This is a genomic window from Pseudoalteromonas sp. MMG005 (genome assembly GCF_018101015.1).
GTDB lineage: Bacteria > Pseudomonadota > Gammaproteobacteria > Enterobacterales > Alteromonadaceae > Pseudoalteromonas > Pseudoalteromonas aurantia.
Genome location: NZ_JAGJEK010000003.1, coordinates 1 through 57,671 on the forward strand (window position 1 = coordinate 1; position 57,671 = coordinate 57,671).

Consider the following 57,671-nt stretch of genomic DNA (forward strand, 5'->3'; position numbering starts at 1 on the left):
ATTGAATTTCGGTTGTAAGAATTGTGCTGCTGATAGCTGATAGCTGATAGCTGATAGCTGATAGGTTCAGAGCTAGGCGATACAAAAGTAACACGTTTTTTAGGTGGGCAATTTGCTCTTTTATTGCAAGGTTTGATATTTTCATCTTAATATCGCGTATTTATACAACATAACAATATTGGCATAAATTCCATTCGTTACACTTTATGCTGCCAACACTTTTGACGTTGAATTATGAGCATCTGAGTGTGTAACGAGTCGCATAGTAGCGCAATAATGTATTTAACAAATGTGTATTAAAAGCAGTATTAAGCCACATGCATGTGGCTATTTTAATCGGTAATTACCATCAAGTAGTGGGTATAATTTCCCAGTCGGTACACTGTAGGTGGTCGCTAGTCGCGTTGCAAAGTGCAGACCAAATAGTCACAAAATGGGCTTTTTGAATATCACTACCACTGTGCATAATACTATTTGAAATAGCGGTTAACAGGGGGGGACCAGACAGGTAAGGGTGAGAATTCTTATATTTCTTATAGATCCAGTTATCTTGACCTAATTTATCTTTAAGTTGTCGTTTGCGTGTAGAGTGTAGGTCGTTTTGTTCATCTATTTTTTGCTGCGCATACCTTGCTTCTGGCTTTTTGGCCGTGGTGGTGGTTGAGATTAAGTTTGGCAGTGGAATATTCGCTTGTGTGACCATTTCGGTGTAACCATCTTGCATTAAACGCAAACGGTCGGACCCAGTTGTTACGGAGGTGGATGCTAAAGTGACAGGCCAAACGCGATCCAGTTGGATTTTCGATAGGGTTGATGTGCTGTGAATGCCTAGGTACTCATCAGGTAAGCCAAGCATATGTCCAAATTCGTGTGTCATAACTATGTATTTGTGAGGCACGGTTCGTTCGACATTGTTCGGCGTTCGAATAACAATGAGTGCCCCTCCATCTTGACCTGAAATGGTATGGTTGCGTGAGCGTGTTTTTAGAAATTTAACGGCGTCTTTTGCCCATTGTTCAGAAGTATCTGATGCAATGGCAAAGTTATCTCCTGTAATACGTGTGTTAATGTAGTTAGCAATCGCAGTGGCACGATTGGACTCTAAATTGTGCGTAAACATGCCGTCATTTTTACCTTTTAGGCCGATGACATACGCTTTAATACCCAGCACATCAGATGTTCGCCTCATTCTAACAATCGCAAGAAAGCGATCTAGGTAAGTTTTCATGCTTGATGCCAATATATGCTGATTTGCTGAAAAAGTAACATAGTCCCCATCACCAGCTGGCAATAAACTGCGTAATCCGGCGCGGATCAGCCCTTCTTTGTAATTAAAAATGTATTCTTGATTTTTGGTAATATCAACTTCGTTGGCGAAATTGTTCACGCCACACACATGTGGGGTTACACCGTGATTTATGCCGCCACTTGATTTATATCGGGCCAGTTTTTTTACTTCAATAACATATTGGCAATAGGCAGGGTTGTTTACTTGGGCAATGACAAAGTCAATATTCATGACAAACTCTTCCCAACCCGGTTTGATACAGCGAATTTTATAGTTATTGGACCATTTATCGATAATGGCACGGCGCGTTGCTCGTTTAAAATCACTTTTTTGAGTCATTGTCCAAGTCAGTTGATCTTGGGTATTATCAATAAATCGATAAAAAACTTTAACTATCACGGTGATTTTTTTCTTGTGCGGCTCTACTCTAAGGTCAAACTTTCCGATGTTGGTAGCAGGTACAAAATTTTTGACAACTAAGTTACCCCTTATGCCATCCCTGATAAATTCGTCTTTCATCTCAACTCTTTTATATCACACTGCAAATTACGCGTAACTATAGCTGAATGTGTGCATCGGAGCAAAATTTAAGCCTCTATATTTAAAGCATTTTTTAAATTTAATATGCTGGGGTGAAGCGCTGTAAGCCTTGCTTTAATCATTTTATAAGATGTATTTGCGAAAATATGAACCGGTGATTGGAGGTATTATAAATTCGCTCACATAGTCAGTCTTTACGATGATAAAAAATCTTAAACCCAAAGCATAAAGTTGTTCACTCATGCTTGTTTTATCAAAGATCTATTTGGCTATCAGTACGCAGCTGTGATGGTGTCATACCGAAAAACCGCTTAAATAGCTTACTGAAATAGCTAGGATCCACAAATCCGGTGTCAAAACATACGGATGATATAGGCAGCGTTGTCTCGATAAGTAGTTTGCGCGCTTGTTCTAATCTGATCTCAATCAAAAATTGTTTAGGGGTTTTAGCTAGGTGTTTTTTAAATCGTCGCTCTAGTGCACTAACTGACAGATGAGCGATGTCAGCAAGTTGTTCGACAGTGATCTGATTGTGATAATTGGTGCGAATAAATTCAACCGGTGTTTTTATGGCGTCAATATTGGCGAGCGTGGTTGAAGTTTTCTGTAAATGCCGTGTTATACCATAAGTGCCGATGATCTTATTCTTGTCATCAAAAATGGGTCTTTTTGTGGTGGTAAACCAAGCTAAATCCCCCTTTTTGGTTTGATTCATTTCGAACCGCTCAGTGACGCACTCTCCTTTGAGTACATTGTTATCGTCTTGAATAAATTGGCGAGCAACATGAGACGGCGAAAAATCAAAATCATTCTTGCCAATAATATTTTCTAGCCGTGAAACCCCCATGTGCTCTAAAAAAGTATGGTTCGCATATATAAAACGGTGCTTAGAATCTTTTACCCAAAATAAAATGTCTGGAATGAAATCGTACATGAGTGCCATTTGCTTTACACCCATTTTCTCCATGAAAATTAGTTGGTTATCGTTCTTTTTCATCGCTTTGTAACCTCTGTTTTTAGTCGGGGCTTAAAATGACATGACGCTGAATTAGTTATATAGTTCACTGAATTTATCTTACCCACATAAGTGACAAAATCATAGACTGGTCGTTAAAGAATGAAATGAAAAAATGAGTAACAGCCCGTGAAAAGAATAAAAATGGGGATGGTAGGGGGAGGCAATGGTGCGTTTATTGGTGCAGTACACCGTATGGCCGCCTCATTAGATGGTGATATAGAGTTAGTGTGTGGTGCTTTTAGCGCCAATGAACAAAGCTCTATGAGCTATGGACAAAGCTTAAATTTAGATCCTGCTCGATGCTATGGTTCTTACCAGCAAATGTTCATTGAAGAAGCGAAACTACCCTCTTCACAAAAAATGGATTTCGTCGTTGTGGTCACGCCGAATCATTTACATTTTCCTGTTGCTAAAATGGCACTAGAAGCTGGGTTTCATGTGCTCAGTGATAAACCCGCCACTTTTGATTTAACACAAGCATTGTTGTTGGAGGCGTTGGTGGAAAAGTCTGGACGTTTGTATGGACTGACACATACATACACGGGCTACCCATTAATCAAACAAGCAAAGCACCTTGTGAAGCAAACTGATTTTGGTCGAGTTACAAAAGTGGTTGTGGAATATAGCCAAGGCTGGTTGGCGGTGGATGACGGTAACAAGCAAGCTCAGTGGCGACTCGACCCACAGCGTAGTGGTATGAGTTGCTGCATGGGAGATATCGGTGTTCATGCTGCTAACCTTGCTGAGTATGTGAGTGGTTCAGATATTACGGCAATCTGCGCAGATTTAACCGCCAGCAAAACAGGCCGAGTACTTGATGATGATGGCAGTGTGTTATTGCAGTTTAATAATGGCGCAAAGGGCGTTTTGCTTGCCAGTCAAGTGGCGGTTGGAGATGAAAATAATTTAACTCTGCGCGTATACGGAGAGCACCAATCTCTGCAGTGGAGCCAACTTGAACCCAATACTTTACTGTTAAAATCAGCAGTTCACCCAACACAAGTGATCCGCACCGGTATGGCCAGTCTTTGCACGCAGGCGAAAATGGCTACGCGTTTACCCAGCGGACATCCTGAGGGATATATTGAAGCCTTTGCCAATATATATCGAAATTTTACGATGCAGATCCGTGCCTTCGAACAGGGGGATGCTACGGCCCGGCATAACTTTGACATACCAGACATCTCAGATGCTGTCAGAGGTATGGCATTCATTGAACATGTTGTTGCAGCGAGTCAATCAACACAGAAATGGCACCCAATATCATTGGTGTCCACACAGAGGTCAATATGAATCAAATAAAAGGCCCTGGCATATTTTTAGCACAGTTTATTCAGGATGAAGCGCCATTTAACTCTTTATCAGAAATCGGCCAATGGGTTGCTGATTTAGGTTATAAATCAGTGCAAATCCCGACGTGGGACAAACGCATTTTTGACCTAGAGCTGGCGTATGAAAGTGACAGTTATTGCGACGAAGTGAAAGGGACTCTGCAAGATTTAGGGCTGCAGATCAGTGAGCTTTCAACGCATTTACAAGGTCAGCTCGTGGCGGTTCACCCAGCGTATGATAAACAGTTAGATGCCTTTGCGCCACTTGAGTTCCAAGGGAATGCACAGGCACGCACACAATGGGCCATTGCACAATTGAAGATGGCAGCAAAAGTCAGTGAAAAATTGGCACTCACTGCACATGCCAGTTTTTCAGGGGCATTGTTGTGGCCAAGTGTTTATCCGTGGCCGCAACGGCCAAGTGGACTCATTGACGAAGGGTTTGCGGAGCTCGCCAAGCGTTGGATTCCTATTCTTAACACATTTTTAGACAGCGGTGTTGATGTGTGTTTTGAACTACACCCGAGTGAAGATTTACACGATGGAGCGACGTTTGAACGATTTTTGACAGCAACAAATGCGCATCCAGCTGCAAATATTCTTTATGATCCGAGCCACTTTGTTTTGCAGCAGCTTGATTATCTCGCTTTTATTGACCATTACCATGACCGTATCAAAGCGTTTCACGTTAAAGACGCGGAATTCAGAATGAATGGCAAAAGTGGCGTATATGGCGGTTATCAAGATTGGCAACATCGGCCTGGTCGTTTTCGTTCGTTAGGTGATGGGCAAATAGATTTTAAGCAAGTGTTTAGCAAGTTGACTCAATATGGGTTTGATGGATGGGCGGTGCTTGAATGGGAGTGTTGTATAAAAGATGCGCACGAAGGCGCCAAAGAGGGCGCGCCATTTATCAATAAACACCTTATTAAACCTGCACAGCGTGCGTTTGATGATTTTGCATCGAGTCAAGCTGACAGTCAATTGAATCGCCAAATTTTGGGTCTAATGGAGTAAAACAATGAATCATATTCAGTCAAATAAACTGTTTATTGCTTGCTGTTTAGCGTTAACGGTCACGGCTATGACGTTTGCGATTAGAGCTGCAATATTAACCCAGCTTAGTCAAGACTTCGCGCTCACGGACACCGAGCTTGGGTGGGTTAACGCAATGGCTTTTTTGGGGTTTCCTGTTGCGACTGTTATTGGTGGGTTGTTGTACAATACGCTGGGCGCAAAAAAATTGCTGGTGGTCGCTTTTGTCGGACATGTTATTGGCTTAGCATTAACTATCAGCGCTGTCGGGTTTTGGTCGTTAATCATTTCAAGTTTTTGTATTGGTTTTGCAAACGGTGCCGTAGAAGCTGGGTGCAACCCTTTGGTTGTGCAGCTGTATAAAAATAATAAAACAACCATGCTCAACCGCTTCCATGTCTGGTTTCCTGGTGGCATTGTTATAGGCGCATGTGTTGCGATGGGGATGTCGCATTTAGCGCTATCTTGGCAAAGCCAAATCGCGATTATGTTCATCCCTACCGGTATTTATGGTTATTTAATCGTACATCATACTTTTCCACACACTCAAACAATACAAGCTGCTACGGCTGTAAACGTAAAGAGTTTGCTCTCACCACTCTTCATATTTATGGCTTTTTGTATGTCTTTGACTGCGGTAACAGAGCTTGGCACACAGCAATGGATTGAGCGAATTTTAGGGGCGTCGGGCGCAAGCCCAATGGCGATTATGGCAATGGTAACCGGATTAATGGCGGTCGGTCGTTATTTTGCTGGCCCCTTAGTACATGCGCTTAATGCGACTGGTGTGTTACTTGTCTCGGCTATATTTGCAACGTTGGGCATATTTTTAATGAGTGTTGCATCTGGCGTGGAAGTGTACATTGCAGCCTTTTTCTTTGCGCTTGGCGTAACGTACTTTTGGCCCACAATGTTGGGCTTTGTTGCCGAAAAATTGCCACAAACAGGCGCGATAGGATTGTCTCTGATGGGCGGAATTGGCATGCTATCGGTCAGCATTTGGAGCCCCGTTATAGGAAATTGGATCGACCTATCAAGAGAGTACGCTTTGCAGCGTAACTTATCAGCAGCTCAAGCTGAACTGATCGCTGGGCAAACAACACTCGGGTATTTGATGATATTTCCATGTGTACTGATATTTGCCTTTTCTATTTTATTGGCGTACCAACGTAAAAATAATAATTTTGAGCAAAATGAAGATGTTGCATAGGAGTACAGCAATGAGTGAAACAGTGGATATTGACAATAACAGGCGGCATTTTCTACACAGCTTTACGGTCTTGCTTGGGAGTGCGACGGCGGCACAGCTTATTGATGGCTCTGGGTTGTCGTCAGCCCTAGCTTATCGGGCCAAAGAAGACAGTACGGCGCAAGATGCCATGGTATTTAAGCAATTACACATGCAAATGCTTAAGTGCATATGTGACCTAATTATGCCCAAAACCGAGACTTTATCGGCCAGTGAATTGGATGTTCATGGCTTTGTTGATCATCAACTGAACACAGTGTATTCACAGCATCAGCAAGTACAAGCAATTGGTTTATTAGAAAAAATGACACGTACAAGTCAGACTCATTTTAAGCATGACTTTCATGTATTGCGCTCCGCAGCGCAGTTAGAAATTCTGGCGTCGATTGAGAATCAGAGTATGGGTTTTACTGAGCAAGATACAACGATATTTAAGCTGCTAAAGAGCTTGATTGTATTTGGTTATTTTACCACTGAGTATGGGGCCACTGAGGTGTTGAAATATCAGGCGATACCTGGTGGATACCGAGGTTCAATTCCCTATAAGTCAGTAGATAGCAGTTGGGGGTCTCTAGGATTTTACTAGATAAACATCATGACAGACTTATATATTAAAAATACCAAAGAAAAATTCGATGTGCTCGTAGTTGGTTCTGGCATAACCGGTGGGTGGGCGGCAAAAGAGTTCTGTGAACGTGGATTCAAAACTTTGATGGTTGAGCGCGGGCGAGTTGTTGAGCACCAAAAAGATTATATTGGAGAGCATAAAGGACCATGGTTGTTTGACAATCGTATGAAAGTTGACAACTTACTGACGGCGCAACAACACTACGTACAAAAGCTATGCTATGCCTTTAGTGATTCGACCAAGCACTTTTTTGGTAATGATAGAGATTTACCTTACTCGACAGCAAAAGGCACGGGTTTTAGTTGGATCCGTGCAAATCAATTAGGGGGAAAGTCGTTGCTTTGGCATCGGCAATCTTATCGCTTTAATCAGTGGGATTTCCAAGCGAATAAGGCGGATGGATATGGTATTGATTGGCCGTTACGGTATGCAGATTTAGCACCTTGGTATGACCATGTTGAACAGCATGCAGGCATTGCCGCACACAACGATAATTTGGATGTTTTACCGAATAGTGTATCGCAGCCGGCTTTTGAATGGACCGCACCTGAGAAAATGCTCAGAGATAAATTTAGCTCACTATACCCAGATAGGCCTATGGTGATGGGACGGGCTGCACATTTAACAAAACCTACTCAGCTGCACCTATCTCAAGGCAGGGTAAAATGTCAGGCGCGTAATGAATGCCAAAAAGGTTGCTCATTTGGCGCATATTTTTCGACCCAAAGCTCAACGTTACCCGCAGCAGCTAAAACGGGAAATTTACACATCGCGCCAAATAGTGTGGTGCATAGTTTAATTTATGACTCTCGTCGAAATAGAGTCACGGGTGTGCGAGTGATTGACAATGACACCCTAGAAACACGAGAGTATTTTGCCACAGTGGTATTTTTGTGCGCGTCTACGTTAGGCTCTACACAAATTATGCTGAATTCAAAATCACACTCTTTTCCCAATGGTATTGCAAATAATTCCGGCGTATTAGGACATTATTTGATGGACCACAATTACAATGCGGGAGCCGTGGGCATCGTTGAGGGGTTTGACGCAGAGTATTATTCGGGTCGGCGTCCAACTAGTCCCTATATTCCAAATTTTCAGTATAAACCAAGCCGCTATGCAAAGGGTTACAAGCGAGGATATGCGCTTGCCGCATGGTCAAGCCGTGAAGATTGGCGAGCAATCGCAAAGCAAGATGGCTTTGGGGTGGATTTCAAGCGTAAATTAACACAAGCAGGAAGGTGGCGGTTTGGTTTGTCTGCGCAAGGAGAAATGCTACCAAGGTACGAGAATCATGTGGCACTTCATGCTACGAAAACAGATAAGTGGGGGATACCGCAACTCGTTATAGATTGCCAATGGTCAGACAATGAAAAGCGCATGATGGATGACGCCGCCGATACAGCGAAAGAGATGTTGACCAAGGCAGGTTTAAAAGACGTGTATAGCTATACACGCTATCATGAGCGTCACCCTGGGATTGCAATTCACGAAGTGGGCACCGCTAGAATGGGCGCAGACCCAAAAGCATCGGTACTGAACGGTTTCAACCAGTGCCACGATATTCCAAATCTTTTTGTCACTGATGGCGCCAGTTTTTGCTCTACTGCCACGGTTAATCCATCACTGACATTTATGGCAATCACGGTGCGAGCAGTTGATTACGCCGTTAATGAACTTAAAAATAACAGGATTTAAGGTAACACGAATGAGTAAAACATTAGCCGTAATGGCATTATCAAGTTGCGCTTTGATGGGGTGTCAAATAATAGACAATAAGCAAACACAGCCAGATGCAACAGCCTCAACACCGCAAGCAGCTAAAGTCAGTGTGCAATTGTGGTCAGTGAAAGACACATTAAAACAAGATTTCAAAGGGACATTACGACAGTTGGCCAATATGGGCTTTGAAGGCGTTGAGTTTGCAGGCGAATTTGGCCCGTATAAACATGATCCTAAAGGGTTAAAAAGCTATTTAGATTCACTTGGGCTGCAAGCCAGTGGCGCACATATCGATTTTAAACAGTTCTCAGATGAGCAATTTGCCGACAGTGTGCACTTTTATCAAACGTTAGGCGTGAAATATTTAATTGATCCATGGGAAAAGCGCGCATGGGACCATACTCAAGTCGCCAGTGTTGTGGATGATTTGAATCGTTTAGCTGATAAGCTTGAGCCTTACAATATGCAAATTGGGTATCATAACCATCAACATGAATTTGCAGATTATAAAGAGTCAACATTTTGGGATTACATTGCTGAAAATACAAAATCAAATGTGGTGTTGCAACAAGATGTAGGCTGGACTTCCTTTGCAGGTAAAGACCCGGTGTCTTATGTTAAAAAATACCCAAATCGTACCATCACCACGCATTATAAAGTGGTTATTCCAGAACAGAATTCAGCGGATCTATCTCCGATCATCGGCCAAAATAACGGCATAGATTGGTATAATTTAACGCAAGCTTTGTACACTGACGGAGGTGTACAGTGGATTGTGTTAGAGCAAGAGGACTACCCAGAAGGACTTACTCCATTACAATCGGTTAAATTATCGAAGTTAAATCTAGATAAAATTTTACAGTAACCATCTGATTTATATATTTTTATTAATCGATTCGGTTAGTGGAACGCGCTTTTTAGATATTTAACGTATCGAAATATATCGATGTGCTGTGATTTAAACTCGATAGACCGCTTAATCACAGGCTGATTATTTATACGAGGTATTTAGGCGTTTAAGTCTTATAATGCGCACTGTAGATGCTTAGGTTGTGGTAAAAGTAAAAGCATAGTTAAACGCTTAACTCCACCGTGAATAAAAGATTTTATTCACGGTGTGAGGAGTGACTCACCGTTATGTGCCTGGTAGCTCAACAATGCGCCAATAATGATCTAAGAGTTTGACCAACTCATCAAAACCATGTTGTAGATTTTCTTTTACAATATAACCTGCGATGTTTTGATCATAGGCAGCAAACTTATCTTGCTCATCCTTACTGGTGGTTAGCACAAAGACGACGCTACCTTTGAGCTGTTGATCGTTTCGTAGCTCAGCTAAAAGCTCAAGACCACCCATTCGTGGCATGTTAAGGTCGAGCAAGATCAAAAAAGGTTTTGGTACCTCGTCATTTTTTAATAACTCTAGTGCGTACATCCCATCTTTTGCGCGTATGATAGGATTAGCAATACGCATTTTTTTAAAAGCTCGGACAACACTCTTCGCATCTATATCGTCATCTTCGACTAATAAAATCGATGCGTGTTTGTAATTCACTTCACTCATATTTTATTTTTACCTCTATAATATTTTTGGCCACGTAAATGTAAAACAGGTACCACTGACCCCATCTGAAATGACATTAATCCCACCTTTATGATAATCCAGTAGCTTTTTAATAATTGATAACCCCATACCACTGCCCTCGACATCGTCTCTGGGCTTAAGAGTTTTAAAAAGTTCAAAAATCTGCTGATGATACATAGGGTCAATACCTACACCATTATCAGCAACAGAGAACTGATAGTGGGTAATGTGTTCTTGACCCGACACATCAATCATTAATTTACCCTCGCCTTTATGTTTAATTGCGTTGCCAATGAGGTTGCGGAAAATGGTTTCAAGTGGCGCGATAGGTGTATTAATTTCAGGTAAAGTAATGTCGCAGGTCATTGAGATGTTCTCAGAAGAGGGCTGTAAGTCAAATATATTGAGCACCAAATCATGGACGTTAGCTAGTTGAATTTCGCCACCTTTTCGTCCTACACGAGAATAAGCTAATAAATCTTCCAATAAGCTTTCTAAGCGTGCTGTTCTGCTTTTAAGTAAAGACAAATTCTCTTTGGTTTCCTCATTTGCAAACTCTATGATGTCTTCTTCTATCCAGCAGGAAAGTTGCATAATGCCTCTTAATGGGGCTTTTAGGTCATGAGAGGCCACATACGCAAAGTCATTTAACTCTTTATTACTGCGCTTAAGTTCTTCGGTTATTTTTACATGTTCGGCCATATCTATAATCGTGGCTAACACTTTCAAATCATTACCATCTTTAAATTGTGCAATGCCAATTTCAGCAGGAAATTCATAACCGCTTTTTGTCATCCCGAATATTTCGCGGCCTATACCCATTTGGCGGTGCGAGGGGTTTTTATGAAAGCTGTTACGATGCTGAGGGTGATTGGGTTGAAATCGTGAGGGTACGAGCATTTCAATTTTTTTGCCGATGAGCTCATCATCGGTGTAGCCAAAGAGTGATTTGGTTTGCGGATTTATTTGCTCTATCACCCCTTCGTCACTGGTAATGATGATCCCGCAAGGTGCCGATTCAATGATGTGTCTGTAATATTCTTCTTTAATGGCGAGAGAATGTGTAATTTGATTGGCGATTGCCATTGCACTGTTTTGTGAGCGGGTCAATGTAATAAAAATAAACAACAACAATGCGTCAATCAAAATACCGCTACCTAAAATAATAAGCGGTTGGCTTGAGTGTGTGGATGTTCTAAACGACAGCGCTGATTGAATATGAAACGTCCATGGTCTGCCGTACATATTGAGTGTGACTGTTTTACTAAACAGTGGTTTATCGTCATAGTGATGATTGCTTTCGGTGAGCTCGTCATACAAGTTGTCTTTACCATCAAATATACTAAAAACAACCTGCCTATTACTTTGTTGTAGTGTGCCTTCCATTAATTTGTACATAATAAATGGGGCGTATATGTGGCCAACAAAGTGTGTTTGTCTTTGTGCAAGGCTGGTGGTTTCAGAGGTATCGTAAAAAGGAATAAACTGTAAAAACCCGGGCGTTTTCTTTGCGTCCTGCACAAGGACTATGGGGGCAGTAATTTGTGTGGACGCAGTATCTCTGGCTTTTTTAGCTGCACTAAAGCGATTATGTTCAAAAGCCATATCTAGCCCAACCGCCTTCATATTATGCTCAACGGGCTCTATGTAAGTAATTGGCCAGTACTCTTGTTCTTGATGTTGTGGATGAATGGCGAAATTAGGTCTGATTTTACGTTGCTGTATGAGAAACGAGTCGAGTTCGCTTTTTGGGATATGGTAAATAATGCCAATGCCATTTATACCCGGGTAAGATTCGGAGATATTAAGTGTGTCAGAAAATGTCTTCCAATCACTGGCTGGAGTTTGCAAAGAGTAGGTTTGAACTGCTGCGGCGCCTGCTTTTAATGCAATTTCATAATGAGACATACGTTCTGATATTTGGGTTAAGAGTAACTCGGATTGAGCTTTAAATAAAGCTGCTCTTTTGGCCTGAATTTGGTTATCCGATATTTTCCATGCTGTCACGGTGAGCAAGAGTGATGCAAATACAACAAGCCAATGATACCAATGTAAGAACCGAGCTGGAGAGACCTGCTTTTTTGTCATTGTAATTCCCTTTCCCTATCCTTATGCGTGATTTTGCGGCGAACCAGTCGACTATTCATTATGACAATCGCACTTATGGGCAAATCCTTAGTACTTGAGTGTAGACCAATAGAAAAATACTGGAGAAAATTTCCAATTAATAAGTGTTTACGTTCATTATTCAATTAAGGTGCGTTATAGAAAAGTACGTGCAAGGTGTGTCACCAGAGACCGTGGTACAGGTTTGCCCTATGTTGTGACTGCATTGTGAAAAGCATTTTCATATACGTAAAGCAAACTACGACAAGCACTCTGGCGTAATAATGGCAGCGCTCGTAGTTGTTATTTTTTTGATAACTAATCATATCGAAAATAGCCATTGAGTTAATTTGTTTACACCCATCGGTCGGACTTTAAGCAAACAGTAGGGAGCATGGCAATAAAGCCCTAAATACAATTGCAAATAAAAATAAATCGCATTAATCTTCCTGCGATTTTGCACCTAATGTGCAGTGAATTTTTAGTTTGGAGTGTATTCATGCGTTACTCGGTTTTATGTTTAGCTGTTGGTTCAGCGATAGCGGCATCTAATGTGTCGGCTCAGTCGTCAGATGTAGAAGTTATTGAAGTAAAGGGCACTTACTTCAACGATTATCAAGTCGATACGGCCAAAGGTGCTTTGCGGACTGACACCTCCTTACTTGAGACTGCACAGTCAGTATTTGTTATCTCAGATACTGTGATAGATGAGCAGCTCGCAACAACGCTTGGGGAAGTACTGAATAATGATGCCAGTTTGACCGCCGGGTCTAAGCAGCGAAATCGTGAAACATTTAACCTCCGTGGTTTTGGATTAAGTTCATCAAATGGTTATTTGCGTGATGGTCATCAGCATTGGTCACACTATCAGCAACCAATAGAAACTTTAGAACAAGTTGAAATAATCAAAGGCCCATCTAGTATTTTATACGGCCAATCAGGTCCGGGTGGTTTAGTGAATATGGTCACTAAAAAACCCACTGCGAATACACTGGTGAATCTTGGCGTTGATTTTGATCATTTAGGTTCTACACGTGCCACATTAGATTTGGGTGGTGCGTTAACACATGCTGAAGATGTGCGTTATCGAACTGTTTTAGTGAAACAAGACGTGAATTTTAACCGTGAATATGTCGATGGTGCAGCGCGTACTCGAGACCGCTTTTTAGGTTCAATCGTTCTTGACTATGATATTAACGAGCACAGCTTTGTGCGTGTTCATTATGATAGAACAAATGATGAAGCAGGTTTAGATACTGGTGCGTGGTTAGATAATAACGGGCAGGTGATTGGGCACGACAAAACAATCAGAGACTTCTCTTGGGCATTTACTGATATAACTGTTGAAAATAAGGGTATTGATTTTAAACAAGTTTTATCTGAAAGCTGGCAAGTAACAGTTGGCTACAATGAGCAAGATTTTTCTCGTCAGCGTTTTGAATCAGCTCCGCGTAAGCCGGATGATTATCAGCTGGGCAAAAGTTATGACTCTCGTCCGTACGATCGCTTTGACGATTGGCAGTTTACTACCGCATTTGTTGATGTGACGGGGGAGTTCGAATTCGGTGGAATTGATCATCAGGTGCTTATTGGTGCTAACTCATTAGACTATTACTACGGGCAGCTTCGAGTTAAAGCAGAATCCGTTACGTTTGTTGAAGGGAGTGATCAACCACTGCGTCCTGCTATCAGTTATGCAACAGACGACTCACTATATACCAGCGAATTTGATTACTATGGTATTTATGTTCAAGATTTAATGACAATTAACGAGCACTGGCAGATTTCGCTAGGTGGTCGTTATGACAAACAAAATAAAGAAGGCGCTGATAACGAGTCATTTCTACCTAAGGGTGGAGTGTTATATCACCCAAGTGACAATGGCACTGTGTATTTTAGTTATTCAGAGGGGTTTGAGCCTCAACGAAGTGATAGGCTAGATAATAAAGAAGATGAAAATCACAATATGAAGCTAGATGCTGTGACATCGCAGCAGTATGAAGTGGGCACAAAATGGCAGTTGGCTGATGATAGATTGCTGGTGACAGCAGCTGCGTTCGATATCAGTAAAACAGGTATGCTTATTTCAGTACCGTCTGATAGTGCAGAATATCAGACAGTAACGACCCAAGCTGGTGAACAGCGTCATAAGGGTGTTGAGTTTACAGCACAAGGCGCAGTAAACGATCGGTTGTTTGTGATGGGATCACTGATGAATTTAAATGCTGAATATGTCCAAGACAAAAAGTATCAAGGAAACACCCCAATTGATGCTCCTCAGTGGTCGGCATCATTGTGGTCACGCTATGAGTTTAGCGATGTCTTTGCTATTAATGCCGGGGCATTTTATCAAGGTGAACGTTTTGCGAATTATGAGAATACCATAACAAAAGCGGCGTACACACGAATAGACGCAGGTGCAACTTATAAACTCGGCCTTAAACAAGCCGATGTTAATGTGCGTTTTAATATTGAAAACCTATTTGATAAAAATTACCTTGCAGGCGGTGGTGTAAATAACGTAACTGTTGGTGAAGAGACAACATTTAGATTGGCGTTACACGCCGCATTCTAATATTTTTGTGTTAAATGACTAAGGCGCTGATTTTACCAGCGCCAATTCACATGAAATGCTCTAAAACTTGAACTGACAGCCACACAAGTCACATCGATTTAGCCCTTTTTAATGTTGAATAACACACCGATTTGTTCGTACTTTGCACTGTTTTAATGTTCCCGATTATGTCTGCTGATTATGAGCGCTGATGGCTAACTGGCAGCCACACAAATTACATCGATTTACATTCTTTTTAATACCGAATAACACACTGGTTTGTTCGTACTTTGCAGTGTTTTAATGTTCCCGATTATGTATGCTGATTATGAGCGCTGATGACTAACTGGCAGCCACACAAATTACATCGATTTACACTCTTTTTAATATCGAATAACACACCGTTCTGTTCGTATTTCGCACTGTTTTAATATTCCGATTATGTATACTGGCTATGAGCAATGTAAATTATTAATAGGGAGAATGAATATGAACAAAGTGAATCTCAGTGAGAAATTTGCGTTATTCCACCAGCAATGGAAACCCAAAGTGATTGCGCAAATGAATGATTACCAATTTAAGGTGGTTAAATTACAAGGGGAGTTTATCTGGCATCAACATGACCATACTGATGAAACATTTATTGTTATCTCAGGGCAATTAAACATTGCGTTTGAGGACGAAACGGTTGTTTTAAATGCAGGGGAATTGTTAGTGGTACCCAAGGGTAAACAGCATAAACCGTTCGCAGAGCAAGAGTGCCAAGTAATGATCATTGAGCCTAAAGGTATCTTAAATACGGGTGAAGAGCGCAGTGAGCGAACCGCTGAAAATGACGTGTGGATCTAGCTTTCGTGGATACACCCATTTATAAGCGTAAAAAGCCCTTATAGCGGGCTTTTCGACAAGTAAAGAATCTGGGGAGGTACGGTAAAATATGCTGATAATTGTTTTAAAACACCATTATTGGCAATAAACTGCATATAGTGCTGGTGGGCTTCAATCGATTGCCAGTCTTCGTCAATTAGCATGATGTTTTGGGGTTCATCAAAGTAAATATCGACACGTAAACACCCGGTAAAGCGACGGACATTATTTAAGTTATCAGCTAAAAACTTGTGTAACATTGTATGTTGTTGGCTTTTAAGTTGGCAGACTAAGTTAACCCGAACCATAAGTGCATCCTTTTATATAAATAGTGATGCCACTTTGCCATTGATGAAACCTTCACAATATGACTTTTTTGACAAAATAGGGGTTTTATTATGAATATTTATATCTGTTTGGGGTAACGCCAAACTTGCGCTTAAACATTTTGATGAAGTGTGACGTGTCGAGGTAACCTGTTGTTGTGGCAATGTCGGTCACAGTTAGGTCAGTATGGGTCAGCAAAGATTGGGCGTGTGAAAGCCGCTTATGTGTTAACCACTGTGTGGGTGTCATATCATAGGCTGATTTAAATTGTCGTAGAAACGACGCATGAGACATGTTGCATAGCTGCGCCATATCTGTGACAGACAAAGTCAGAAAGTCACATTTTTCAATCAGCCGTTTGAAGTTATCGCGTGCCCCTAAAAGGTGGTTGTTAGCATTAAGTAAGGTGCTAAGTGAAGGGGTACTTAGCGTCTTTAGAATACATAATAGCTCGGTCGTTTTGGCTGTGAAGAGCTGATCACACAATAATGACTTTTGTTGGTAGGCCGTAAGACTCGTGAAAAACGTATTGAGCAGCGATGTATCAGAAACTGAAGAGAAAGAGGCGTTTGCGTGATGGACATTGGATGTGTGTTCATGATGTGGCAAATCAAGTAGCATCGCTGGTGAAAAAAAAACCAACCAGGCTGTAAGTGTGCCGCTGGCACTGAAATAATCTGAATGTAGCGTTTCTCCTGGGGCCAAAATGATGGCGTCACCACGACAGAGTGTTATTTGCTCATTGTATTTTGAGAGCAAGGTTTCTTTGCCCGAGACAACATAAACTAAGCACACTTGATTAGAATAAAACTCAATATCAAATAAGTCATGCTTAAGTGTTTTATGGTAGATGGTACAGTGTATACCACTATAGAAACAAACAGCGCCATCAAGTTGCGTTAATGCTTGAGGCAATACCAATAAACCATGGTTATTCATGCCCCTATTTCGATTATTAGTATTATGTCCATTTTTAGATAACATGAAGCGCTACCTTTATCCTTTAACGTATTTAGCAGCGGTGGACCTAAGGAATACCTGCTGGCATTTTGACAACATTATCGCGTATTGATGTTGAATTGCTACTGTGCATTCGCATTGTTTAAATGCTAAACGGAACATTGCATCTTCATACTATAAAGGCCATCAAGCTTTTGTCCAACAGGCGCTCGTATTGAGAGTCAATGACAAGTCAGTTAGTCAGGTGTAATAAATTGGGGTTTACTCTTATTAGAAACAAGGTTAGTGTATTTTTATTTAGGAGCTTGCAGCCGATGTATTATCCTCAGCCGTTGAAGCCTGGAAGCCGCATTGCCATTTGTGCATTCTCATCATCTGTGCCGTCAGTATGTTTTGCAAGATTAGATAAAGCCATTGAATTATTGCACGGTTATGGATTCGAAGTTGTTGAAGGGGGTACGGTTCGAAATAGTGGTCAAATAGACCCACACACTCGGGCAGATGAGTTGACACAATTTCTCTTAGATGAGCAGGTTTCGGCTGTAGTACCGCCTTGGGGGGGAGAGTTAGCGATGACTATTTTACCTTTACTGGACTGGCAGGCATTGGAAAACGCATCACCAAAATGGGTATTTGGTTTTTCTGATGTGAGCACCATCATGACAGCCTTAACTACCCGACTAGGATGGGCCACGCTTCATGGCAGCAATTTAATGCAGTTAAGTGCTTTACAAACGGATAGTTTAACGCGCAACACACTTGATATTATGTCATTGCAACAAGGAGATGAAATCACACAATACCCCAGTACTTTTTTTGAAAAAACGAATTCTCAGTCGATTTCGGACCCAACGATGATTTTTAATCTCACAGAGCCTACAAAGTGGCGTCTACTTGCTGAGAGTGAGACGAAGTTAGTCCCGCCCGTGATTTTTTCTGGCCGATTATTGGGCGGTTGTTTAGATACGCATCAGCACCTTATGCAAACGGCATTTGCGCAGCTTGATACCTTCGTATGCAGTCACGAAAATGACGCACTGATCTTGTATTTTGAAAATGCACAACTGAATGACAATGCCTATATAAGAGCTTTGTTAGGACTGAAATTTCGAGGTGTGTTTGAACGGGCATCTGGTATATTGATTGGTCGAAACACCGCGAATGATGGTGCTAATGGCACACATAAAGCAGTATTAGAGCGGGCGTTAGGTGAGCTAAACATCCCCATTGTTTTTGATGTGGATATAAGCCATCAGCCGCCAAATATGCCGTTAATTAACGGTGCACATACCGAAGTGAAACTGTTGGCGAAAAGAGTCAGTGTGACCCAGCACTTGATATAATTGAAAGAGCGGTGTTATCAAAATGTAATTTTTGTATTTTTTCGATCTTGAGGTTAACATACTTGATGTGGCAATTATCAGTTTCTTTGGAATAGATAATATTTTATCTTGTTGTTTATACAATTTTTTATTTGCTTTTGTTAGTGAGAAATGATGAGTTTATGAGTTGTTTCTCAGTAATTTATGTGAATTTTGGCTCAGTATTGTGACTTCAATTATTTTTCAATTGATTAATTATTTGCAATGCTTTAGTCTTGGTTTTGTGCTGTGGTAACGAGCATAAGCGCTCTTTGATAATAATTATAAGTTTGTTCTAGGATTAGGGTTATGAAAGCCACGGAATTTGATACGTCACTTTCTCATTCTGCTCAATGTATGAAGCAAGCCATTCCTCTTATGGTTAAATATAAAATGCCAGTCACACCGGTAAACTATGCTATTTGGTACTGTTATGTGCTCGGTTCGAACGACAAGTTAAACAAAGAACTCGACGATATTTTGGCACACTACCAAACATGCCCGCCAGCACAAGCAAAACAGCTGTTTAACGCTTTTTTATCAGATAAAGATCTTGCTTTGTTTCACCAGATGTCTGATTCATTTCATAATACAATTGCTGATGTGCAAACCGAAATAGGTAAAACACTTGAGTCGTCACAAGACTTTTCAGCCATTTTGTCTCAATGCCATTCAGGTTTATACGGCTTGAAGAAAAACAGTTTAGACTCATTTGATGATGTATTGGGTTATGTGGATCGTTTGACTGAAGAGTCGGTTGTGATGCAACAAAATGCATATCAATTTCAGAAGAAACTAGAGAACGCCTACGCTGAGATCAGCGATTTAAAAACAGCATTAGTTAATACGCAAACTGCAGCCAGCCAAGATCCCTTAACTGGGTTGCTTAACAGAGGCAAGTTTGATGAAGACATTGTCTTATTTTGCAAGGCTGAGCACACTGGCAATCACCGCGCTTTAATTTTTGTTGATATTGACCACTTTAAACAGTTTAACGATGATTTTGGACATCAAAAAGGAGACGATGTTTTAAAAGTTGTATCGACAAAAATAATGAAGCATACCGAGGGTATTGGAAAAGCATATCGTTATGGTGGTGAAGAGTTTTGTATTACTGCCGAATTGGATAGTTTAAGTGAAGTGGTTAATTTTGCTGAGAGTATTCGTAAAGATATTGCGAAGTTATCGGTGAAGGGCAAAAAGACAGGCAAAGCCGTTCGTTCAATTACTGCAAGCTTCGGTATTGCATTACATGGTGAGCAATGTTTAGTCGCTCAGCTGATTGAGCGAGCCGACAAAGCACTTTATTTAGCCAAGGAACATGGACGAAATAGAATTGAGATTGCTGCATAACATATTCTTAGGATTGCTTACCCTATAATTTTCATCCAAAAACTCAAATAGCAAGGTCATTTAAGGTGTTGACTTAAAGAGGAACACTTATAGAATTGCGCGCATAATACAATGTATAGAATATAACAAATGAAAAGAATCATCGTCTGTATGGATGGGACGTGGAACAAGCCTACGCAATATGACCGAGGAAAGCGTAAACCCACTAATGTCGTGAAAATAGCTCGAGGTATTGAGCCTATTTGTCCAAATGGTGTCCACCAAGTTGTTTATTATAGTGAAGGTGTGGGTACACAATGGGGATTAGATCGGATCCTTGGTGGCGGGTTTGGCATGGGTTTATCTCAAAATATAATAAAAGCCTATCGTTTCATTGTGCACAATTATCAGCAAGGCGACGAAATATATTTATTTGGTTTTAGCCGCGGAGCTTATACGGTTCGTAGCTTGGCAGGGTTGCTGAATAAAGTGGGGCTTTTACCAAAAAATCACGCATTTTATATGCCGGAAGCATATAGACTGTATCGAAATGGCCCGTCAGAAGCACAGTTAGTGTCTTTTCAAAAGCAGCATCATTGCATTGATGTGAAGATAAAATTTGTGGGCGTTTGGGATACGGTCGGCGCTTTAGGTATTCCAGTTGGTTTTGGTAAATTTAATCGTCGTTATCAATTCCATGATGTCAGCTTAACGCGTAATATTGAACATGCATATCAGGCATTAGCTATTGATGAACGCCGTGGTATTTTTAATCCTGCAATTTGGCAATTACCGAAAGATTCAACGCAAACACTTCAACAGCAATGGTTTATAGGTAGTCATAGCAATGTGGGTGGGGGCTATAGTCAAGATGGTTTAGCGAATATAAGCTTGCATTGGATCAAAGATATGGCGACTCAGTACGGGCTACATTTTAACGAACCCTTTTTAAGTTATTATAAAGCCTATCATTTGGATGAATACCGAGACTCAATGACCTGGTTATACAAATTGACCGACTCAATACGGGAAATAAACAGAAAGCCTTCGACCAATGAATCATTGCATCACAGCGTTCTTCATCGCATCAGGGATCTTTCTAGTTATCGTCCGGTAAACGTGATGCCAATGGTCGAGTCAAGTAAATTTAAGGTAGTAGGTTGATACATGACTTTTATCATAAAACAAGGCACGTTGTGCGACTTGTTGCACATTGAAAATGATATTCCTGAGTTTACTTCTCCAAAATCAGTGGATGATATTAGAACTAAGATTGACGCTCATAAGCACGTTTTATTTGTTGCATACATTGAGGGAAAGCCTGTTGCTTATAAGCTTGGGTATGAAAAACAGAGTCGATTATTCTATAGCTGGCTTGGTGCAGTGCTGCCTGATTATAGAGGGTTAGGCATTGCAAAATCACTGCTATTGCACCAAGAAGCGTATGTCAAACGAGCGGGTTATCAAATTATAGAAGTTAAGTCTATGAATCGCTTTAAGCGCATGTTACAGATGCTGATTGCATACGATTACCACATTGTTGGGTGCACGCGTTTAGATGACAATAGCGACAGCAAAATTACATTTAGAAAAAAAATCTAGCTTACTTTTTTAAATCATTGCCTCGAAGGTAATGATTTCTTCCTTTATTTCTACCGCAAAAAAAACAGTCGTAACACATTATCATTACAAGTGTAAAAATTTAGTAAATAAAATTGTTTAATTGTTCATTGTAAACAATTATCATTACGGACCTAAAATAAATACATGAGCATTGCCTGGGGTGAGGCATGCTTGATTTTTGGTATGTGATTGAAGGAGTAGTAATGTCACGTCACTTTTTTCTAACAGGTGCAACGGGTGTGGTTGGTTTGTCGATTCTTGAACAGCTTGAAGAGGGCGACCAAGTGTCTATTTTGACCAATAGGCAAAAATTTAGTGTCTTGCCCAAGGGGGTTGCTCGACAGCTAAAAGGCAATATATCTAAACCAGATTTTGCTCTTAGCGCTGATGATTTAGCAAAGCTAAGTCAAACAGATATATTAGTGCATAGTGCTGCATTGACTGATTTTACAGCGGATCCCGAGGTACTCGCTGAAGTGAATATCGCTGGTTTAAAGCATGCAAAAGCGTTGGCAAATAAGCTGAATGCGCGCTTGGTTTACATTAGTACCGCATTTGTAAAAGGTCGAAATGGGCATGCATTTAACAATTACGAGCACAGTAAAAAACTGGCAGAATCTTCTTTAGATGAAGATATAACAATCATTCGTCCATCGGTCATAATTGGAGACAGCATTAAAGGGATCATGCCTAAAAAACAGGGAATGCATAATATGCTTAAGTTAGCGACCAAAGAAGTGATCCCAGTCGTACCAGGGGATGCGAGCACACTGGTCGATGTTATTCCAAGAGATACCGTCGCCAGTGGCATATTGGCGGTCATTGACAATAATTTATCAGGTGAGTTTTGGCTAACCGCAGGAGACAGAGCAAGCACGCTAGGTCAAATGTTAACAATTGGCACTAATCCAGATTATTTTGAGCGTTATCAAGTCAAGTTTAAGCCACCTAAACTGATCAACCCCACCACTTTTGAACGCTTGATCAAGCCTGTATTCCTTCCTGCATTACCACGTCGCTACAAACGTATGTTTGAAGAAACATCGATTTATTTAAAATATTTGGATATGAGCGAAGGTTTTTCATCTGATTTAGATGTATTGGGTACTTATAAAAATGGTCCTCAGCCATTTGATATCCCTGAAGTTATGGTTAAAAACATTGCTGCATTTGACGAGGTACACCCACTGACGGAGACGCTTATTAATGAGTCTTCGTTATGAGAGAAGAAACGTTAAGTATGTTGAGATCTCATAGTAACCGCTCAAGAGCAAAGCTATCAAGTATGATGAATTTACCTATTGAACACGCTGCACAAGGCTGTGAGATTATCGATACACAAGGAAAAACATACCTAGATTGTGGCGGATTCGGGGTGTTTATTCTCGGTCATCGCCACCCTGAAATTGTTGAAAGCGTGGTACAGCAGCTCAACATATTGCCGATGAGTAGCCGGACGTTGGTGAATAATACGCTGGCAATCGCCAGTAAAAAGCTGGCTGATTTTTGTCCTGAAACATTGGATTATACCTTTTTTACGAATTCTGGCACTGAGTCGACCGAGCTTGCGTTAAAGCTCGCACGAGCCAATGGCTGTAATAAAGTTGTGGCCATAACGGGGAGTTATCATGGCAAGACATTAGGTGCACTAAGTGTGACCCATCGGAGTGCGTTTAGAGCCCCATTTGAACCTCTTTTTGACGAGGTTACTTTTGTTGCGCGCGATGATATGACAGCGCTGTCTGCGTGTTTTGAAAATCACTCAGATAGGGTTGCTGTGATCATTGAACCCGTACAAGGGGAAGGTGGCGTATATGCACTAAGCAGCGAATTTGTGCAACTCGCCAAAGCATTATGTGTGGCTCATGATGGCTTGTTGATTGCAGATGAAATTCAATCAGGGCTAGCTCGAACCGGCTTTGATTGGGCAATTGAGGCACATCAAGTTACGCCAGATATGATGCTAGTGGGCAAAGGGTTAAGTGGTGGGGTTGTGCCATGTGCTGCGCTTGTTGCTACTGCTGCTACGTTCGAGCCACTTAACAAAGATTTTATGCTACATAGCAGTACGTTTGGTGGCTCCCCGATAGCTCTTGCCGCTGCAATTACCACGTTAGATATCTTAAAGCGGGACAACATTGCAAACAAAGCCCGCACCATTGGACTAAAGCTGGTGGCAGCACTATCACCCCATGCAACCAAAGCGGGCGTACGTGTGAGAGGAAGCGGAGTACTCATTGGTCTTGACGCTCAAAACCCAGCGAGGGCAGGTCAGCTTACTTTGGCTTTATTACAACATAAAGTGATCACCAGCCACTCTTTGAGTAATGCCAATACGGTACGTTTAACACCCAGTGCTTTGTTAACTGAAGTACAAATAAATCAAATAATTACGGCATGTATCGCCGCATTTTCATCATTACCAGCTAAGGATTTACCCTAATGAGACGTGTCACAATTGAAAAACGAGTGCCAGTATCAGCAGCATTGGCATATCAAACAATTTCTGATTTTAAACAGTTTGAAAAACACTGCGCAGCGGTGATAAGTATTGATGTAACCAAAGTCTCAGATACGCAAAGTGATTCAACATGGCAAGTTCACTTTCACGATGGCCAGATGTGCTGGCGAGAGCAAGATGTGTTTGATGAGCAGGCTCTGACCATAGATTTTAATCAATTAGAAGGGGATGCGGAAGAGTTCTATGGGCGCTGGCTGGTTGAAGTGCTGTCAAGCGACAGTGCTAAAATTTGTTTTGAAGCGTCATTTTGTATGGGGATCCCAACACTTGCTGACATTTTAGAGCCTATCGCAGAAATGGCGATCACAGCGAATATTAACGACATGTTGACCGAGTTATTTTCACTTGAAAAGGAAGGGGAGCCGGTATGACAATAGTCAGTGATGCTCTCGCCAGTGTTGATAGCTTCTTACCTGGCTTAGCAGATAAATTGAGTGCAAATAGTTTCATAGACAATGAATCTGAGCAGAGTCAGGTTATAAATTGGTTTAAGCTAAGTGGCGGTTGCAAATTGATGGTAAAACGCAGCTATGGCGGTCGAGAATTGACCCCGTGGCAAGGGGTATTAGTACAACTAGGGTTAGGTATTTATTCTCCGTCACTGGCGATTGGTGCAGGTATGCACCAATTCTCAATTGCTACTTTGCAGGAAATGGCGAAAACCAGTCATGGTTTAGAGTCATTACTACTTGAGGCGATAGCGAAGAATGATTTACTCGTCTCGTCAGCATTCAGTGAAGGCAATACCGCTAGAAGCATTTTGCAAAGTCAGATTGTTGCTAAACCCAGTGGCAAAGGATTTTTAATAACGGGCACAAAAAAACCCTGTAGCTTAGCCCATGATATGGATTTATTAACGGCTAGTGTGCGGGTTGAGCCCAGCGATGGTGAACCTTACTTCGCTGTGGCGCTTATCCATAAAGAAAATGACGGTGTTAATGTTGAGCCATTTTGGAATGCTAGCTTCTTAAAAGCAAGTCAAAGTGAAGCTGTCCACTTAGATGAAGTTTATGTGCCGCATAGTATGATGGTTAATGTTGACGAGCAGTCGGCTTATCATGCGCACATTAGCGGCTTTGTGTGGTTTGAGTTACTCACGAGTGCATCATATTTGGGGATGGTATACGGCTTAGTCGAACAAGCAGATAACCATAAGCGTTTATCGCTTGAAGATAAAGCAGCGGCTTACATTAAACTTGATTCAAGTGCATTGGCCTTGAAGGCGATTGCCTATGATATGAATAACCAAACGCAGGATACCTTGGCACAGGTACTGGCATGCCGCTATCAATTACAAGAAGTGTTGGCCCAAGTGATGACGCAAATCATCGAGAAAGTTGGCGGAATAAACTATATCGGTAATGCTTACTTTTCAAGTATTGCGCAAACAATACATGCGTTTAATTTTCACCCGCCAGCTAAGCATAGTATGTTAACGCCGTTAGCATCGTATTATGATAACAAACCGTTAATCATGGTGTAATTATGAGAGTAGCACTTTCTAATATAGAGAACGTCGCCACTCAAGAAGCGATGGTGACGGTCATACGCCGCCATCATCGTGATATTAAGTTGGTAATATTAAGCGATCCTTATTCAAAGAAAAATGGCGGATTTTTTACACAGTTGACCCGCAATTTAAACCTCAGAGGCTTAGGGTTTGTCAATTATTTGTGCGTAAAAATGACGGCGATGCCGATAATGCGATGGGTATCTAATCTGTTGGGTAAACAGTCACTGCCCAGTATTCGTCAAATATGTGATACGCATCAAATACCTTGTATTAAAGTAAAAGACATCAATGCCCCGGATGTGGTCGCGCAGATAAAAAAATATAATATTGATTTATTAGCTATTTTTTACTTCGACCAAATTTTGCAACAGCCAATGATTGATGCGCCTAGATTAGGCGTTGTGAATTTCCATCCTGCGTATTTACCTAGTTGTCGAGGGCTTTTTCCTATTTTATTTAGTTATTTGTATAACCAGCAGCAATATGGTTTGTCTGCTCATTGGGTAACAAATACCGAGATAGATGCGGGCCCACTCATTGCCCAGTGTGGTATAACGTGTGACCAACCACGCAGTCTATTACAGCTAGATCGTATGGTATGCAATCAATTCACTGTATTTTATCCGCAAGTAATGGCATTGTTAAGCAAAGACTTGGGTTTACTCGCGCCGATACCAACGGTGCCTGAAAGTTACTATTCGTACCCTAACCGAGCACATTTAAAGGAGTTAAAAATGCGTAATCTTCCACTGGTTTGTAGCAAAGATATAACAGATTTAATCCTTGATAAAGCCCAGTCAAGATAAGCAGGTTAGTACTGAACAATAATATTATTTACGTCACGTCGCGGTGACATTTAATTTAGCATGAATCACCTAACTTAATACCACAGAGAGATTACTTTGATAAAACAAGGATTTACCATGAAAATACTCACATTCTTTTTCAGCTTTTTGTGGTGTTGGAGTGTGCTTGCAGCTGAAAGTGGTGATCATCTGCCTATTGCTGCGTATCAAGTCAAACTTGAATCTGGATATACACAGCTACGCGCAGTGACAGGACAAGTGGTTAAGCAGCATGAGGCGAATTTGAGTTTTGAGTTTTCCGGTAAAGTCCACACGATTTTGTTTGACCAAGGCGATTGGGTTAACAAAGGGGAGATTATTGCAAAACAAGATACGCAATTACTTGAAATAGAAAGACTTGAACTTGAAGCGCAGAAGGCGAAACTTAAGGCGCAGCTAAAGTTAGCAAAAGTAGAGCAACAACGATTTGAGAAATTGAGCAAGAAAAATCACTCTGCGGCACAACAACTTGATGAAGTCACTACCCAAATTGAGGTAATTGCAGCAGAGCAGTCTTTACTTGACGTTAAGCTAAAATCGGTTGCAATTCGGTTAGAGAAAGCGTCTCTTACAGCCCCTTTTTCAGGCCTGATAGCGCAAAGAAATGTGCATTTAGGTGAAGTTGCGAGTGTGGGTCAAGTAATGTTTAGATTGTTAGAGCATAACAAATCCCAGGTTGTGCTCGGCGTGCCGGTGTCATTGCAAGCGTATGTGAACGACACTATGGTGATTACAGTATCGGGAAAGCAATATCCAGCACAATTACTGAGTAAGGGGGCGCTTATTGACAATATGTCCCGAACATTAATGATGCGTTTTCAATTACCCAAAGGGGTCGAAGTCTACGCTGGCACGTTAGCACGAATGGGGATCAGCACCTTTACGGAACAACCGGGCTTTTGGGTGCCGTTGAGTGCTTTAACGGATGGAGTGCGTGGTACTTGGTTAGTGTATGGTGTAGAGGCAGGAACAATAGTCCCTATATCGGTTAATGTGCATTATACCGATGGGGAATATGCTTTTGTTAGTGGTGCTCTAACACAGTACCCATTAATTGTAGCGAACGGGCTACATAAAATGGCGGCGAACATTGCCGTTGAGGTTGTCCAGACCCTTAGTAGTCGGAGTTTGTAGCCATGCAGTTTTTATTTTCAAATGGCAGGCTGCAAGCGTTACTCGTTGCTTTGTTGATAGTGACAGGCTTCTCCGCACTTAATAATTTACCACTGAGTGAAGACCCTCGAATCATCAATCGTTTTGCAATTATTACCACATATTTACCAGGCGCAACTGCGAGCCGAGTTGAAGCTCAGATCACAGAAAAGCTCGAGCTAAAATTAAAGTCTCAAGCTGAAATAAAAAACATTATTGGTATGTCGCGTGCGGGTATATCAGTGATCAGTATTGAACTCAAAGATGAAGTCACTGCGGTTATTCCCGTATGGTCTCGAATACGAGATTTATTAGCGGATGCCCAATCTCAATTACCACAACAAGCCAGTTTAACAGTCCTTGAAGATGATAGAGGGTATGCATATACCAAGATCATCGCGATTACGGGGGAGCAAAATGCTGCTTCTTTAATGAGGTTAAATCGCTTTGCAAAAGAATTAAAAAACCAGTTAACAAATACTCCAGGTGTTGAGATTGTTCATTTATTTGGCGGCATTGAAGAAGAGATCCGAGTGACGTATGACTCGGACAAAGCAACGCTAGCGGGTGTATCATTGCAGCAGATTGCAGATGCCGTAAAAGGTGCAGACCCTAAAGTTGCTGCTGGAGCGGTGATAAATGATGAGTCCCATTTACAAATAGAGCTCAATGGATCGTTTGATTCTTTAGCACGTATTGCTGCTATTCCATTGGCCAGTAACGATGATATTGCGCAGTTTGTGTTAGCAGACGTTGCAACGGTAACACGGCAGCTGCGCTCACCTCGCACAGAAGTGGCGTTGATTGATGGTCAGCAAGGTGTATTTTTAGGGGTAAGGATGCAGCCTGAATTCAGAGTCGATCGCTGGTCTGCAGTCATAGATGAGAAACTAAGCAATTTTGAGCTCACGCTCCCAGGTACTGTACAGGCACACACGGTATTTGACCAAAAAGTCTATACTGAGGCCCGGCTAGGAGAACTGATTGATAATATTGCGGTAGGCTTTGCGCTGATACTCGGCGTATTGTTGCTCACGTTAGGGTTACGCGCAGCGCTTATTGTGGGGGCGGCTTTACCTTTGACCGTGTTGTTTACGTTGGCGTGTATGAATATTTATGGATTACCTATTCACCAAATGTCGGTCACGGGGTTAGTCGTAGCCCTTGGGATCATGGTAGACAACGCGATTGTGATCACCGATTCAATCGCAAGGTATCGTCAAAAGGGCATGACTGCTTTGCATGCAGTGAAGAAAGCGGTAAACCACTTTTGGCTACCTTTATTAAGTTCAACGTTGACCACCATTTTAGCATTTGCGCCTATTGTGCTGATGCCAGGGCCATCAGGTGAGTTTGTCGGTGGCATTGCGCTCAGTGTTATATTCGCATTGATTGGTTCTTACGTTGTTTCACATACCTTGATTGCCGTTTTTGCTGGTCGTTTTTTACCACAAAAAAGCCAGCAGGGTGTATTACACAATGGAGTCAATTTACCTAGTTTATCGGGACGTTTTAAATCACTGCTATATTTTGCAATTGCGCGCCCTAAACTTACTATTTTACTATCAATGATATTGCCTATTTTTGGCTTTATTAGCGCAAGTCAATTGACTGAGCAGTTCTTCCCCCCAGCAGATAGAGATATGTTTCATATCGAAGTTCGATTATCTCCTAATAGTAGTATCTCAGCGACGCAAAAGCGTATTGATGAAATGTCTGAATTTATCCATCAATATGAAGGGATAGAGCAGCTTAACTGGATGATTGGGAATAATATTCCGTTGTTTTATTATAATTTATTGCAACGAGATAAGGGGGCCAAAAACTATGCGCAAGCTATGGTGAAAGTGTCTGATTTTAAACGGGCAGATGAACTCATTCACGAGCTTCAATATGAATTAGATAGGGCATTTCCTGAAGCTCAGACTTTGGTTCGTAAATTAGAGCAAGGCCCACCTTTTAATGCGCCAATTGAGTTAAGAGTATTTGGGCCGAATTTATCGACCTTAAGCTCTATAGGACAAAAATTGCGTACAGAGCTCATTGCACACCAGCAAATTACTCATACAAGGGCGACGCTAGAATCGGGGAGCGCGAAAGTGACGCTTAACGCCGATGAAACGTTATTAAGCCATGCTGGTGTTAAATTAACCGACATAGCCACTCAGTTAGAAGCGCAGTTTGAGGGAGTAGTAATTGCGTCTGTCTTAGAAGAAACCGAAACAATACCTGTGCGTTTGCGTACGTCACAAGAGCAAAGTGAATCAATAGATGCACTGTATGGAACACAGTTTATTACTGAGCAGCCATTATTGCTGGCTGCGTTTGCTGATGCGTCATTGGAACCAGTACAAAGCGCAGTGCATCGGCGCAATGGAGAGCGCGTTAATGTTATCGAAGGTTTTTTACAAGCAGGAGTATTACCACAGAAAGTTCTCAATGAAATTCAACCTAAATTGCAGGCAGCACAAGCGCAACTACCAGCCGGTTACCGGATTGAAGTGGGGGGGGAGTCGCAACAGCGAGATGAAGCGGTTGGCCGACTACTTGGCAAAATAGGCATTATTGTGGTGTTGTTGGTAAGTGTATTGGTACTCACATTTAATTCATTTACCACCACCGCGGTTATTTTAGTGACCGCCGTACAATCAGCCTTGTTAGGGTTATTAAGTGTTTATATTGCAGGCTACCCATTTGGTTTTACTGTAATAATCGCGTTACTTGGTTTAATGGGATTAGCTATCAACGCTGCCATTGTCATACTGTCTGAATTAAAAGTAAATAATGCAGGCCAAAATGACGACAAAGTAGTGATGAGCGTAATGACATGTGGCAGACACATTAGCTCTACGACAATTACCACAGTGGGTGGTTTTATGCCGTTGATACTTGCGGGAGGCGGATTCTGGCCACCATTTGCCGTAGCGATTGCTGGTGGTACGGTGTTAACAACCTTGTTGTCGTTCTTTTTTGTGCCAGCGGTGTATAAATTGTTTATAAAAACAACAGAGGCTCAAAATCCAGAGGTTCATACCCTAGCAGTAAGTGATATGTAAATGAATTTGGGTATTTCGATAACAAGTGGTGATAAGTTAATGCGTTGAATGAAATAACAACAGTTCGGTTTTTTCGATGATATAGACCATTATAATATGATTTTATTTTATTATTAGATTGGTAAACTGGCTTTGTTTTCACACTTATCCCTCATCATTACCCATGATGTGTTTGGCCGCTTTATGCGGCCTTTTTTCTTTATTGCTCTCCTATATTTAGATTAGATTCATCTAGCAGCAAGGTTGACCCTGTTACTATGCTGAGCATATGTTGAATTGAATGAAGTGAATCTTGATGAAAGTGTTTCTCTTATATCTTGTACTTCTTGCTAGTCTACTGACTGGCTGTACGTCCACCCAGAGTCATTCCGTTGATGAAAAGCGTGCCATGGTTAATGTTATGGAACAAACAACATTAACGAAACTATTTAAGCAAAAGCCTGATGTTCGACAACAGGTAAAGCATGCTGCGGGATATGCGGTATTTGATAGTGCGAACGTGAATGTGATCCTTGCGAGTTTTGGCGGGGGCTATGGGGTTGTTGTTAATAATCAAACAAATAATAAAACTTACATGAATATGGCTGAAGCCGGTTTAGGACTTGGGATCGGGGCAAAAGATTTTAATATTGTGATGGTTTTTCATACTCAAGCAGCCTTGGCTAAGTTTATTGGTCAGGGCTGGACGTTTGGCGGTAATGTAGATGCAGCAGCAAAGCATAAACAACAAGGCAAAGCTGTATCGGCAGAAGCGATTATCGATGACGTAACGGTTTATTCATTAACTGATACAGGTCTTGCACTGCAAGCGGTATTAAAAGGCACTAAATTTTGGATTGATGATGAGATGAATTAGGTGCGATCTTTTCTCATATACCTTATATACCTTATATACAGTGTCGACGTTGCGAAGCGTATTTAATGCTGTTTTGCTGCATTGATGTGGAGTAGAGTGATACTGGCGTGGTTAAGCACAGAGCGTTTGTGATGAGTGACGAAACGTAGTTTCGCAGCACTTCGATGTGAGGTCATGGATGACCGATGTAACCCAGCTCCATGGCAGGATTGTTTACGCTTAAGTGGCAATTTCATAGACCCTGAACCGAGTTCAGGGCGACGAAGATGATAAAGCTTGTCGTATATCTTACCTCTGTAGTCACGCATCGAGTGCTGTTTATGGTCATGTCTCCTGTTTTTTGTGCTTACATATCCTGTCGTGTTTGTTACCGCATAACAGAATAAATAATGACCGAATACCGAATACCGAATACCGAGGATATGCCACAACTATCGTCTTTCTGACGCAGGTCAGAATCTACTCTTTATAGGCGACAGCATAGGATAAGTAAGCATATGGACCCTGAATCAAGGTCAGGGCGACGAAGATGATAAAGCTTGTGGTGTATCTTATTTCTGTAGTCATGCACCGAGTGGTGTTTGTGATCGTATCCCGAGTGTTGTTTATTTGCATGTAATTTGTATTTTCGTTGTGATGGGGACTACCTGATCGAGCGTAGCTCATATACCAGTGCTATCTGAAAAAGAAATGGCTTTGTATATGTAACGCCACGCGCTTTTGAACGAGTGACGTTAAATTAAAGGGAACAGTTCTTTTTTAAGGCGTGTAGTTACCGACTAATTGAACATCCGTATAATTGTTGTGACCGAGTAGCATGATGTAGTATGTGCCTGCTTGTACATTGTTAATCGTACATGACTCATTACTGCCGACTTTCCAAGGGCGGCAGTCATAACTTGCTTTGGTAGGTGCTTCGCCAAATTTAACGTGCATATCGACATCACCACTGCCACCGCTGGTTGTAATGGTTAAATTGCTAGCACCAGCAGGCACAACCAAGGTATAAATAGACTCTTCATTTGTCGTACCTGATACGAGTTTTACGACGCTATTATCTAGTGAATTGCCGTTTGAAGCGCTACTAACAGTCGCTGTTGTGGTTGTACTGGCTGTGGCGCCCTCATTATCAGTGACCGTGAGTGTCACTGTATATGTGCCAGCGGTACTATACGTATGGCTTGGGTTTGTAGAGCTACTTGTAGAGCCATCACCAAAATCCCATGCTCTACTTGCTATTGACCCATCACTGTCTGAGGAGTTATTACTACTCATTGCTATTGCGGTGTTAACATTGCCAGAATACGGGCCATCGGTTAATGCCGTCGGTGCAGCGTTGTTATTCCCTGTCGTATATTTCCCCACAAGGTTCACATCAGTGAAGTTATCGTATCCGCGTAGCATAATATGGTACGTGCCAGCTTGAATGTTATCCATGACACATTGTTCAACGTTGCCCCCTTTGTATGGTCTACAGTCATGGCTATTCGTTGTTGGTGCCGCACCATATTTGACATACATATCAGCATCACCTGTACCACCACTGGTATCAAAGGTTAAGGTCGCTACGTTAGCTGGTACTTGCATGGTAAAGTGGACTTCTTCACTTTTCTGTCCTGATACCTTTTTACTGACACCATTCACTAATATATTGTCATCAATCGGTGCGCCATTTTGTATGTATCGAGCGAGTACCGTGACATCTGTAAATTCACTATCTGCTGGCACGTGAATATAGTTCCAACCTGCCTTAACATTAGGGACCAGTATTGTTTCATTGTTTGATGGGCCGTTGGAGATATGATCATACGTTGTACTGTTAGGTCGTTTATCCCAGCGATGTAGTAAGTTTGCATTACCGCTACCATGGCGTAATGTGATTTCTAAGCTGACATCAACCAGACCAACAGGTACATTGAGCCCGAGTTGTACTTGATGGTTATTTGCTTTGTTTTCGATGCATATCGCTTTGCCCGCTGAAATATCTCTTGACTCACGCGGCCGATTCAATGCACATGCGTTTATGCCTGGTAACTCATCACCTTGAATATCACCGATATCAATGGGTTCAATCGGCGATGGTGGTCTGGTATTATCTACTGTACAGCCTGATGATGTGACGGTCGTTAACCAATTTGAAAAATCTGCATCAAAGGTTTTATTGGAGATCCAGCTATCGACCATACTGGTGCGATAAGATGCGTAATCACCCACTTTAAATTTGTCTAACATATTAAAAAATGTGGCATTTTGTCTCTCAAACATGTAACGCGAGGTTAAATATCCCCACGAATAAATGCGATTTTGGCCAACACCATATTCATTGCCAAAGATGGTACTAATGTTATGAGTCGCATTGCCTGCTTCTGTTGCTGCCCCGTCATTACAATTACGGCGAGAAATATATTCCGCTATGCCCTCGCCATACCACACGGTTTTACCCGCGCCGTTAACGTCTCTAAAGTCACCTTGAGTGATAAATCGACCATCTAAATAGTGAATGTATTCATGGCGCAAATTCCAAATATCAAAGATAGGTCGAGCAGGTACCTCCTCATAGGCAAAGAATGTTGCTTGGTCGCCAGCTTTACTTGGGTCACCTTCTAAATATAGGCCTCCATTATCAGTACTTGCGCCAAATAAAACTCCGCCATAGATACGCCATTCAGATGCGTCGTTAAATACAACCATTCTTAATAGATCATTGTCATCAGGTGTGACAGGAATACGATTTGTTTTTAGTGTTGTGTGGAAATGCTCTTCATGACTACGCAATGAACTACATGCCCAATCTAGTTGAGCTTGGTTCATATCTTGTGCCCACATAAATAATGTACCAGAAGGGCAATTGATGCGGTCTTTTAATACACTAGAGATGATTTCATCTTTTTTACTACAGACATTATGCTCGCTACATTTACCTCGATAATTCACCGCGTTAAGTGTCTGTAGGTATGCTCTTCTGCCGCTATCGGCTTCTAGGGGACCATAACTATTGAATACTTTATTAACTTCACTGACAAGGGTTGCTTGTATTGAAGAAAAGTGGCTATCATTTTTTCCGCTATATACGTTACCTAATTGATAACCTAAGTTATGCAAATGGTAATCTGTAGCGTCTTTGTCTAACCAATTGATATTATTGTGAATAAAGTTACCTAGCTTGGTAATAAATGCAGTGGTATGTTCAGCAGTTCGACAATCAGCAAAACGCGCGCAGGCATTTGGGATTCCCCAAATTGCTGCGGCAAATATGTCTCCCCAGCCTGTAACTTCTTCATAAGACTCGTCATAACGGTCCAGTAACTGATGTACAATAGGCATGTATTGTTCTTGTAAGCTTGCATTGTTGAGGTTAACAACGGCAAGCTCGATGACTTTGGCATTTTCTGCTGTTTTATCATACATATGACTGTTGGCGAATAGGGCATCTAATGCCGATTTAGTCGCTAGTTGGTTTTCGGGTGTCAATAACTCTCGATTGCCATAATAGTAAAATGCTCTGATCCAATATTGCAGTGCCTGCATGTATTGATCGGCATCGGTCCCATTATAAGTAAGCGCTTTTGCTTTTGCTTCATTTGCAACGGTGATGATATTCGCTTGTGTAAAAGTGCCTAAACGTACAGCATCAGATGCGTCGGTAAACAAACGGCCCACACAATCATAGCTCTGTGTTTTTATTTGCGTTAATAAGTTTCTGCCAGAAGTGACAAAAGCGTTGTCGTTACAGTTTGCTGTGTCTGCATTTGCTGTGTTTAATGCGGCCCTACTTACAGTGTGCATTTTTACGTGCTGTGCATGCGCTTGATCAGCAGGGGTACTGTAATTATCAGCATGTAAAGCGATTGCTGAGGTTGTATTCTTGGCTTTGGCATGCGCGACAGCATCCGTGGCTGATGACGAGATGCCTACAGCCGGTGGGTTCGAAGACGCTAATGCTGTTTGTACACACGTTGTGAGTAATAAGAGCGGGAGTGTTTTTATTATTCGCATTATTTATCTCCCCACATTATTTGTTTATTGCTGCGCAATGTCGTTGTAGTAGTGAACAACATAATCGGTGTTAAAAATTTTCTCACTGTTCAAATCCTTATATTTTATTATATGTTTTTCTTTAATGATTACAGCTTAAGGCTCATGGTTGTTTGGTATATTTTATACAAAGTAAATTGAGCATAAAATATACTAAATGCGATTTCACAAAAATGCAATTTTTTAAACATTTAAATTTAACAATCAATGTATTTTAGATTAAACGGTGTAATTTATTGTTTTGCATTCCTGTTAATTGTCTATCAGTTCCTGAAAAGTAACATTTGTGAAATAAAAACGACCAAAAGATGTTTTTTATTTGAACAATAAAAAACCGTGCTCGATAAACATAAAAGCACGGCTTAATTTATTAGCTAAAGTATTTGGCGCGTAAACTCGCCAGAGATCATTGCTTATTCAGCTTCAATGGCATCAGGTTTCATACCCAGCTGTGCGGAGATGACACTATCCAAATTGAGTGTTTTAGTCAGTGCAATCGATAAATTAGTATCGGTATCGTCAATGGTAAAAATGGCACGTTGACCTCGAGTGTAGCTGAGAGTGTACCCCAATGAATCGGCGACTTTTTGTGCCACAACATAGGTGGGTAAGTGCACAATGATCTCACCTGTTAATGTATATGTTTCATGTGAATGAAGTTCTGCAACTTGGTCGCCTTTGTATAGTGCAGTGGAAGGCGCATCATGAGCAACTTTCGCAAACGTTTGACCATGAGCTGAAAATGTGTGCTGGGATAACTCCACAGGCTCGGCAACTAATAATTCGTTTGCGGTTGCTTGGGTCATCAGTAGTAACGCGGGAATGAGTAATAATTTCATGATTTATCTCCTATTTATGACCAATAAAACGAATATTCCAAGAGTTTAACGTGCCCTCTTCTGTGTTATTTCTGTGTGTAAAGCGAATATTTGGTTCTCCTTTGGCCGAAGGATTAAAAGTAAACTTTTCATCTACGCCTTGAGTATCAATCAAACGTAATGTCCATGTGCCTTTTGCTGATTCACCGTAAAAGTTATGCGACAGCATTTGCGTTTCGGTAAAACCAGAGCGGCCAAAAATAGTGCCGGTACGAGGGGTCATTAACACACTGCGAGTGCCAGAGGGAGAAATAAGTTCGACTGCAACGTCGCGCGTACTGGTATGCTGCGCAGTCAATTGAATTTGCACAGCTTCCACGGTGATATCTTCGTGTTGCTGATAATGACTGTCTACCCCTGTGATATTTCCGTCAGGAATCGCAATATTGGCAACTATGGTGTTCCATACACTGATCTCAAGCGGAGGGAGTGGGGTGGAGTAGAACCGAGCCATATTAACTGCAGCGTCTACGTCAACGGCACCAAAACCATAAAAAGTATGAAAGTGGTACCCAGCTGCATTAGTTTGCCATGTCGGAATGGCATCGTAGCCATAACTGTCACCATTTTTATGATTGAAACTCAGTGACACGCCGGGGTGTTCGGCATCGATTTTGCGTGCTGTAGCGGCTAAAATATGTCGCACGTCACGCCAATTCAGCGCAGGGTTTGCTGACATGATAAGTGCAATAGCGCCTGCAACATTAGGGGCAGCAGATGATGTGCCATTCATTCGAGCATTGTAATCACAGGTTGGGTCAAGTTCATGCCCACCATGCAATGTATTGCGACCATATGCGGGGTTCCGCCCTCTATCACAGCCGGTCAAATCTGTGGTAATAATGGCAGGGGAGGTTGTACCATATTGCCCACCAGGGGCTGAAACAAAGACGTTAGATCCGACTTCTGAGTAAGATGATTTCACGCCATCGGCATTGTATGCAGATGTCACTAGGTTCCAATAGGTTGCGTCCATTCTTTCTAAATTAGAGTTTTGTACTGGAAGGCCTTGGTTATTCTCGTCAAAATAAATACGCCCTCTACCATAGTTTTTTAATGTAATAGATTGAGATTGATAACTGTTCCCCGCAGATTTTACAAAGATTGCCCCTTTTCCACCATGAGAGTGGCGGGTGATCTCTTCTTGAGCATCATCGTTTCTTTTTAACCAAGGTGTGATTTCGTAATTGTACCTTTGTGGTGAAGTACGGGCACCGCCGTAACTTTGGTTAAATACACGAGGGAAGTCGAATGAAGCACGGTTAAAACCATCTGAATATAAGCCATGAGATTGCAACCAATTGGCTTCGTTCCATTTCTTTAATAGGTTAAAGCCAACAATCCCAGCGAGAGGTGCGACACCGCGACCACCAATACCATTATATGCAGAAGCTGCAATAATGCCGGCAACAGCAGTGCCGTGAGTATCATTGGCATCTTTGGGTTTTAGGTTGGCAGAGTTTGTTAAAAAATCCCAAGATCCAGGTTTTACATTGTTTATTAAATCAGGATGATTGAGTTGTACACCGCCGTCAATGACTGCCGCAGTTACACCGACACCTAATATACCTAAGGCATGAGTTAAATCTAAGTTCATATCTTCGCCGACTTTACCACCTCGCTCAGAAAAAGCGGTTTGCCCAGTATTTTGTAAATGCCATTGCTGACTCGTGAGAGGGTCGCCTGCTCTGAGTACATACTCGACATTAGCCAGTGCGTTGCTGGAAGTTGCGAGGGCGATTGCCGTTGCAATACACGCATATTTTATTTTCATATTGATTGTTATCTTTTTTGTTGATTCAGTGAATATCGTACCTTATTTGGGTTTTAAAGAAAGAAAAAGGTTAATTTTTTGTTTTTTTGATGGGTCTGTTCATCGCCATTTTGCTTTGTTTTTATTCATTCAATTGCGGGATAAAATCACGTGTAAATCGGCGTAGACTTAGCATGTGTACTTTTAACCGTCACTAATTCAGTCATGATTAAACGCACAAATGTAAACTGCAAAATTATGTATCAATTATTCTTTATGGCAGAAATATGGCGTGGGTTATTTGTAGTGTTTTGTTGTTTTTAATATCACTTATTATTGGAGGTACGGCATTTTTTAACAAGCGTAAGTATCTTGGGATCTGTAGCTTAATAGGATTGTTGTTAAGTGGAGTGCTGATGGGCAGCAGTGCTTTCAGCGATTTTTTTCAGGTGGATAGATGTTTAGACTCGGGTGGAAGATATAATTATGAAGCCAATACATGTGAAAACGGATAGGGGTCATTTAACTGGCATGTTGAGATTTAAAAGAGTATACGAACCGTAGACATAGCAAGCGTTGCTTAAAAAAGTGTCACAATTCGATTCTCAATTACCATACTGTTATTTTCGGATGAAATAGGCGTTTTAATATTCAATGGGTAATAAAAAGGCACGGTAAGAATTAACAATTATGACACAGGTGCAGGCGGGTGAGTTCATTCGCTGCTTCGTATACGGGTGGATCCATAATACAAGATGAGTTCTTTAGATATTGATTATACCCGTCAGTCAGATTTGAAGGTTGAACTAGCGTCGCCATATTGCAAAAGCACAAAACCAACCGTTGACGCAAAAGTAACGAGGCTATCGTGACCATTTAATGCTCATTTAGAAGTTTTAGGACAAGAAAGCGAACGATGTTAATGAGCAGCGGAAGCTTCATGTGCCGGATGGAGTAACCAAACACGCAATATTAATTGGCATGCTGACGGCGTAAAACAAATTTCGTTGGCTAACAATAAAGCTGCGAGTGTTATTAATAACTGGTCATTGTGAGCCAGTTGGTGTAAAAATCAAATAAAAATAATGGCTTATATATTATGTTGCTGTATTGTCTAGTACCTAGTGTCAGCACCAATTTGAGGGAGCTAACCCCTTTATTGACAGGACGCTGTTGTAAAATTGACTAATGGCTGCCAATTCTCAGCCCATGTATGGTTCGTTGTTTCGTGCATATCTTTTAAAGACGATTGGATGAACTCGATAAAAACACGGACTTTTTCAGGCAAATAATCACGTTTTGCATAAATCGCAAAGACGCCATTATCGGGGGTAGGAGGCCTAAAGTAAGGGTAAAGTGATACCAGTTCACCTGAATCTAAGCCTTTTTTGGCTAGAAAGTGAGGAAGTTGTGCAAACCCAAAACCATCCGCACACATGTGTGCCATTGCTTCACCGTCATCGGTAATATGGCTGCGCTTTAATTCGTACGGTACGTATTCACCTTCTTCATTTGGTAAGAAAATAGGCTGTAATTGCTGTGTTTCTTTGATGCGAAAACCAATCCAATTATGTTGATGAAAATCATTGGCGCAACGGGGGATGCCGTGTTTTTTAATATATTGCGTCGACGCACAAATCAGGAAGTCCATTGGACTGAGTCGCCGAGCAACTAAGCGGCTGTCTTTGATGTAACCCGTACGTAATGCAATATCTATATCAGCATCAATAATATCAACATGAAAATCACTGACTTGAAAGTCTAATGTAATGTCGGGGTAGCGCTGGCAAAAAGCCATGAGTAGCGGGCGAAGATATAAGTGACCATAGCACACCGCGGCGCTAATGCTTAAGATACCACTGGGTGAGTCATTACGCTGTTTTAGCTCTTCTTCGCAGACGCTTAAATCTTGGAGCATTTTACGGACCGTGTTTGCGTAGCGTTTTCCCGCTGAGGTTGTGCGCAATTTCCGCGTCGAGCGTTGAAAAAGCGTTAATTCTAATTGAGCTTCTAAGCGTGTTATCGCTTTACTGACCGTTGATGGGTCGGTATTACACGTTTTGGCGGCCTCAGCGAAACTTCCTCCATCACATGTGGCTAAGAAAATCTCTAATGCACGCAGTTTATCCATCATATCGTCCCACAAAGCCACTTTAATGACCTTAATATAGCATGGAAAATTCGTGAATTATATTCATGATAGATAGGTTTTTTTACCTATTTTTTATTTATTATCAGTTGCATAGAATTTATATACACACAAAATATTCAGTCTAACTGGAGGAGGTTGGATGAAGGACGCTAAGTTAGCGAGCGTATCTATCACGGGTGCCATGAGCTATGTACTGTTTGCATTTATTGCCATGGCGGGGTTGTCGTATATTAATTATTTGCCCGGAGTTGTAAATGCGCTGGCAGGCGGGATTGGGTTTACGGATGTAGAGGCGGGTGAAATTGTTGCACTCAATGGTTACGGTGGTTTGGTTGGCAGTCTTGTGGCAATTTTTCTGGTGAGACGAATTCGTTGGCGGCCGGTGATGTTTGTACTGTTAGCGACATTGGTTGCTGTGGACTTCGGCACTGGGTGGGTGGAAGATTACACCATGATGTTAGTATGGCGTTTCTTCGCAGGTGTGTTAGGCGGGCTATGTGTGGGTATTGCATTTGCAACCCTTGCTAAATTAAATAACCCTGATGCGGCGTTTGGCACTGTGCTATTTATACAATTTAGCGTCGGATCCTTGATCATTTATTTGCTTCCTGTATTGGAGCAAAAAATTAATGCCTACGCCGTCTTTTATGTTATGGCAAGTTTCGTGTTAATGAGTTTAATAATGCTCATGTATGCACCATCTCTTCCAGAGAAAGCGCTACCACAACGGCAATCATCGATGTTGGTTGGGGTCTCAGGCCGAGCGATACTGTTATTGTTAGCAATTACTTGTTATCAAATTGCGGCCAGTGCTATTTGGACGTATGTTGGTTTGATTGGTCACAGTGCAGATATTGTCGAAACTAAGGCCAATTTATATATTGCAATTACGGGGTTATTGGGGTTGTTAGGAGCTATGTTACCGGTGGTTAGTGGTCATCATTTTGAGCGTAAATATATGATTATTTTCGGTATAACCTTATCCATGATAGCTGCTATTTTACTTAACTTTTCTTATTACACGCCGCTTTATATTGGTGCTATGGCTTTATTGTTTTTTTCATGGCCCGCAGTTCAATCTTACTTATTGGCCATCACCGCAGAAATGGATCGAACGGGCAGGCTATCAACGATGGCTGTGGTTGTTACTTCTGTGGGTTTAGCGACTGGACCGCTATTTGCGTCAAGTTTACTTGTGGATGGAGAGTTCACTGTGATGCTGTATGGCTGTGCAATCGTGTTCTTTGTGAGTTTTTTGTTTGTTATTTCAACGAACGCTGAAGCCAAGAGACTGCAAAGTTAAAAGTTGTTTTTCTATTAATATTTAACCTCAGCTCTGGATAAGCAAATTTGCCCAGTAAAGCTATTTTCTCACTCTCGGCGTTGCTTTCATTTGTAATAGCCCGCTATTACTGCATAAAAGCGCCTTGATATTGAACAAAATATCATCATTGGATTGTACGTAAGTTTGCTTACAAAACATTTTCTATTCCAGAACCCTTATCCAAACCTGAGGTTATTTAAGGAGCTCGTTGTGATTAAAACCATGTTTAACAAAATACTATTGTCGATGAAAAGCCGTTACAACTATGATGTACGTTATATGCAAGACATTCTAAATGCAGACCTCATGGCTTTTTTAAAGCTCATGGGGTGTCAAATAATGTCTTCTCACGCAGGAAACTTACCCACAGGACCTCTGTTTGCGGCAAGATTACGCGCAATTATCTGGGATGACTGCGGGCCATGCACTCAGCTGGTGGTTAATATGGCGTTAGAGGCAAATATAGAACCGCGCATTGTACGGGCAATTGTGGACAGAGATATGGCGCAATTACCTGCTGATATTGCGTTGGTGGTAGAATTTACAGAGCGAGTACTTGCTCATGACCCGCATGCCAATGAATTACGAAAAAAGGTGGTTTCTTTATGGGGACAAAAAGGACTGATAGCGATAGGGTATAGCATTAGTTCATCACGTGTGTACCCTGCTTTAAAATATACTTTGGGGTACGGGGATACATGCCATAAAGTGAATGTGCATGACTTATCTCTGGTGCCAAGACAGTACTCTGATGCTCCCCAAAACTGATTGGCTTGATTCTGCATGATGTTTGAAGCAATTGGGCGATAGTGCACTGAATGATAAAATAGCGGCATAATTCGGTATTTTTGTAATTAATCCAAGACTATTGCCGCGAAAAAGCAGATAATTAGCCTAATTTAGATTAGTTTGTTCGCGGCTTTTGTGTGGGAAGTGTAAAGCATGCCCATATACGATAACGCGCAGCACCAAAACGTGGAATACCTCAATGGAAATTAAAGTTAATTTTCTCGATAACTTAAGACTTGAAGCTAAGTTTGATGATTTTACTGTCATCGCAGATCAACCGATTCGATATAAAGGTGATGGCTCTGCGCCGAGCCCATTTGATTACTTTTTGGCGTCTTCAGCACTGTGTGCGGCTTACTTTGTAAAAGTATATTGTGTGGCCCGTGATATTTCGACAGATGGCATTCGGTTATCGCAAAACAACATCGTTGATCCAGAAGATCGTTACAATCAAATTTTTCAAATTCAAGTTGAATTACCTGAGAGTATTTCAGACAAGCACCGTGAAGGCATCTTACGTTCAATTGAGCGTTGTACAGTTAAAAAGGTGGTACAGACAGGGCCAGAATTCAAGATAGAAACGGTTGAAAATCTTGATGAAGATGCACAAGCTATGTTGATGACGCAAGCTGATAATGGTTCGAGTACGTTTATTGCGGGTAAAGATTTACCCCTAGAGCAAACTATTGCTGATATGACCGATATTTTGGCTGAGTTAGGGATGAAAATTGAGATTTCATCTTGGCGGAATATAGTACCACATGTGTGGTCTTTACACATTCGTGATGCTGCGTCACCGATGTGTTTTACCAATGGTAAAGGGTCAACAAAAGAAAGTGCATTATGCTCCGCGTTAGGTGAATTTATCGAGCGCTTAAACTGTAACTTTTTCTATAACGACCAGTATTTGGGCCAAGACATTGCTCACAGTGAATTTGTACATTATCCCAATGAAAAGTGGTTTAAGCCAGATGAAAGCGATGCATTACCCACTGAAATACTCGATGAATATTGCTTAGAAATCTATAACCCTGAAGGGGAATTACGTGGCTCCCATTTAATCGATACCAATTCAGGCAATGTAGAACGTGGAATTTGCTCAATTCCATATGTGCGTCAATCAGATGGTGAAACGGTTTACTTTCCCTCTAATTTAATTGAGAACTTATTTTTAAGTAATGGCATGAGTGCCGGCAATAATTTCGAGGAAGCCAAAGTTCAGTGCTTATCTGAAATCTTTGAGCGGGCGGTTAAAAGGCAGATCATTGAGCAAGAGATTGTTTTACCTGACGTTCCTCGCAGTGTGATTGAAAAGTTTCCAGGTATTTTAGAAGGCATTGAAGGGTTAGAAGCGCAAGGGTTTCCTGTCGTCGTTAAAGATGCGTCACTTGGTGGCCAGTTCCCAGTGATGTGTGTGACTTTGATGAACCCGAAAACAGGCGGCGTTTTTGCTTCATTTGGAGCACATCCAAGTTTTGAAATTGCGCTAGAACGTAGTTTAACCGAGCTCTTACAAGGACGCAGTTTTGAAGGGCTTAACGACGTACCAAAGCCAACTTTTAACAGTATGGCGGTAGCAGAGCCGGAAAACTTTGTGGACCATTTCATTGATTCAACAGGTGTGATCTCATGGCGCTTCTTTAGTACCAAATACGATTATGCGTTCTGTGAGTGGGATTTCTCAGGCTCTAACGAGCAAGAATGTAAGCAGCTATTTGGGATCTTGAAAACATTAGGCAAAGAAGCGTATGTTGCTGAGTTTTCAGATTTAGGCACGGCCTGTCGAATTTTAGTACCTGACTATTCTGAGGTTTACCCAGTTGAAGACCTTATTTGGGATAATACCAATAAAGCGTTGCAATATCGTGAAGACATACTGAATTTGCATGCATTGGATGATGATGCGTTAGTAGATTTGGTTGAGCGCTTAGAAGAAAGTCAACTTGATAATTATATTGATATTCGCACCTTAATTGGAGTTGAGTTCGATGAGAATACAGTGTGGGGCCAAGTCACCATATTAGAGCTTAAAATATTAATTTACCTTGCATTAGGTGAATTGGAAGAAGCGATTGAGTTGGTAGATTCATTCTTACAATACAACGATAACACGGTTGCGCGAGGCTTGTTCTATCAAGCGGTTCATGCAGTACTTGAAGTCAGTATTGATGAGGCGCTTGAATTAGCTCACTTTGAGGGCAACTTTGCCAGAATGTTTGGACAAGAAGTCATTGAAAATGCCATTGGCTCAGTGTCTGGTGACGTGAAGTTTTATGGCCTAACACCAACAAACATGGCATTAGAAGGGCTTGATAAGCATTTACGCTTAATTGATAGTTATAAAAAGCTGCACCAAGCACGCGCCGAAAAAGCTGCGCAATAGAGTCGCAGTCTTATATAGCATGAAAGCCGATACCGTTAATGTATCGGCTTTTTTATGGGTAGTGCTTGTTTATAAATCCTGACATTCGTATCGGGTTCACTTTTGCATTGGCTTTAAGCACTTGAACTACCAATCTGTAAGTTAATCAGGCAGTTCCAATCGGGCCAAGCGTTGCTCAACAAAGCGCAAGAAGGTATCTAGTTTTTTAGAACTTTCTCGTTTTACGCGATACAGTGCGCCTAAGGTTTTTTGTTCTCGTGTTAACTCAGGCAATAGTTCAACAAAACCTCCGGATGCAATGTCTTTTTGACAAAAGTAGGATGGCAACATACCAATCCCAATACCGGCTAGAACCGCCTCTCTGATATGAAATCGATTGTTAGCAATTAAGTTACCAGTAAAAGTATATTGTGGGCCATTGTCTTGTACCCATGCATTTTCGAGTACTGAATGACGGGTGAGTAATACATTATGCTGAGCTAGGCAATCAAGGCTGTTTGGCGTGCCACAACGTGTTAAATACTCAGGAGAAGCAACAAATAACAGCTTCACTTTGAGTAGACTCACACAATAAAATGGACTGTCGGGGAGTGTGTGCCATGTACGAAATGCAATGTCTATGTTCTCTTCAATCAAGTCTAAATGGGAGGCGGTAAATATGAGCTCTAGCTCAAAATCTGGGTAAGATTTTAGAAAATCATTACAGATTTGGCTAAATAACATGCGGCCTAAAGTATTCGGAAAAGTAACGCGTAGTTTGCCTTTTGGCGCACTGCTTAACTCTTCTAACTCCTCTTCGAGAGAGCGAAAGCCCTCAAGTAAAGCTTGTGCGCGTTTATACACGAGCTTACCTTCGTCGGTAGTTGATAGTGCTCGTGTGGTGCGCAGCAATAAGGTTTTACCTAAATGGCTTTCAAGTTGTGATACCGCTTTACTAACCGAAGAGTTAGGTAAATCAAGGTGCCGAGCTGCTTTTGAAAATGAACCTTTTTCAATTACTTGGCAAAATACATTGAGCAAGTGATGCTTGTCCCATTCTCGTCGCATAGGTACTCTTTATTGTTTCCATAAAAGAAAAAGAGACTTTCTTTTTTACATCTATATTTTCTTTATAGCATAAATATAATGTGTACGTAATTCAATAGGAATACCAAGGAGCTAATATGATAGAGCAGCAATGTTATTGTGCGGAAGTAAAATATCAAGTGTTGTCCGATTACGTGCCAGTGTACAGTGAGCATGATAACTTGTGCTTTATACATGCTGTCGGATTAGTGAATGATCCCAAAAAATGCGTAAAGAGGTATGTGCAAAGGGCTGAGGGAGCATTTGAACATGCGTTTTGCGGCCAATGTGGTTGTCCAATTTATCAAATTAATGAAAAAGGCGAAGTAAAGTACTGTATTTGGCAAACAAGTACAGTACATAAAGGTCTTTATAGTGGTGCAATGCAGTTTGGTTTGTAAGAAAATTTTGCCTGTGAGCACGCAGTTTAGGTGTTCTCAGACAAGGGGATTGCATCAAAATGGACTTCTTCTAGGCCGTTTCGATTTGCTAAAAATGCGCGAATGTTTTGGTGATCAATTGCATCAGGGTGAGCTAATACATCTTTTCTATAATAGTCGCCAAAGCAATGTAATGTTTGTTGTTTAGTTAGATTATGTAATTGGGCAAAGGAAAAAATTTTACATGATCCCGAGTTTGTACCGGCCTCGTTGTGCACATCACTGTTTTTAAATGAAGTGGCTGTAAAATGATACAAGCTGTCTATTACGCTCATAGTTTGTGTGAAAGAGACTGAATCAGGATTGTCTTTTAAAGATTGCAATAATGCGTCTAGTTTCATGCTATTACCCTAAAATTATGATGATATAAGCATACAATAGAAGGGTATAAATGTTGAGTGAAATATCTCAATAATGGCCACAGCAGCTTGATACTGTGGCCAGTGTTTTAGTCTTGAATCACTGATACATCACCAGTGGTTGAGTCATATACCAATCGCATAGATGCATCGTCGTTTAAGCTGTAAGTACACAAACCATTTTGTGCACTGGCTACTTTGTAGTCGCCATCTGTCGTAGAGTAATACCATTTAGTTGAACCATCGGCTTTTTTGCCCCCAGCACCACTTTGATTCAGCGTGTATTGGTGGTCCAGAAAGTTATTCCACATCCTTGCACAGCGGTTTGCATTAGGGTGCTTGGTTATTTTGTTGTGATTTCCGCCTTGGTCTTTAGACTCTACCGGAAAACCAGCTGCATTAAAGTTAAACGAGCCGTCTCTAAACCCTTCAACATTGGCTATTGCACCATTGAGTGCATTATCAAGGTAATATTGGTGTGCAGCATTTACACCATTACGGTATAAATTATCAATACTTATTAAACGATTTCCGCAACCATTCACATAGGTCAAGTCAGCCATATGCTTTGGGCCATCCATCAGATAAGCGGCCTGTGCCGTATTTACATCAAGCGTATAGATCTTTGCATTTTCATTGGTATTGCGTGCCGAAACATAGAGGGTACCGTCGCTGCCAATCGCTAAGCCAGACGCCCAATTGAGACCATGCTCCCCAATTTTGTCTAATGTCATGTCGTTTTCATTGAGCATGTACAGTGATTTTGCGTTCAATACATATACAACGTTGCCATCATTGGAGTAAGCAATATCGCCATGTTTAAAATCTGCATAGCTGGCATCGCTAGTTTGCATTTTCCCCATGACTGTTTTTACACCCGTTATAGCATCAAATTGATACATGTAAGTTTGGCTCGTAGCCAGTAAGTAGCTGCCATCGGGTGACATTGCAGATCGCTTAATCGTATACGAGGTCGTATCTGCTAATGTGCGCTGTTGCCCAGTTGATAAGTCAAATGCATAAAGCTTGGATGCTCTGGTATTACTGTCCACTTTCTCCATCATATATAGGGTATTACCAAAACTTGCGATATTGCTTGCGGCAGTAGTAGTACCTGATAGTAAAGTGAATGATAAATTGGCCGGGTCCAAATGATACAAACTTCCTTGTTCACTTTGCCCTGTGCGGTCGATCGCAATTAACCCAGATAAACAGGCATTGTCGTCCGCAGCCATGCTTACTGTGCTCAATGCGACGGCACCCATCAAGGCACACTGTAGTGACGTTTTGGTTAAGGTTTGTGTCATATTTGACTCCTAATAAGTCTGCTATTTAAGCAGTGTTTACTTAGTATTTACTTACTAAAAGCAAATTTCACGCCATTGCACCCTAAAAGCACAACTAAAGTACTTAATTTGTGATATTTAGAAATTAATGTTAGCTAATACAGTAGGTTACTGAGTACACATAATATAAATTTAAGCGTATATTCTTTGTACTCTGGGTAAAGCAGTATATTTACTTTGTTTTAGATTCTGAACATGCTAAAAATTCATTGCAAAGTGCGATCATGTCTATACTTATCTTTGCAAAATGCGAATGATGTGATAGCTGAGTGTCTGTAATAGGACCTATTTTGACATGTGTCAAATAACGATTACCCGAGCATACCGAGCATACCGAGCATAGTAATGAGAGCAGAGGGTTATAAAACTTGTATAGTATTAATTGCCGGAGGTGACTTTGCTGTATAAGTATTGCGCTTAATTAATGAGTTTAAAACACGTCGTTGCTTTTCAACTTGATGGGCGAAGTTAAAAAGCGATCACGTCGTGTTACTTACCATACAGGCTATAAAAAACCCAATCTCAGCGCTGCTTGGAATGTGTTCTCATTAATTCAGCGACAGAATCTTGGCCTTCAGCCATTAAGCTTTTGATCACATGCTGTCTAATGTGACTGGGTTTATTTTGGCTTAGCTTAAATACGCCTGTGCACTGTAAGGGTTTGATGCGTAAAAAGCGAATGTGTTTGAACATAGCATTTACCAATTGGTCATCCAGATCTGCTACTTGCCATGGCGTATCAAAGCCACGTTCAAAGTGATCAGTTAGCGTATTCATCGCAGCAAGTTGCGCTTGCGGTTCAGTGATTAATTCCAAAATGCCTTCAACTTCGACTGTGGCGTACAGCCAGCTTGGCAAGGTTTCATTATTACAGTGATTTGGGGATAAATACGCGTTTGGTCCATTAAACAATAGTTTAACGCTTTTACTTACTTGCAAAGTGAGAGGGTTGTTTGCTGTAACATGGCAAATAAAGTGCGAACAAGTTTCATCAAATAGCATTGGAATTTGACACGTATTATTAAGTGCCGTGTTGGGGTCAGCACTGAGTATGGTTGCCAGTGGATACTGGGCCATAAGGTGATATAAGTCGGTTTCATTCACTTCGGTAAATGGCTTAGGGGGATAATTCATAGGCGGCTCTCCAAGAAACGTTTAACCTCAGGCCAGGTATCATCGGTGATACTATGAATCGCTGAGTTACGAAATGTTCCGTCGGGGGATAAACGGTTTTTATAGGCAATGCCTTCTAATTTTGCACCTAAGCGCAAGATAGCTGAACGCGACTTGTCATTTTTTTCATTGGTACATATGGTCACACGTACTAAGTTAAGCTGCTCAAATGCATAAGTTAATATCAGATGTTTCGCATGGGTATTAACGTAACTTCTTTGCCATGGAACACCAATAAATGTGTGGCCTACCTCAGCACTTAAATTATGACTATCGAGTCTAAACAAGCGAGTGGTACCTACCACGGTGTGTGTGTCGATGTCTATGATGGCAAACGTTAATTGTGCTTGTGGGTTGAACTTAGCGTTATCGTCTAACCAAGTTTGTAGTGTGCTTGGTGACCGGCAGTAATTGGTGGGTACCCAGCGCCAAATACTGGCATCTTGTCCTGCTATTAACAGCTGCTTAAGGTGCTTCTGAGCAATCGGTTCAAGTGTTATTTTGTGGCTTGATAGTGTCGTTGGAGTAAGCATAATATCTTCCTGAGTCTGTTTTATACTGAGTAATTTACGATATTCTGGTTGTATATATACAACCAGAATGAAGAAATGATATAGACCAGATTAAAAGCCTCACACCTCGATACTGGTTTCATTGCTCCAGTCATCTGGTATGGTAGATAACAACAAATTGAATCAATGTATTAGACCAATGAACCCAATTAGTATTGAATTTAGTTCGATAGGGCCGGCACGTTATTTACAACTGGCAAAAGCGCTTAGAAAAGCCATCAAATCTGGTGATTTAGTACCGGGTACAAAACTCAGCTCGGCACGCAAAATGGCTGACATATACGCTTTGAATCGCCATACAGTAATGAACGCATTGCAAATACTGGTAGCCGAAGGCTGGTTGGAGTCTCGTCAGCGTGCAGGATATTTTGTGACAAATAGCCTACCCATAGATTCAAGTGTTACACGCAGTGAGAATAAACACACTCAATCCGAAGGAGGGTGTGAATACAGCACTTACCAGTTTAGTTTTGCGAACGACATTAAATTTCAAAAGACGATGTCATTGGCCGATTATCAATATAATTTTGCTGGTGGCTTGCCTGATCTGGCCGCGTTTCCATTCGCAGAATTCAAACGGGCGACAAGCAGTGCTTGTCAGCGACTCAATACCAATTTACTCCATTATGGTGAAGCAGCTGGGGTGCCCGAGTTAAAGTCACAAATTTTGGCTTATTTGCACCGAGCCCGTAATTTGAATGCAAAGGAGCTATTGATCTGTAATGGCTCGCAAGAAGCCCTGTTCATAATTGCAAAAGCATTTGTTAAACAGGGAGACTTTATTGCTGTCGAAACATTAGGTTATCCGCCGGCTCGCAAAGTATTTTCAGCATGTGGTGCATCTTTAATTGATATTCATCAGGATGAAGAAGGTTTATGTGTGGATGATTTAGCCATGCAGCTTAAGCAATATCCGATAAAATTATTGTACTTAACGCCGCTTCATCAATATCCAACAACAGTCACACTGTCGATGACTCGGCGTATGCAAATTTATCAATTGTGCTACGAACATGGTGTTGCAATTATAGAAGATGACTACGATCACGAATTTCATTATCGATGTCATCCGGTTGCGCCTTTGGCATCCGATGACCCCGCAGGCATTGTAATTTACGTATCGACCTTTTCAAAATTGATGTTTGCAGGCGCAAGGCTTGGCTACGTGACATGTAGTTCAGGGATCATGGCGCAATTACAAGCCATTAAACAGTTAATTAATCATAAAAATGATGTATTGACGCAATTATCGGTTGCTCAGTGGATGAAAGAAGGTGGGTTTGAGCGTCATTCAAAACGCATGACCAAATTGTATAAGCAGAAATACGCTCACCTCGATAGTTTGCTTAAGTCATATCAATTACAAGGATATCCAATTACCTATGATAAACCTGATGGTGGTATGGCAATGTGGGTGAACATGGGGGTCAATGTCAGCAAGTTAAAAGAAAGCGTCAAGTCACACGGTGTTTATGTGCAAACTCAAACTGAATTCTACTTTAATGAGAGTAGTCGGTCACTAAACTTGGCTGAGAATAAACATACTCACCTTCGCCTTGGTTTTGCAGGCCAATCATGTGAAAACGCCAGTCATGGATTAAAAATAATTATTGAGCAATTGTATCATTCATGAGCATGTTAAAGCGCACTTTTCAGATCAAGTAAGTCTTGTGACAATGCCGTTTTTAATTGCCGGTTCATAAAAGGGGAAAATACCCAGTTGAGTATTTTCGACAGTGTTGTATGTGCTTCTGCCCTAAAATGCATTGTTAGTTCACACCCTTTGGACTTTTCTATAATTTCTAACGTTGTAATATAAATACAGCCATGGCTTTGGGCGCATGTGGTGTAATATTTGTTGGTTTGTGCGCTGGTGATCCACATGGTTTCTGTGGCGTCTTTACCAAACATGGTGCGTGTTTCTTGCCACTTTAGGCCAATCAACCCTGAACTAGGTCTGGATAATACACGCAAGGTTTTAATGGCGCGTATGCGTTGTTGTGCGCCGTCGATGTCGGTAATGATAGACCATACATGCTCGGCTTTGGCGGGGAAAAACGCACTGACACTGACTTTCATAACAGGGTTACTCGGCAGGTTACTTAATGTCAGTGTAGTTGATTAGTAAGCTAATTGGATGATAATTTTTGCATTTTCCACTGTGATTGATTAGGTGTCAAAATAAAGACTTTACTAAATTGATTTTCGTTAATTGTCACAATGTGACCACTTAATAGCTTTATGAGCGCCGGCGTTGTATTACTGTGACCAGCAATCGCTACCGTGCCTGTGAGTTTTCGTATATTGTCAGCGAAAGTACTCAGATCATGCGGCTCATAGTGGGTAACGGGTAGAGCAACTTTTTTAGCCAGCGGTAAAATCGTTTGCTGCGTGCGGTTATAATTGGTACTAAACAAATGTTTAGGCGCATAGGACTGCACCATCGCCGCTAATCGCTTAGCGCGTTCTTGACCTTTGGCTGTGAGGTGTGGGTCTTTCCCTTGCATTTTTTCTGCATGTCGAAATAAAATAATGTGGTCAGGCTGTGAAAAAGCGTGCCAAGTTGTTAATGTACACAGCAATCCGATGAGTATAATTTTCATGATATGAAACGTAAGCTTGTTGATTTTTAGAGACTTTACCAAAGAGAAAAGCGTGAAGCAAATAGGCAGGTTTCCCTGCCAAAGTGCGTAACTTTATCTTTAACATCAGAAATTTAATAATGAATAAATAGCTTGCGTTTGATGCTGTGTGTTGAGTGTGTGAAGTAGTGCCTCACTTGGTTCGAACAAATCAGAGTCATTTAGAGTAACCTGCAATAGATCTTCAGCAATCGTGTTATTGCTAAGCAAGGGATGTTCAGGGTTATAAACAATGAATAGTGCACAGCAACTCGCTGCAAATAGTTGTGTATATTGTTTGGTTATCGCAAAGCGAGCGATACTTGTTGGTTCGTTTTGTTCACTATGTTGAAGCGTTTGTACGCAATCGCACCAGCTTAAAATTTGCTGTTTCAGGACTGTGAATTGCTGCGCTAAAGACGCGGTTACTGTATGTTCATGGAGTTGCTCGGTGATGGCGAGAAATGACGATAGAACCGGATCATTACCCATGTTATTTATTGATAAATCATGGCTATCAAGGTTTGCTACTGGTTTGGTGGTATCTAGGCTGAACCACAGCTCTAAGTCTTGATGAAGCTCCACTTGAGCCAGCAATTTGGCTGCAATGGCATTAGTTTGTGACGATATCAACCCGAGATTCAGTTGACTACTGCCATCAAACAAAGAGACAACGGCATTGTCCCTTTGCATTTTTTGAAATATACCCGCTTGGTACTCTTCACGTAAATAATACCGAGCGCCTAAAATGACTTTTAGTTCGTCAATCGCTAACTCAGTGGTTTTAGGCACCCAATATTTACAACATGCAGAATAGACGCTTAAACTTTTACTAGCATAACTAATGGCTTTACTACTGGCTAAAGACACCATTTCAGCAACAATTTGCTTCGCAAAACTGCGGCCAAGACCTTGCTTCACCGTTGGCATATCAAGTACGGTTTTTTGGTATAAAGCGCGGGACTTTGCAAAGTCATACGTTAAGCGTAAACAGGTATCAAAAGCCCCCAATGAAAAGCCCGCACATAATATGCGTGAAATTTGCAATGCTTTAAGCACGCCATACATACCGGGTTCATTGGTTTCAATCAGTGCTGACTTGGGCACTTTTGTGTTATTGAAACGAACTCCACTGATATCTGCGCATCGGATCCCATGAGTGTTAATTTTCTCGATTGCTTCATAATCAGTAAGCTGAGTTTTATCTAGTAGAAATACTGCAAGCGACTCACGTTGATTGCTATCGTATTTGCGAACCAGAATAGTCATAGTGTGGCCCTCAGTTGCATTGTTGATAAGCCACTTTTCGCCATTTAGCAGGTAACCATCGGTGCAGGGCGTCGCACTGACTTCACTGGCCAATAAGTTACTGCCATGGCGTTTTTCGGTGAGCGCCAAGCAGCCTAAATGGCCTTCGAGTATATGTTTAGCTAATTGCTTTTTTTGCGTCTGATTAGCACATAACCAAATAGGCAGTGCACCTAACATGGTTTGCCCAGTTGCAATGGCTGCGGTCAAATCTCGACGAGAGAGTGCTCTGCACATAAGCAGTAGCTCTGAAAACTCACCTAATTGCCCCCCCAACTCTTGTGGAACAAAGTAGCGAAAATACCCGATGTGGGTTAAATAACTGATATATTCTTCTGGAAATTGCTGTGTTTCATCCAGCGCGACAGACCGTGCAAAGTGAATGGTATTGCTCGCATCGGTTGGGTCGCCGAGGGTGTTTTCAAGTAACTGAACATGATGTAAAAAATCAGGAGTAAGATGCGTCATAATTAGGTTCTAATAATAAAATATCGTGTTGATGAAGTTGCCACGCCTGATATTGCCAATGCGTGATTTGTGTGTAGAGATTGTTGTTAATGATGATGCTATTTGGTTGCCATTTTACAACGGAAACAGCTTGACAAAATGTAAGGAAAGGGCCATGCCCAATAGCTTTGTAAAGCGCTTCTTTAATACACCATAACTGGGTTGCCGTGCGTTTTCCCAGTGTACTCAAACATACTTGTTCACCGGGAGTTAGCCAAGGAGCGGGTGTGTTATTAAACCTTGACTGGTGTTCGGTATCAATGCCGAATGTGCCAGTACACAGTGCCGCAATGGCCAACTCAGCGGTGTGACTGAGGCCTACTGGTAGACCAGAAACTGCACAAAAAGGGGCGCCTTTATTATTCTTAATTAATGATAATTGATGGGTCTTTAGATGAGAGTGAACGTGGTTTTTTAATAACCATTTGGCACTAAGACGCGCACCGAGCCAGCGCAGAGCCGGTTGTTTGAATGTAAAGTCATGATATGTGGCAAGCTCATCATCAGATAAATGTGACATGAGCTGTAGCTTCATAGCAGGGACCATTAACCGCAGCTTTAACTGCGGTAAATGGAGTGCATAGACCTCATGTGTGGGAGATGATTTAAGTTGCGTAAGCATATTAGATGATCACCATTGATAACCCGGCATGAGCTCATCTGCGTGGATGGTTTCCACCACATCTGCCATTTGTGTGAATCTTTCGACTAGAGACTGAAACAAAGGAGTATGGGTTTCTAACTCGAATTCAGCCAATGACGTGACGGATACAACTTCTACATAGTCATAATCTAGGTTATGTACTTTACTCACCACAAAACGTTTTACGGTTTGTAAATCATGACATGCGACGTAATCCGTGTCTGTGACCCACTGTTCAAATTGCGCTCTATGTGCGGTTGATTTCAGTTTTATTTTATCGATAATAATCGGCATTTAATCTTCCTTATCTACAATTACCAGTCCTCTATGGGCATCAATAGTGACTACGTCTGCGGTGTTGATCAGGGTGCTGGCGTGGTGGGTATTTACCACACACGGAATCCCAAATTCACGGGCGACAATTGAACTATGAGAGAGCATTGAGCCAATATCCGTAACAACCGCACTGGCAAGTGCAAACAGTGGGGTCCACGAGGCATCGGTGAAGGGCGCAACCAGGATATCGCCTTTTTGAAAGTCGCTGGCTTGGGTTGCTAAATCGGTGATCACGCATGCACGTGCTCTGCAAAAACCTTCTGAGGTCGTTAACCCCTGTAACGACGTTAAGCTCGGATCAAAAATAAGATCAGGTTGACTGTTAGGTTGACCAATGAAAGTCAGCGGCGGCTCTGGTTGTGTTTGCCATTGCAGGTATTGCGTGCGATGCTTATTAAGTCGCGCTTTATCGACGAGGTGTTCGGCTGTGCAGCGCTTGTCTAAGTATTTAATGATGTTTTCAAAATCGAGATACGCGACGTCGTCAAGATGGGTTAACAGTCCTTTTTGCATTAAACGTCTGGCGACTTCATACACTACGCGACGAATTAACCAAATTGAGGTGGTCATACTCATGCGTGTTTCTTCGCGTAATTTGGCACATCCACAATATAGTGAAATAACTCGGTTAATTGTAAAACGCTGTGTCCAGCTCAGTTCATTCAGTAGATCACGACTGATTTTTTGCTGTTTTTGTGTTTGTTCAGCCAAGGCACCATCGACTTCATAGCCTTGTTTTAGATAGAGCTTTATCATTTGTAGCACGTAGGTTCTATCGTCTAACCAACGTGGGTTTGTGAGTTCCATTTCTTCACGGCCACGTACACCATTATCGCGCATAAAATTGGCCAAAGGGCCTTGCGAAAATCTCAGTCCGAGTGAGGTCGTGGTGAGGAAGTCTTCAATTTCAGAAATCGTTTTGTTCGTAAATACATCTTTAACCTGAGGCCATGCATTTAGTACTTTACACAATTGCCAAAGCTCTTGTGCACTGGCGACGGTTCGCAAGTTTGACATGTCACCTTTAATTTTGTTTTGTAGGTGCTTACTTTTATCGCCTAACCATTTAGCACTGAGCTCTTCCAATAATCCATAACAGGCAAACGCATTGATATAATAAGGTAAATAACCTTCGTGCATGGTTTTAAAATACGTTAAGCAATGTGTAAATTCATCGTTGAGTGCTTCGTGAGACAACGCGGTAATATCTTGAACTTGGACTCGATCAAACTCTTCATAACGTGATGCTATCATTGATTTGGCACGACGTTTTGCTTGAAAAAATTCTTTAATATTTTGCTTGATCCAATACTTTAAACACTGTTTAGGTGTCATATCGGGATGGCTGTGAGCGGTACCATAGGGGTTTTCATATCCAGTTAGGTCGATGGCTTCACTACTAAAACGTGCTAAAAATGGGGTTTGATCTGCTCCGACAGGAGTTTGAGATAGCTGCCACGCTGTATACGATACGTTTAAATAAACGTGACCTTTGTAATAAGCGATAGTTTCATTGGCTTCACCGAGATCCAGTAAACCAAGCTTTTTACCGCAATCAATGTGTACACGAGTTTGATAGTACTGGGCAAATGACAGTCCCAATGGTGTCATACGACCGGTAAATATTTCACCAATGTCCATACGAGACCAGAGAATGTCTTTTTGTACGTACATTGATTTATTACCTAAATAAAAAGGCTCTGGTTTCACTTTTTGACTGGTAATAGGTCGACTTTGTAGTAGCCAGACTTTGCCGTCACTGATTGTCCACTCGACATCTTGCGGACGGCCAAAATAAGACTCGACTTGACGGAGCACACTATACAGAGCTTGTTGATCAATATGGTTGAGTACTGGCTCATTTTGTAAAGTTGGTGGAACTGAAAGCTTTTTTATATCGCCATTAAGATAAACGACTTGATGTTGCTTTGATTGGGTTGCATGCGCAAGTAACTCACCATGCGTTTTATCAATATGATAACTATCACTGCTCACTTGGCCTGAAACTAGCCCTTCACATAAACCGTAACAGCCTTCAATAATAAATGCATTTTGTTCGAGTGTGGTTGGGTGTTGGCCAAATGCCACTCCGGATACATCACCAAATTGCATTTGCTGGACAACTACAGCAATTTTTGGCAGCTCAGTTGCTTGGCCCAAGGTTTGCCGATATTGAAATGCGGCGTCACTCAATGCCGAAGCCCAACAAGCTTTAACTGCCTGTAATATATTGTCGGTGCCTTCTACTGCAAGTTTAGTCAGGTGTTGGCCTGCAAATGAGTGGCTTTCGCTGTCTTCATCCGTTGCAGAAGAACGCACTGCAACAGGACCAATTAATAGGGATGCGGCATTACTGACTTGCTCAGCGATGTGCTCTGGTATACTGGCGGTCAAAATAGCCTCAGCCAGTGCGCGCCATTGTGTCGCGCCCTGGTTCAGATCAAAGTGTACAAGTAGCTGAGTTTGCTCAAGAAATTCTTCAAATAATGCGACACTGATGCAGTAGCCATTGGGGACT

General features: G+C 41.5%; 47 protein-coding genes (1 of these 47 running past the window's edge). 25 read left to right on the forward strand and 22 right to left on the reverse strand.

Going from position 1 to position 57,671, the window contains the following annotated elements; all coding sequences use genetic code 11:
• Positions 1-349: 349 nt before the first annotated feature.
• Positions 350-1,807 carry a hypothetical protein gene (locus J8M01_RS03515; RefSeq protein WP_211057026.1) on the reverse strand — a complete coding sequence of 486 codons (1,458 nt, stop codon included), beginning with the start codon at positions 1,805-1,807 and terminating at the stop codon, positions 350-352.
• Positions 1,808-2,081: 274 nt separating this feature from the next.
• A complete protein-coding gene (locus tag J8M01_RS03520; RefSeq protein WP_211057027.1) occupies positions 2,082-2,825 on the reverse strand; it encodes an AraC family transcriptional regulator in 744 nt (247 codons plus the stop codon).
• Between the two features lie 162 nt (positions 2,826-2,987).
• On the opposite strand from J8M01_RS03520, the gene J8M01_RS03525 reads away from it, so the two are divergent.
• Genes J8M01_RS03525 through J8M01_RS03550 form a run of 6 tightly spaced genes read left to right on the forward strand, consistent with a single transcriptional unit; the run spans position 2,988 to position 9,676 of the window.
• On the forward strand, positions 2,988-4,139 hold the full coding sequence (locus J8M01_RS03525; RefSeq protein ID WP_211057143.1) for a Gfo/Idh/MocA family oxidoreductase: 1,152 nt from the start codon (positions 2,988-2,990) through the stop codon (positions 4,137-4,139).
• Positions 4,136-5,194 carry a sugar phosphate isomerase/epimerase gene (locus tag J8M01_RS03530; protein WP_211057028.1) on the forward strand — a complete coding sequence of 353 codons (1,059 nt, stop codon included), beginning with the start codon at positions 4,136-4,138 and terminating at the stop codon, positions 5,192-5,194. Before J8M01_RS03525 ends, J8M01_RS03530 begins: the two co-directional genes overlap by 4 nt.
• 4 nt (positions 5,195-5,198) lie before the next feature.
• Positions 5,199-6,422, forward strand: a complete 1,224-nt coding sequence (locus tag J8M01_RS03535) for an MFS transporter (RefSeq protein WP_211057029.1) — start codon at positions 5,199-5,201, stop codon at positions 6,420-6,422.
• 10 nt (positions 6,423-6,432) lie between these two features.
• Positions 6,433-7,047, forward strand: a complete 615-nt coding sequence (locus tag J8M01_RS03540) for a gluconate 2-dehydrogenase subunit 3 family protein (protein WP_211057030.1) — start codon at positions 6,433-6,435, stop codon at positions 7,045-7,047.
• A gap of 9 nt (positions 7,048-7,056) precedes the next feature.
• Complete coding sequence (locus J8M01_RS03545; protein WP_211057031.1) at positions 7,057-8,787, forward strand: GMC family oxidoreductase; 1,731 nt, start codon at positions 7,057-7,059, stop codon at positions 8,785-8,787.
• Positions 8,788-8,797: 10 nt separating this feature from the next.
• Positions 8,798-9,676, forward strand: a complete 879-nt coding sequence (locus J8M01_RS03550; RefSeq protein ID WP_247670976.1) for a sugar phosphate isomerase/epimerase — start codon at positions 8,798-8,800, stop codon at positions 9,674-9,676.
• Positions 9,677-9,946: 270 nt separating this feature from the next.
• Here J8M01_RS03550 and J8M01_RS03555 read toward each other — a convergent pair whose 3' ends face one another.
• Both J8M01_RS03555 and J8M01_RS03560 read right to left on the reverse strand, forming a co-directional pair.
• The gene (locus J8M01_RS03555; RefSeq protein WP_210995301.1) at positions 9,947-10,375 is read right to left on the reverse strand and encodes a response regulator; all 429 of its coding nucleotides are present in this window, start codon (positions 10,373-10,375) and stop codon (positions 9,947-9,949) included.
• 15 nt (positions 10,376-10,390) lie between these two features.
• On the reverse strand, positions 10,391-12,484 hold the full coding sequence (locus J8M01_RS03560) for a CHASE domain-containing protein (RefSeq protein ID WP_211057032.1): 2,094 nt from the start codon (positions 12,482-12,484) through the stop codon (positions 10,391-10,393).
• 517 nt (positions 12,485-13,001) lie between these two features.
• Between J8M01_RS03560 and J8M01_RS03565 the strand changes: the two genes are divergently transcribed.
• Both J8M01_RS03565 and J8M01_RS03570 read left to right on the forward strand, forming a co-directional pair.
• Positions 13,002-15,077 carry a TonB-dependent receptor gene (locus J8M01_RS03565; protein WP_211057033.1) on the forward strand — a complete coding sequence of 692 codons (2,076 nt, stop codon included), beginning with the start codon at positions 13,002-13,004 and terminating at the stop codon, positions 15,075-15,077.
• A 420-nt stretch (positions 15,078-15,497) separates the two neighbouring features.
• Positions 15,498-15,905 (forward strand): cupin domain-containing protein, encoded by a 408-nt coding sequence (locus J8M01_RS03570; RefSeq protein WP_211057034.1) that lies wholly within the window; start codon positions 15,498-15,500, stop codon positions 15,903-15,905.
• Positions 15,906-15,943: 38 nt separating this feature from the next.
• Here the strand turns inward: J8M01_RS03570 and J8M01_RS03575 are convergent, their stop codons facing one another.
• Both J8M01_RS03575 and J8M01_RS03580 read right to left on the reverse strand, forming a co-directional pair.
• A complete protein-coding gene (locus J8M01_RS03575) occupies positions 15,944-16,231 on the reverse strand; it encodes a hypothetical protein (protein WP_210995305.1) in 288 nt (95 codons plus the stop codon).
• 88 nt (positions 16,232-16,319) lie between these two features.
• Complete coding sequence (locus J8M01_RS03580) at positions 16,320-17,234, reverse strand: helix-turn-helix transcriptional regulator (protein ID WP_211057035.1); 915 nt, start codon at positions 17,232-17,234, stop codon at positions 16,320-16,322.
• Positions 17,235-17,524: 290 nt separating this feature from the next.
• On the opposite strand from J8M01_RS03580, the gene J8M01_RS03585 reads away from it, so the two are divergent.
• From J8M01_RS03585 to J8M01_RS03640, 12 genes are all read left to right on the forward strand, one after another.
• Positions 17,525-18,553, forward strand: a complete 1,029-nt coding sequence (locus J8M01_RS03585) for a S66 peptidase family protein (protein ID WP_211057036.1) — start codon at positions 17,525-17,527, stop codon at positions 18,551-18,553.
• Positions 18,554-18,880: 327 nt separating this feature from the next.
• Positions 18,881-19,924, forward strand: a complete 1,044-nt coding sequence (locus J8M01_RS03590) for a GGDEF domain-containing protein (protein WP_211057037.1) — start codon at positions 18,881-18,883, stop codon at positions 19,922-19,924.
• A 129-nt stretch (positions 19,925-20,053) separates the two neighbouring features.
• Positions 20,054-21,067 carry a DUF2235 domain-containing protein gene (locus J8M01_RS03595; protein ID WP_211057038.1) on the forward strand — a complete coding sequence of 338 codons (1,014 nt, stop codon included), beginning with the start codon at positions 20,054-20,056 and terminating at the stop codon, positions 21,065-21,067.
• 3 nt (positions 21,068-21,070) lie between these two features.
• Positions 21,071-21,505 carry a GNAT family N-acetyltransferase gene (locus J8M01_RS03600; protein WP_211057039.1) on the forward strand — a complete coding sequence of 145 codons (435 nt, stop codon included), beginning with the start codon at positions 21,071-21,073 and terminating at the stop codon, positions 21,503-21,505.
• Between the two features lie 224 nt (positions 21,506-21,729).
• On the forward strand, positions 21,730-22,749 hold the full coding sequence (locus J8M01_RS03605; protein WP_211057040.1) for an SDR family oxidoreductase: 1,020 nt from the start codon (positions 21,730-21,732) through the stop codon (positions 22,747-22,749).
• Positions 22,750-22,811: 62 nt separating this feature from the next.
• Positions 22,812-23,969, forward strand: a complete 1,158-nt coding sequence (locus J8M01_RS03610) for an aminotransferase class III-fold pyridoxal phosphate-dependent enzyme (RefSeq protein ID WP_211057041.1) — start codon at positions 22,812-22,814, stop codon at positions 23,967-23,969.
• Complete coding sequence (locus J8M01_RS03615) at positions 23,969-24,418, forward strand: SRPBCC family protein (protein ID WP_211057042.1); 450 nt, start codon at positions 23,969-23,971, stop codon at positions 24,416-24,418. Before J8M01_RS03610 ends, J8M01_RS03615 begins: the two co-directional genes overlap by 1 nt.
• Positions 24,415-25,530 (forward strand): acyl-CoA/acyl-ACP dehydrogenase, encoded by a 1,116-nt coding sequence (locus J8M01_RS03620; RefSeq protein ID WP_211057043.1) that lies wholly within the window; start codon positions 24,415-24,417, stop codon positions 25,528-25,530. The genes J8M01_RS03615 and J8M01_RS03620 overlap by 4 nt, the downstream gene beginning before the upstream one ends.
• Before the next feature lie 2 nt (positions 25,531-25,532).
• Positions 25,533-26,366 (forward strand): formyltransferase family protein, encoded by an 834-nt coding sequence (locus J8M01_RS03625; protein WP_211057044.1) that lies wholly within the window; start codon positions 25,533-25,535, stop codon positions 26,364-26,366.
• A gap of 117 nt (positions 26,367-26,483) precedes the next feature.
• Positions 26,484-27,539 carry an efflux RND transporter periplasmic adaptor subunit gene (locus tag J8M01_RS03630; RefSeq protein ID WP_211057045.1) on the forward strand — a complete coding sequence of 352 codons (1,056 nt, stop codon included), beginning with the start codon at positions 26,484-26,486 and terminating at the stop codon, positions 27,537-27,539.
• 2 nt (positions 27,540-27,541) lie between these two features.
• Positions 27,542-30,613, forward strand: a complete 3,072-nt coding sequence (locus tag J8M01_RS03635) for an efflux RND transporter permease subunit (protein WP_211057046.1) — start codon at positions 27,542-27,544, stop codon at positions 30,611-30,613.
• Between the two features lie 292 nt (positions 30,614-30,905).
• Positions 30,906-31,469, forward strand: coding sequence for a YSC84-related protein (locus J8M01_RS03640; protein WP_211057047.1), 564 nt, complete (start codon positions 30,906-30,908; stop codon positions 31,467-31,469).
• 62 nt (positions 31,470-31,531) lie between these two features.
• On the opposite strand, the gene J8M01_RS03645 is transcribed toward J8M01_RS03640, so the two are convergent.
• The 5 genes from J8M01_RS03645 to J8M01_RS03665 form a co-directional block, all read right to left on the reverse strand.
• Positions 31,532-31,777, reverse strand: a complete 246-nt coding sequence (locus J8M01_RS03645; RefSeq protein WP_211057048.1) for a hypothetical protein — start codon at positions 31,775-31,777, stop codon at positions 31,532-31,534.
• Positions 31,778-32,228: 451 nt separating this feature from the next.
• Entirely contained in the window at positions 32,229-35,465 is a 3,237-nt protein-coding gene (locus tag J8M01_RS24150; RefSeq protein ID WP_211057049.1) for a collagenase, read from the reverse strand.
• Between the two features lie 452 nt (positions 35,466-35,917).
• Positions 35,918-36,343, reverse strand: a complete 426-nt coding sequence (locus tag J8M01_RS03655) for a hypothetical protein (RefSeq protein ID WP_211057050.1) — start codon at positions 36,341-36,343, stop codon at positions 35,918-35,920.
• Positions 36,344-36,353: 10 nt separating this feature from the next.
• Positions 36,354-38,156, reverse strand: coding sequence for a S8 family serine peptidase (locus J8M01_RS03660; RefSeq protein WP_211057051.1), 1,803 nt, complete (start codon positions 38,154-38,156; stop codon positions 36,354-36,356).
• Positions 38,157-39,291: 1,135 nt separating this feature from the next.
• A complete protein-coding gene (locus tag J8M01_RS03665) occupies positions 39,292-40,287 on the reverse strand; it encodes a LysR family transcriptional regulator (protein WP_348772711.1) in 996 nt (331 codons plus the stop codon).
• Between the two features lie 139 nt (positions 40,288-40,426).
• On the opposite strand from J8M01_RS03665, the gene J8M01_RS03670 reads away from it, so the two are divergent.
• The 3 genes from J8M01_RS03670 to J8M01_RS03680 all read left to right on the forward strand — a co-directional run bounded on the left by J8M01_RS03670 (position 40,427) and on the right by J8M01_RS03680 (position 44,783).
• A complete protein-coding gene (locus J8M01_RS03670; protein WP_211057052.1) occupies positions 40,427-41,590 on the forward strand; it encodes an MFS transporter in 1,164 nt (387 codons plus the stop codon).
• A gap of 231 nt (positions 41,591-41,821) precedes the next feature.
• Positions 41,822-42,379, forward strand: a complete 558-nt coding sequence (locus tag J8M01_RS03675) for a hypothetical protein (RefSeq protein WP_211057053.1) — start codon at positions 41,822-41,824, stop codon at positions 42,377-42,379.
• Positions 42,380-42,599: 220 nt separating this feature from the next.
• Positions 42,600-44,783: an OsmC domain/YcaO domain-containing protein gene (locus J8M01_RS03680; protein WP_211057054.1), complete on the forward strand. Its 2,184-nt coding sequence runs from the start codon at positions 42,600-42,602 to the stop codon at positions 44,781-44,783.
• Positions 44,784-44,924: 141 nt separating this feature from the next.
• Here J8M01_RS03680 and J8M01_RS03685 read toward each other — a convergent pair whose 3' ends face one another.
• The gene (locus J8M01_RS03685; RefSeq protein ID WP_211057055.1) at positions 44,925-45,830 is read right to left on the reverse strand and encodes a LysR family transcriptional regulator; all 906 of its coding nucleotides are present in this window, start codon (positions 45,828-45,830) and stop codon (positions 44,925-44,927) included.
• A gap of 116 nt (positions 45,831-45,946) precedes the next feature.
• Here J8M01_RS03685 and J8M01_RS03690 point away from each other — a divergent pair, with 116 nt between their 5' ends.
• The gene (locus J8M01_RS03690) at positions 45,947-46,249 is read left to right on the forward strand and encodes a hypothetical protein (RefSeq protein WP_192509886.1); all 303 of its coding nucleotides are present in this window, start codon (positions 45,947-45,949) and stop codon (positions 46,247-46,249) included.
• A gap of 26 nt (positions 46,250-46,275) precedes the next feature.
• On the opposite strand, the gene J8M01_RS03695 is transcribed toward J8M01_RS03690, so the two are convergent.
• From J8M01_RS03695 to J8M01_RS03710, 4 genes are all read right to left on the reverse strand, one after another.
• The gene (locus tag J8M01_RS03695) at positions 46,276-46,629 is read right to left on the reverse strand and encodes a HopJ type III effector protein (RefSeq protein ID WP_211057056.1); all 354 of its coding nucleotides are present in this window, start codon (positions 46,627-46,629) and stop codon (positions 46,276-46,278) included.
• 107 nt (positions 46,630-46,736) lie between these two features.
• A complete protein-coding gene (locus J8M01_RS03700; protein WP_211057057.1) occupies positions 46,737-47,954 on the reverse strand; it encodes a hypothetical protein in 1,218 nt (405 codons plus the stop codon).
• Positions 47,955-48,515: 561 nt separating this feature from the next.
• The gene (locus J8M01_RS03705; protein WP_211057058.1) at positions 48,516-49,127 is read right to left on the reverse strand and encodes an FMN-binding negative transcriptional regulator; all 612 of its coding nucleotides are present in this window, start codon (positions 49,125-49,127) and stop codon (positions 48,516-48,518) included.
• Entirely contained in the window at positions 49,124-49,699 is a 576-nt protein-coding gene (locus J8M01_RS03710; protein ID WP_192509890.1) for a GNAT family protein, read from the reverse strand. The genes J8M01_RS03705 and J8M01_RS03710 overlap by 4 nt, the downstream gene beginning before the upstream one ends.
• A gap of 178 nt (positions 49,700-49,877) precedes the next feature.
• Between J8M01_RS03710 and J8M01_RS03715 the strand changes: the two genes are divergently transcribed.
• Positions 49,878-51,371 carry a PLP-dependent aminotransferase family protein gene (locus tag J8M01_RS03715; RefSeq protein WP_211057059.1) on the forward strand — a complete coding sequence of 498 codons (1,494 nt, stop codon included), beginning with the start codon at positions 49,878-49,880 and terminating at the stop codon, positions 51,369-51,371.
• Between the two features lie 5 nt (positions 51,372-51,376).
• On the opposite strand, the gene J8M01_RS03720 is transcribed toward J8M01_RS03715, so the two are convergent.
• The 6 genes from J8M01_RS03720 to J8M01_RS03745 form a co-directional block, all read right to left on the reverse strand.
• The gene (locus tag J8M01_RS03720; RefSeq protein WP_192509892.1) at positions 51,377-51,817 is read right to left on the reverse strand and encodes an SRPBCC family protein; all 441 of its coding nucleotides are present in this window, start codon (positions 51,815-51,817) and stop codon (positions 51,377-51,379) included.
• Between the two features lie 50 nt (positions 51,818-51,867).
• Positions 51,868-52,341, reverse strand: coding sequence for a histidine phosphatase family protein (locus J8M01_RS03725; RefSeq protein ID WP_211057060.1), 474 nt, complete (start codon positions 52,339-52,341; stop codon positions 51,868-51,870).
• Between the two features lie 105 nt (positions 52,342-52,446).
• Positions 52,447-54,135, reverse strand: coding sequence for an acyl-CoA dehydrogenase family protein (locus J8M01_RS03730; RefSeq protein ID WP_211057061.1), 1,689 nt, complete (start codon positions 54,133-54,135; stop codon positions 52,447-52,449).
• A complete protein-coding gene (locus J8M01_RS03735) occupies positions 54,116-54,796 on the reverse strand; it encodes a 4'-phosphopantetheinyl transferase family protein (RefSeq protein WP_211057062.1) in 681 nt (226 codons plus the stop codon). The genes J8M01_RS03730 and J8M01_RS03735 overlap by 20 nt, the downstream gene beginning before the upstream one ends.
• A 9-nt stretch (positions 54,797-54,805) precedes the next feature.
• Positions 54,806-55,111: a RedY protein gene (locus J8M01_RS03740; RefSeq protein WP_210997641.1), complete on the reverse strand. Its 306-nt coding sequence runs from the start codon at positions 55,109-55,111 to the stop codon at positions 54,806-54,808.
• Positions 55,112-57,671 carry the 3' portion of a PEP/pyruvate-binding domain-containing protein gene (locus J8M01_RS03745; protein WP_211057063.1) on the reverse strand. The gene runs 137 nt beyond the window's last position, so 2,560 of the gene's 2,697 nt are visible here — the last part of the coding sequence; its start codon lies off the right edge, out of view — the gene reads right to left on this strand; it ends in the stop codon at positions 55,112-55,114.

What these genes read in the sequence shown, in the direction of transcription:
- J8M01_RS03610 (WP_211057041.1), top strand. Translation starts at nt 22,812, where the DNA reads ATGATGAATTTACCTATTGAACACGCTGCACAAGGCTGTGAGATTATC.
- J8M01_RS03730 (WP_211057061.1), bottom strand. Translation starts at nt 54,135, where the DNA reads ATGACGCATCTTACTCCTGATTTTTTACATCATGTTCAGTTACTTGAA.
- J8M01_RS03540 (WP_211057030.1), top strand. Translation starts at nt 6,433, where the DNA reads ATGAGTGAAACAGTGGATATTGACAATAACAGGCGGCATTTTCTACAC.
- J8M01_RS03680 (WP_211057054.1), top strand. Translation starts at nt 42,600, where the DNA reads ATGGAAATTAAAGTTAATTTTCTCGATAACTTAAGACTTGAAGCTAAG.
- J8M01_RS03670 (WP_211057052.1), top strand. Translation starts at nt 40,427, where the DNA reads ATGAAGGACGCTAAGTTAGCGAGCGTATCTATCACGGGTGCCATGAGC.
- J8M01_RS03560 (WP_211057032.1), bottom strand. Translation starts at nt 12,484, where the DNA reads ATGACAAAAAAGCAGGTCTCTCCAGCTCGGTTCTTACATTGGTATCAT.
- J8M01_RS03740 (WP_210997641.1), bottom strand. Translation starts at nt 55,111, where the DNA reads ATGCCGATTATTATCGATAAAATAAAACTGAAATCAACCGCACATAGA.
- J8M01_RS03590 (WP_211057037.1), top strand. Translation starts at nt 18,881, where the DNA reads ATGAAAGCCACGGAATTTGATACGTCACTTTCTCATTCTGCTCAATGT.
- J8M01_RS03555 (WP_210995301.1), bottom strand. Translation starts at nt 10,375, where the DNA reads ATGAGTGAAGTGAATTACAAACACGCATCGATTTTATTAGTCGAAGAT.
- J8M01_RS03720 (WP_192509892.1), bottom strand. Translation starts at nt 51,817, where the DNA reads ATGAAAGTCAGTGTCAGTGCGTTTTTCCCCGCCAAAGCCGAGCATGTA.
- J8M01_RS03725 (WP_211057060.1), bottom strand. Translation starts at nt 52,341, where the DNA reads ATGAAAATTATACTCATCGGATTGCTGTGTACATTAACAACTTGGCAC.
- J8M01_RS03655 (WP_211057050.1), bottom strand. Translation starts at nt 36,343, where the DNA reads ATGAAATTATTACTCATTCCCGCGTTACTACTGATGACCCAAGCAACC.
- J8M01_RS03715 (WP_211057059.1), top strand. Translation starts at nt 49,878, where the DNA reads ATGAACCCAATTAGTATTGAATTTAGTTCGATAGGGCCGGCACGTTAT.
- J8M01_RS03605 (WP_211057040.1), top strand. Translation starts at nt 21,730, where the DNA reads ATGTCACGTCACTTTTTTCTAACAGGTGCAACGGGTGTGGTTGGTTTG.
- J8M01_RS03595 (WP_211057038.1), top strand. Translation starts at nt 20,054, where the DNA reads ATGAAAAGAATCATCGTCTGTATGGATGGGACGTGGAACAAGCCTACG.
- J8M01_RS03700 (WP_211057057.1), bottom strand. Translation starts at nt 47,954, where the DNA reads ATGACACAAACCTTAACCAAAACGTCACTACAGTGTGCCTTGATGGGT.
- J8M01_RS03735 (WP_211057062.1), bottom strand. Translation starts at nt 54,796, where the DNA reads ATGCTTACGCAACTTAAATCATCTCCCACACATGAGGTCTATGCACTC.
- J8M01_RS03705 (WP_211057058.1), bottom strand. Translation starts at nt 49,127, where the DNA reads ATGAATTATCCCCCTAAGCCATTTACCGAAGTGAATGAAACCGACTTA.
- J8M01_RS03525 (WP_211057143.1), top strand. Translation starts at nt 2,988, where the DNA reads ATGGGGATGGTAGGGGGAGGCAATGGTGCGTTTATTGGTGCAGTACAC.
- J8M01_RS03615 (WP_211057042.1), top strand. Translation starts at nt 23,969, where the DNA reads ATGAGACGTGTCACAATTGAAAAACGAGTGCCAGTATCAGCAGCATTG.
- J8M01_RS03635 (WP_211057046.1), top strand. Translation starts at nt 27,542, where the DNA reads ATGCAGTTTTTATTTTCAAATGGCAGGCTGCAAGCGTTACTCGTTGCT.
- J8M01_RS03645 (WP_211057048.1), bottom strand. Translation starts at nt 31,777, where the DNA reads ATGCGTGACTACAGAGGTAAGATATACGACAAGCTTTATCATCTTCGT.
- J8M01_RS03630 (WP_211057045.1), top strand. Translation starts at nt 26,484, where the DNA reads ATGAAAATACTCACATTCTTTTTCAGCTTTTTGTGGTGTTGGAGTGTG.
- J8M01_RS03515 (WP_211057026.1), bottom strand. Translation starts at nt 1,807, where the DNA reads ATGAAAGACGAATTTATCAGGGATGGCATAAGGGGTAACTTAGTTGTC.
- J8M01_RS03690 (WP_192509886.1), top strand. Translation starts at nt 45,947, where the DNA reads ATGATAGAGCAGCAATGTTATTGTGCGGAAGTAAAATATCAAGTGTTG.
- J8M01_RS03530 (WP_211057028.1), top strand. Translation starts at nt 4,136, where the DNA reads ATGAATCAAATAAAAGGCCCTGGCATATTTTTAGCACAGTTTATTCAG.
- J8M01_RS03685 (WP_211057055.1), bottom strand. Translation starts at nt 45,830, where the DNA reads ATGCGACGAGAATGGGACAAGCATCACTTGCTCAATGTATTTTGCCAA.
- J8M01_RS03695 (WP_211057056.1), bottom strand. Translation starts at nt 46,629, where the DNA reads ATGAAACTAGACGCATTATTGCAATCTTTAAAAGACAATCCTGATTCA.
- J8M01_RS03565 (WP_211057033.1), top strand. Translation starts at nt 13,002, where the DNA reads ATGCGTTACTCGGTTTTATGTTTAGCTGTTGGTTCAGCGATAGCGGCA.
- J8M01_RS03710 (WP_192509890.1), bottom strand. Translation starts at nt 49,699, where the DNA reads ATGCTTACTCCAACGACACTATCAAGCCACAAAATAACACTTGAACCG.
- J8M01_RS24150 (WP_211057049.1), bottom strand. Translation starts at nt 35,465, where the DNA reads ATGCGAATAATAAAAACACTCCCGCTCTTATTACTCACAACGTGTGTA.
- J8M01_RS03575 (WP_210995305.1), bottom strand. Translation starts at nt 16,231, where the DNA reads ATGGTTCGGGTTAACTTAGTCTGCCAACTTAAAAGCCAACAACATACA.
- J8M01_RS03620 (WP_211057043.1), top strand. Translation starts at nt 24,415, where the DNA reads ATGACAATAGTCAGTGATGCTCTCGCCAGTGTTGATAGCTTCTTACCT.
- J8M01_RS03580 (WP_211057035.1), bottom strand. Translation starts at nt 17,234, where the DNA reads ATGTTATCTAAAAATGGACATAATACTAATAATCGAAATAGGGGCATG.
- J8M01_RS03585 (WP_211057036.1), top strand. Translation starts at nt 17,525, where the DNA reads ATGTATTATCCTCAGCCGTTGAAGCCTGGAAGCCGCATTGCCATTTGT.
- J8M01_RS03570 (WP_211057034.1), top strand. Translation starts at nt 15,498, where the DNA reads ATGTATACTGGCTATGAGCAATGTAAATTATTAATAGGGAGAATGAAT.
- J8M01_RS03545 (WP_211057031.1), top strand. Translation starts at nt 7,057, where the DNA reads ATGACAGACTTATATATTAAAAATACCAAAGAAAAATTCGATGTGCTC.
- J8M01_RS03660 (WP_211057051.1), bottom strand. Translation starts at nt 38,156, where the DNA reads ATGAAAATAAAATATGCGTGTATTGCAACGGCAATCGCCCTCGCAACT.
- J8M01_RS03550 (WP_247670976.1), top strand. Translation starts at nt 8,798, where the DNA reads ATGAGTAAAACATTAGCCGTAATGGCATTATCAAGTTGCGCTTTGATG.
- J8M01_RS03625 (WP_211057044.1), top strand. Translation starts at nt 25,533, where the DNA reads ATGAGAGTAGCACTTTCTAATATAGAGAACGTCGCCACTCAAGAAGCG.
- J8M01_RS03520 (WP_211057027.1), bottom strand. Translation starts at nt 2,825, where the DNA reads ATGAAAAAGAACGATAACCAACTAATTTTCATGGAGAAAATGGGTGTA.
- J8M01_RS03600 (WP_211057039.1), top strand. Translation starts at nt 21,071, where the DNA reads ATGACTTTTATCATAAAACAAGGCACGTTGTGCGACTTGTTGCACATT.
- J8M01_RS03535 (WP_211057029.1), top strand. Translation starts at nt 5,199, where the DNA reads ATGAATCATATTCAGTCAAATAAACTGTTTATTGCTTGCTGTTTAGCG.